This is a genomic window from Streptomyces sp. DH37 (genome assembly GCF_029813835.1).
Classification (GTDB): Bacteria; Actinomycetota; Actinomycetes; order Streptomycetales; family Streptomycetaceae; genus Streptomyces.
The window spans coordinates 1-55,660 of sequence record NZ_JARVKV010000043.1; the positions used below are offsets into that span (position 1 = coordinate 1).

47 protein-coding genes are annotated in these 55,660 nt (G+C 74.7%); 18 read left to right on the top strand and 29 right to left on the bottom strand.

The genetic code is table 11. From position 1 onward, the window contains the following. Positions 1–48 precede the first annotated feature (48 nt). The 4 genes from QC029_RS20360 to QC029_RS20375 form a co-directional block, all read right to left on the bottom strand. Positions 49–561 (bottom strand): hypothetical protein, encoded by a 513-nt coding sequence (locus tag QC029_RS20360; RefSeq protein ID WP_279557150.1) that lies wholly within the window; start codon positions 559–561, stop codon positions 49–51. A gap of 148 nt (positions 562–709) precedes the next feature. After that, the gene (locus QC029_RS20365) at positions 710–1,198 is read right to left on the bottom strand and encodes a hypothetical protein (RefSeq protein WP_279557151.1); all 489 of its coding nucleotides are present in this window, start codon (positions 1,196–1,198) and stop codon (positions 710–712) included. 129 nt (positions 1,199–1,327) lie between these two features. Further along, positions 1,328–3,787, bottom strand: coding sequence for a PQQ-binding-like beta-propeller repeat protein (locus tag QC029_RS20370; RefSeq protein ID WP_279557152.1), 2,460 nt, complete (start codon positions 3,785–3,787; stop codon positions 1,328–1,330). Positions 3,788–4,050: 263 nt separating this feature from the next. After that, a complete protein-coding gene (locus QC029_RS20375) occupies positions 4,051–5,052 on the bottom strand; it encodes a VOC family protein (RefSeq protein ID WP_279557153.1) in 1,002 nt (333 codons plus the stop codon). Between the two features lie 129 nt (positions 5,053–5,181). Between QC029_RS20375 and QC029_RS20380 the strand changes: the two genes are divergently transcribed. Then, positions 5,182–5,829: a TetR family transcriptional regulator gene (locus QC029_RS20380; protein ID WP_279557154.1), complete on the top strand. Its 648-nt coding sequence runs from the start codon at positions 5,182–5,184 to the stop codon at positions 5,827–5,829. Between the two features lie 149 nt (positions 5,830–5,978). Here QC029_RS20380 and QC029_RS20385 read toward each other — a convergent pair whose 3' ends face one another. Together QC029_RS20385 and QC029_RS20390 are read right to left on the bottom strand one after the other, a co-directional pair. Further along, positions 5,979–7,229 carry a S8 family peptidase gene (locus tag QC029_RS20385; RefSeq protein ID WP_279557155.1) on the bottom strand — a complete coding sequence of 417 codons (1,251 nt, stop codon included), beginning with the start codon at positions 7,227–7,229 and terminating at the stop codon, positions 5,979–5,981. Positions 7,230–7,440: 211 nt separating this feature from the next. After that, complete coding sequence (locus QC029_RS20390) at positions 7,441–8,448, bottom strand: LuxR family transcriptional regulator (protein WP_279557156.1); 1,008 nt, start codon at positions 8,446–8,448, stop codon at positions 7,441–7,443. Positions 8,449–8,954: 506 nt separating this feature from the next. Between QC029_RS20390 and QC029_RS20395 the strand changes: the two genes are divergently transcribed. Continuing rightward, complete coding sequence (locus QC029_RS20395; protein ID WP_279557157.1) at positions 8,955–9,497, top strand: GNAT family N-acetyltransferase; 543 nt, start codon at positions 8,955–8,957, stop codon at positions 9,495–9,497. A 199-nt stretch (positions 9,498–9,696) separates the two neighbouring features. Continuing rightward, a complete protein-coding gene (locus QC029_RS20400) occupies positions 9,697–10,839 on the top strand; it encodes an NAD(P)-binding domain-containing protein (protein WP_279557192.1) in 1,143 nt (380 codons plus the stop codon). Between the two features lie 327 nt (positions 10,840–11,166). Here the strand turns inward: QC029_RS20400 and QC029_RS20405 are convergent, their stop codons facing one another. Further along, complete coding sequence (locus QC029_RS20405) at positions 11,167–12,462, bottom strand: MFS transporter (protein WP_279557193.1); 1,296 nt, start codon at positions 12,460–12,462, stop codon at positions 11,167–11,169. Positions 12,463–12,586: 124 nt separating this feature from the next. Between QC029_RS20405 and QC029_RS20410 the strand changes: the two genes are divergently transcribed. Continuing rightward, the gene (locus QC029_RS20410) at positions 12,587–13,585 is read left to right on the top strand and encodes a helix-turn-helix domain-containing protein (protein ID WP_279557158.1); all 999 of its coding nucleotides are present in this window, start codon (positions 12,587–12,589) and stop codon (positions 13,583–13,585) included. Between the two features lie 257 nt (positions 13,586–13,842). Here QC029_RS20410 and QC029_RS20415 read toward each other — a convergent pair whose 3' ends face one another. Together QC029_RS20415 and QC029_RS20420 are read right to left on the bottom strand one after the other, a co-directional pair. Then, on the bottom strand, positions 13,843–14,358 hold the full coding sequence (locus QC029_RS20415) for an anti-sigma regulatory factor (RefSeq protein ID WP_279557159.1): 516 nt from the start codon (positions 14,356–14,358) through the stop codon (positions 13,843–13,845). A 522-nt stretch (positions 14,359–14,880) separates the two neighbouring features. Then, positions 14,881–15,255 carry an STAS domain-containing protein gene (locus QC029_RS20420; protein WP_279557160.1) on the bottom strand — a complete coding sequence of 125 codons (375 nt, stop codon included), beginning with the start codon at positions 15,253–15,255 and terminating at the stop codon, positions 14,881–14,883. Positions 15,256–15,660: 405 nt separating this feature from the next. Here QC029_RS20420 and QC029_RS20425 point away from each other — a divergent pair, with 405 nt between their 5' ends. Continuing rightward, positions 15,661–16,185, top strand: a complete 525-nt coding sequence (locus QC029_RS20425; protein WP_279557161.1) for an RNA polymerase sigma factor — start codon at positions 15,661–15,663, stop codon at positions 16,183–16,185. Then, entirely contained in the window at positions 16,182–17,381 is a 1,200-nt protein-coding gene (locus tag QC029_RS20430) for a maleylpyruvate isomerase family mycothiol-dependent enzyme (RefSeq protein ID WP_279557162.1), read from the top strand. Before QC029_RS20425 ends, QC029_RS20430 begins: the two co-directional genes overlap by 4 nt. Before the next feature lie 46 nt (positions 17,382–17,427). On the opposite strand, the gene purU is transcribed toward QC029_RS20430, so the two are convergent. After that, complete coding sequence (purU, locus tag QC029_RS20435) at positions 17,428–18,312, bottom strand: formyltetrahydrofolate deformylase (protein WP_279557163.1); 885 nt, start codon at positions 18,310–18,312, stop codon at positions 17,428–17,430. A gap of 118 nt (positions 18,313–18,430) precedes the next feature. Continuing rightward, positions 18,431–18,949, bottom strand: a complete 519-nt coding sequence (locus QC029_RS20440) for a hypothetical protein (RefSeq protein ID WP_279557164.1) — start codon at positions 18,947–18,949, stop codon at positions 18,431–18,433. A gap of 117 nt (positions 18,950–19,066) precedes the next feature. On the opposite strand from QC029_RS20440, the gene QC029_RS20445 reads away from it, so the two are divergent. After that, positions 19,067–20,410, top strand: a complete 1,344-nt coding sequence (locus QC029_RS20445; protein ID WP_279557165.1) for an ABC transporter substrate-binding protein — start codon at positions 19,067–19,069, stop codon at positions 20,408–20,410. Between the two features lie 47 nt (positions 20,411–20,457). Here QC029_RS20445 and QC029_RS20450 read toward each other — a convergent pair whose 3' ends face one another. Further along, on the bottom strand, positions 20,458–21,567 hold the full coding sequence (locus QC029_RS20450) for a hypothetical protein (RefSeq protein ID WP_336621604.1): 1,110 nt from the start codon (positions 21,565–21,567) through the stop codon (positions 20,458–20,460). 126 nt (positions 21,568–21,693) lie between these two features. On the opposite strand from QC029_RS20450, the gene QC029_RS31135 reads away from it, so the two are divergent. Beyond that, complete coding sequence (locus tag QC029_RS31135) at positions 21,694–22,041, top strand: hypothetical protein (RefSeq protein WP_336621605.1); 348 nt, start codon at positions 21,694–21,696, stop codon at positions 22,039–22,041. A 169-nt stretch (positions 22,042–22,210) separates the two neighbouring features. On the opposite strand, the gene QC029_RS20455 is transcribed toward QC029_RS31135, so the two are convergent. Next, the gene (locus QC029_RS20455; protein ID WP_279557167.1) at positions 22,211–23,599 is read right to left on the bottom strand and encodes a transcriptional regulator; all 1,389 of its coding nucleotides are present in this window, start codon (positions 23,597–23,599) and stop codon (positions 22,211–22,213) included. Between the two features lie 369 nt (positions 23,600–23,968). Between QC029_RS20455 and QC029_RS20460 the strand changes: the two genes are divergently transcribed. After that, positions 23,969–24,580, top strand: a complete 612-nt coding sequence (locus QC029_RS20460) for a bifunctional DNA primase/polymerase (RefSeq protein WP_279557194.1) — start codon at positions 23,969–23,971, stop codon at positions 24,578–24,580. A 99-nt stretch (positions 24,581–24,679) separates the two neighbouring features. Here QC029_RS20460 and QC029_RS20465 read toward each other — a convergent pair whose 3' ends face one another. After that, entirely contained in the window at positions 24,680–25,549 is an 870-nt protein-coding gene (locus QC029_RS20465; RefSeq protein WP_279557168.1) for an alpha/beta fold hydrolase, read from the bottom strand. A 517-nt stretch (positions 25,550–26,066) separates the two neighbouring features. Further along, the gene (locus QC029_RS20470) at positions 26,067–26,762 is read right to left on the bottom strand and encodes a metal-dependent transcriptional regulator (RefSeq protein WP_279557169.1); all 696 of its coding nucleotides are present in this window, start codon (positions 26,760–26,762) and stop codon (positions 26,067–26,069) included. Positions 26,763–26,987: 225 nt separating this feature from the next. On the opposite strand from QC029_RS20470, the gene QC029_RS20475 reads away from it, so the two are divergent. Next, entirely contained in the window at positions 26,988–27,743 is a 756-nt protein-coding gene (locus QC029_RS20475) for an SIS domain-containing protein (protein ID WP_279557170.1), read from the top strand. Between the two features lie 78 nt (positions 27,744–27,821). Here the strand turns inward: QC029_RS20475 and QC029_RS20480 are convergent, their stop codons facing one another. Next, complete coding sequence (locus tag QC029_RS20480) at positions 27,822–29,267, bottom strand: PAS domain-containing protein (protein ID WP_279557171.1); 1,446 nt, start codon at positions 29,265–29,267, stop codon at positions 27,822–27,824. Between the two features lie 421 nt (positions 29,268–29,688). Next, the gene (gene pdxH / locus QC029_RS20485) at positions 29,689–30,324 is read right to left on the bottom strand and encodes a pyridoxamine 5'-phosphate oxidase (protein ID WP_279557195.1); all 636 of its coding nucleotides are present in this window, start codon (positions 30,322–30,324) and stop codon (positions 29,689–29,691) included. 441 nt (positions 30,325–30,765) lie between these two features. Between pdxH and QC029_RS20490 the strand changes: the two genes are divergently transcribed. Beyond that, on the top strand, positions 30,766–31,866 hold the full coding sequence (locus QC029_RS20490; RefSeq protein ID WP_279557172.1) for a citrate synthase 2: 1,101 nt from the start codon (positions 30,766–30,768) through the stop codon (positions 31,864–31,866). A gap of 328 nt (positions 31,867–32,194) precedes the next feature. On the opposite strand, the gene QC029_RS20495 is transcribed toward QC029_RS20490, so the two are convergent. From QC029_RS20495 to QC029_RS20510, 4 genes are all read right to left on the bottom strand, one after another. Next, entirely contained in the window at positions 32,195–33,349 is a 1,155-nt protein-coding gene (locus QC029_RS20495) for a phosphatidylserine/phosphatidylglycerophosphate/cardiolipin synthase family protein (RefSeq protein WP_279557173.1), read from the bottom strand. A gap of 41 nt (positions 33,350–33,390) precedes the next feature. Next, complete coding sequence (locus QC029_RS20500) at positions 33,391–34,188, bottom strand: serine protease (protein ID WP_279557174.1); 798 nt, start codon at positions 34,186–34,188, stop codon at positions 33,391–33,393. Positions 34,189–34,585: 397 nt separating this feature from the next. Continuing rightward, entirely contained in the window at positions 34,586–36,157 is a 1,572-nt protein-coding gene (locus tag QC029_RS20505; protein ID WP_279557175.1) for an alpha/beta fold hydrolase, read from the bottom strand. 314 nt (positions 36,158–36,471) lie between these two features. Then, positions 36,472–39,408: an FAD-binding and (Fe-S)-binding domain-containing protein gene (locus QC029_RS20510; RefSeq protein WP_279557176.1), complete on the bottom strand. Its 2,937-nt coding sequence runs from the start codon at positions 39,406–39,408 to the stop codon at positions 36,472–36,474. Positions 39,409–39,520: 112 nt separating this feature from the next. Between QC029_RS20510 and serC the strand changes: the two genes are divergently transcribed. Both serC and QC029_RS20520 read left to right on the top strand, forming a co-directional pair. Further along, positions 39,521–40,639, top strand: coding sequence for a phosphoserine transaminase (gene serC, locus QC029_RS20515; RefSeq protein ID WP_279557177.1), 1,119 nt, complete (start codon positions 39,521–39,523; stop codon positions 40,637–40,639). Positions 40,640–40,763: 124 nt separating this feature from the next. Further along, positions 40,764–41,156 (top strand): pyridoxamine 5'-phosphate oxidase family protein, encoded by a 393-nt coding sequence (locus QC029_RS20520; RefSeq protein ID WP_279557178.1) that lies wholly within the window; start codon positions 40,764–40,766, stop codon positions 41,154–41,156. A 37-nt stretch (positions 41,157–41,193) separates the two neighbouring features. Here the strand turns inward: QC029_RS20520 and QC029_RS20525 are convergent, their stop codons facing one another. Together QC029_RS20525 and QC029_RS20530 are read right to left on the bottom strand one after the other, a co-directional pair. Continuing rightward, positions 41,194–42,018 (bottom strand): ABC transporter permease, encoded by an 825-nt coding sequence (locus tag QC029_RS20525; protein WP_279557179.1) that lies wholly within the window; start codon positions 42,016–42,018, stop codon positions 41,194–41,196. After that, positions 42,015–43,061 carry an ATP-binding cassette domain-containing protein gene (locus QC029_RS20530; RefSeq protein WP_279557180.1) on the bottom strand — a complete coding sequence of 349 codons (1,047 nt, stop codon included), beginning with the start codon at positions 43,059–43,061 and terminating at the stop codon, positions 42,015–42,017. Before QC029_RS20530 ends, QC029_RS20525 begins: the two co-directional genes overlap by 4 nt. 87 nt (positions 43,062–43,148) lie before the next feature. Here QC029_RS20530 and QC029_RS20535 point away from each other — a divergent pair, with 87 nt between their 5' ends. Then, the gene (locus tag QC029_RS20535; protein WP_279557181.1) at positions 43,149–43,937 is read left to right on the top strand and encodes a TetR/AcrR family transcriptional regulator; all 789 of its coding nucleotides are present in this window, start codon (positions 43,149–43,151) and stop codon (positions 43,935–43,937) included. A gap of 134 nt (positions 43,938–44,071) precedes the next feature. On the opposite strand, the gene QC029_RS20540 is transcribed toward QC029_RS20535, so the two are convergent. After that, positions 44,072–44,572, bottom strand: a complete 501-nt coding sequence (locus QC029_RS20540; RefSeq protein ID WP_279557182.1) for a DUF1772 domain-containing protein — start codon at positions 44,570–44,572, stop codon at positions 44,072–44,074. 117 nt (positions 44,573–44,689) lie between these two features. Beyond that, a complete protein-coding gene (locus QC029_RS20545; protein ID WP_279557183.1) occupies positions 44,690–45,748 on the bottom strand; it encodes a hypothetical protein in 1,059 nt (352 codons plus the stop codon). 94 nt (positions 45,749–45,842) lie between these two features. On the opposite strand from QC029_RS20545, the gene QC029_RS20550 reads away from it, so the two are divergent. After that, positions 45,843–46,544 (top strand): GDSL-type esterase/lipase family protein, encoded by a 702-nt coding sequence (locus QC029_RS20550; RefSeq protein WP_279557184.1) that lies wholly within the window; start codon positions 45,843–45,845, stop codon positions 46,542–46,544. Positions 46,545–46,640: 96 nt separating this feature from the next. After that, positions 46,641–47,636, top strand: coding sequence for an aldo/keto reductase (locus tag QC029_RS20555; RefSeq protein WP_279557185.1), 996 nt, complete (start codon positions 46,641–46,643; stop codon positions 47,634–47,636). 241 nt (positions 47,637–47,877) lie between these two features. Here QC029_RS20555 and thpR read toward each other — a convergent pair whose 3' ends face one another. The 4 genes from thpR to QC029_RS20575 all read right to left on the bottom strand — a co-directional run bounded on the left by thpR (position 47,878) and on the right by QC029_RS20575 (position 52,249). Beyond that, entirely contained in the window at positions 47,878–48,447 is a 570-nt protein-coding gene (gene thpR, locus QC029_RS20560; RefSeq protein ID WP_279557186.1) for an RNA 2',3'-cyclic phosphodiesterase, read from the bottom strand. Positions 48,448–48,474: 27 nt separating this feature from the next. After that, a complete protein-coding gene (locus tag QC029_RS20565; protein ID WP_279557187.1) occupies positions 48,475–49,977 on the bottom strand; it encodes an MFS transporter in 1,503 nt (500 codons plus the stop codon). A gap of 33 nt (positions 49,978–50,010) precedes the next feature. Continuing rightward, positions 50,011–50,448 carry a MarR family winged helix-turn-helix transcriptional regulator gene (locus tag QC029_RS20570; RefSeq protein WP_279557188.1) on the bottom strand — a complete coding sequence of 146 codons (438 nt, stop codon included), beginning with the start codon at positions 50,446–50,448 and terminating at the stop codon, positions 50,011–50,013. A gap of 310 nt (positions 50,449–50,758) precedes the next feature. Next, positions 50,759–52,249, bottom strand: coding sequence for an NCS2 family permease (locus tag QC029_RS20575; protein ID WP_279557189.1), 1,491 nt, complete (start codon positions 52,247–52,249; stop codon positions 50,759–50,761). A gap of 278 nt (positions 52,250–52,527) precedes the next feature. On the opposite strand from QC029_RS20575, the gene QC029_RS20580 reads away from it, so the two are divergent. Together QC029_RS20580 and QC029_RS20585 are read left to right on the top strand one after the other, a co-directional pair. Continuing rightward, a complete protein-coding gene (locus QC029_RS20580; RefSeq protein ID WP_279557190.1) occupies positions 52,528–52,827 on the top strand; it encodes a DUF2530 domain-containing protein in 300 nt (99 codons plus the stop codon). A gap of 113 nt (positions 52,828–52,940) precedes the next feature. Continuing rightward, the gene (locus QC029_RS20585; protein ID WP_279557191.1) at positions 52,941–55,586 is read left to right on the top strand and encodes an HAD-IC family P-type ATPase; all 2,646 of its coding nucleotides are present in this window, start codon (positions 52,941–52,943) and stop codon (positions 55,584–55,586) included. Positions 55,587–55,660: the final 74 nt, after the last annotated feature.

Genomic DNA, 55,660 nt, shown 5'->3' on the forward strand with positions numbered 1-55,660 from the left:
GGACCGCTGACGCGGTCCCGCCCCCGGCTCGTTCGGGTCGCGTCCGGATCACAGGGTCCGGGCGGCCTTCACCACGTCGCACCGCAGGGTCCCGGCGCCGTCTGGCGGACCGGTGTACGCGCCGCCCCCGGCCTCGGTGGTCAGGACCTCCCCGGCGGGCACCTCGAAGTCCTCCAGGACGGCGGTGCCCCGCGGGCTGCCCGCCGCGTCCTTGAACGCGACGGTGGCGCTGTAGTCCATGTCCATCCGGCCGGTGTTCCTGATCCGCAGCCGCGCCGTCGTCTTCCCGGCCTCGTCCACACCGCAGTCCACGACGGTGATCTCGCGCATGACCTTCTGCTGCTTGCCGCCGCCCGAACCGCTCGAACCGCCGGTGAGCCCGCTGCCGCCGGAGCCGCCGGAGTCACCACCGCTCCCGCCCGACGAGGACGACGACGAGGAGCCGCCGCTGCCGCTGTCGTCGTCGCCGGAGCAGCCGCCTCCGTCCGACTTCCTGGCACCCGTCAGAGCCACCAGTACGACGGCGGTGACGGCCACCGCCCGTACATGACGAAGCCTCACGCTTCATTCCCCCCGTAAGAGCCCGTGAGAGGGCGCGCCGGAGCGCGCCGAGTCCATGTCGTGCCCATGCCATTCCGAGAGGAGGGCCGGGCACCCGCTGAGAACACGCACCCGGCCCCGTCGTGGTTCCCGCCGCTCCCGGACCGGTTCAACCGTCCACGAGGACACGGCAGTCGTCCGCGGCGTCCACCATGCGCGGGTCCCGCGGCTTCACCTCGACGCGCTTGGTCTGGTTCCTCCGCACGCTGACGCGCTGGGAGGAGGTGTCGACGACGTCCCCGAAGTCGTCCACCAGGTGCACGCGGACGGTGTAGGTGCCGGCGTCGCCGTCGGAGAGTTCGACCACCGTCCCCCTGGTCGGCCCGGCGCACGAGATGATCTCGGCGTCCGGCTCGTCCTTGCGCGAGGAGGAGCCGGAGGAACCGCTGCCGGCCGTCGTGCCCCGGTAGCCGCTGTAGCTCGACCGGCTGCCGGAGCTGTCCTTGCCGCAGCCGCCGCCTCCGCTCTTGCTGCTGCTCCCCCGGCCGCCGCCGCCCTTGCCGCCGCCGCTTCGGGCCTGACTGAAACCGGACAGGGCCAGTGTCACGACGGTGACGACGGCTATCAGCCTGAGATGGCGCTTCACGGAGCGCTTCATATCCGTTCTCCCCCGGTGGACGCTCGGCACGCGTACGCACCCGCTGTTGACTGCCGGACTTTCTACCAGGGTTCACGCGGCGAACGGCCCACGGGGTTCCCGCGCGGAGCGGTTCACCGGGAAATCGGGTCAGGCGCGGGCCTGGCCCGTTCCCTTGGCCGCGTCCAGCGCGTACACGCAGCGGTCCCGGCTGCACGCGAAGACCACGCCGCCCGCCACCACCGGCGAACCGGTGATCTCGCCCTCCGTGGCCAGCTTCCAGCGGAGCTGTCCCCCGACGGCGTCCAGCGTGTACAGGCAGTGGTCCGCCGAGCCGAAGTGGACCCGGCCGTCCGCCACCACCGGGGAGCCGGTGATCTCGCCGCCCGTGGCGAAGCGCCAGCGCGGGGTGCCGCTGACCGCGTCCAGCGTGTAGAGCGCGCCGCCGCTGCCCAGGTGGACCAGGCCGTCGGCCACCACCAGCGGCTCGGCGGACTGGCGGGACTCCGTCGCGATCCGCCAGCGGTCGTGGCCGTTGGCCGCGTCCAGCGCGTACACCGTGCCCAGGTAGTCCGCCAGGTAGACGCCGCCGCCCGCGATCGCCGCGCCCGGCGCGAAGGCGGGCGGGCACAGGAACGCGGCGGGGGCGTCGAAGCGCCACCGCTCCGCGCCGGTGGCCGCGTCCAGCGCGAAGACGCGCGAGCCGGCGCTCACGTACACCACGCCGTCGTCGGCGGGCAGCAGCCGCACCGGGACGCCGCCGGTCACCGAGGTGTCGCCGACCGGGTACGACCACTGCTCGGCGCCCGTGCGCGCCTCCAGCGCGTACAGCCGCCCGTCGCCCCAGGCGTAGACCGAGCCGCCCCGGATCACCGGGCCGGCCTCGGGGGTCTCGAAGTCGGTCTGCGCGCCGGACAGCTCCCACAGCCGCTCGCCGGTCGCCGCGTCCCACGCCTGGACGCCGCCGCCCCGGGTGCCCGTGACGACCGTGCCGCGGTCGGCCCGGAGGGCGTAGACCCAGCCGTCCGTCGCCAGCCGCCAGATCTCGGAGCCGTCGCGGGCGTTCAGGGCGTACAGGCTCGGGCCGTCGGAGGCGTGGACCCGGCCATTGCCCACGGCCATCGACCACGCCACCTCGCGGGTCTTGAACTGCCGCCGCCCGGTGGCCACGTCCAGCGCGTGGACCTCGAAGGAGGTGACGTACAGCAGGCCGTCGGCGACGGCCGGCGTGCCCCACACGTCGTTCGACATCCGGAAGCGCCACGGCCGCCAGCGCGGCGGCGCGGCGGTCTCGTCCGGGGACGGGGTGTGGGCCGCGGTGGCGCCGAGGGCGCCGGTGCCGCCCGTGCCCGTACCGCCGCCGGTGCCGCTCCGGCCGTCCGGCGAGCGCAGCACCCACGACGTCGGGGCGCCGACCTCGGGGGTGCGGGCCGGGGGCCGCCGCGGCCCGGGGCCGATCGGCACCTGGGCGCCCGGCAGCCGTACGGGTCCGTCACCGGGGGAGTGCGCGGGAGGGTGCGGGGGCGGCGGGACCGGGGGCGCGCTCCGGGGCGGCGCGGCCACGGACGCGGCGGGCGCTCCCCCGCCGCGCGGATCGGCGGCCGGGGGCCGCCAGTCGGCGCCGGGCCCGGCCGGAGCCGGGGCGGGAGCGTGCTCCGGAGCCCGGTGCCGGGGCCTGTGCGCGGGCTGCGCGGGCGGGCGGACCGGCCGGGACCGGCCGCCCCGGTGCCGCTCGATCAGCGCCACCGCGCCGCTCGGCAGCCACGCCGACGCCGTACCGCTGTCGTCGCCGCCGGAGGAGAACAGGTGCGGGGCGAGCTGCGCCTGGAGGTCGGCCGGGGTGGGCCGCTGGTCGGGCTCCGTCCGCATGCAGGACTCGACGAGCGGCCGCAGCTCGTCGGGCAGGCCCTCCAGGTCCGGGCCCTCGCGCAGCAGCATGAAGACGGTCTCGACGGGGTTGGCGCCGTGGTAGGGCGGGTGCCCGGTGGCGGCGAAGACCAGGGTGGAGCCGAGGGAGAAGACATCGCTGGCGCCCGTGACGCTGCGCGAGTCCCGCGCCTGCTCGGGCGACATGTACGAGGGGGTGCCGACGGCGACGTTGGTCATCGTCAGCCGCGTGTTGGACACCCCGGAGGCGATGCCGAAGTCGATCACCCGCGGACCGTCCTCCACCACCAGCACGTTGGACGGCTTCAGATCGCGGTGGACCAGGCCCGCCCCGTGGATGGACTGGAGCGCCTCGGCGACGCCGGCGGCCAGCCAGCGCACGGCCTGCACCGGGAGCGGCCCGCACTCGTTGACTATCTCCTCCAGGGACGGCGCGGGCACGTACGCGGTCGCCAGCCACGGCACCGCGGCGCGCGGGTCGGCGTCCACGACGGCGGCCGTGTAGAAGCCGCTGACCGCCCGGGCCGCCTCCACCTCGCGGGTGAAGCGGACGCGGAACAGCTGGTCCTCGGCGAGCTCGGTGCGCACCGTCTTGATCGCCACGCGCCGTCCGGAGGCCGACCGGGCCAGGTAGACCAGCCCCATGCCCCCGGCACCGAGCCGGCCGAGCACCTCGAACGGGCCGATCCGCCGCGGATCGTGCTGCGTCAGCTGCTCCACCACTTGCCTGCCACCTCCCCGTCGGGGTCGACGATCGCCGCCCCGCGCAGCTTCCCACCGCCGTACGGTCCCGCGGTCCGACAGCGATTCTTCCTGGCGAAGCCCCCGGTTGCGAACCCGGGGGCGGTGAGTCGCCCATTCCGGGGCCCGGTGTCCCGGTGCGGGGCCGCCCCGTGCCCCGCACCGCGCCCTCACGGCCTCTCCCGGCCTCCCCCGCCTCTCCTCCGCCCCTTCTCCGCCTCTCCTCCGCTTCTTCTCCCCGTCCCTCAGCGAGCCGTGGACGTGTCCAGGACGCCGAAGCGCGCGCCCTGGTTGTCGACGAGGACCGCGTAGCGGCCGAAGGGGGTGTCCCTGGGCGCCTCGACCGCGCGGCCACCCAGGCGCGCGGCCGTGCGGACGGCGGCGTCGCAGTCGGCGACCGCGAAGTAGACGAGGAAGTGGGCGGGCATCTCCACCGGGTACGTGTCGTCGATCATCGTACGGCTGCCGACGGCGTGCTCGTCGTCGGCGGGCTCGCCGGGCGGGGTCCAGACCATGATGTCGGCGGTGTCTCCGGCATCCCCGGCGTCTCCGATGTCCCCGGCACCCCCGGGCGCGGTCCGGTGGACCCTCCCGACCTCCTCCAGGCGCTCGGCCTCGGCCGCCTCGGCGGTCTCCTCGGCGGTCTCCTCCGCGGCCTCCTCGGCGGTCCCCTCCGCGTCCGCGGCCCCACCGCTCCCCCCGGCACGCGCGGAGGCCGGGTGCATGCCGTAGCCGAAGACCTCCGCGTAGAAGGCGTCCACCGCCTCCCTCTCGCGCGTGCAGACCTCGGTCCACACGTACGAGCCGGGCCTGCGCACCGTCCCGAAGCCGGTCAGCGTCCCCGGCTGCCACAGCCCGAAGGCCGCGCCGCCCGGGTCGACGGCCGTGGCCATGACCCCGGCGACCCCGGCGATCCCGGCGACCCCGGCGCCGCCGACCGCCACGGGCTCCGTGACGAGCTGGCCGCCCGCCGCGCGGATGCGCCGGGCGGTCGCCGCGGCGTCGGGCGTCGCGAAGTAGATCGTCCACGCCGTGGGCAGCCGGCCGTCCGGTTTGTGCGCGAGCGCCGCGACCCGCTCGCCGTCGAGCAGCGCGATCGTGTAGGACCCCCGTTCGGGCGGCGCCGGGTCACCAAAGGTCCAGCCGAACAGCTCGCCGTAGAAGCGCTTGCCCGCCTCCAGGTCGGGGAGCATCGCGTCGGTCCAGCAGGGTGTGCCCTCGGCGGAGGCGCCTCCGGCAGCGGCCATCTCCGGTTCCTTCCGTACGGTCCTGTCCCGATACGGGAACGCTATCCGTGGATCACCCCGCGTGCAGCGGATCACCCCATTTGGGTTCGGCCGAATCGCGAGCCGATCATCCCTCGGTAAGCTGACGACATGACAGGACAAGTACGAACTGTTGACGGTCGGGTGGCCGGACGCCGGGGCCAGGCGACGCGGCAGAAGCTGCTCACCTGCCTCGGCGAGATGCTCAGCTCGTCGCCGTACCGCGACGTCCGGGTGATCGACGTCGCACGGCGCGCGGGGACCTCCCCGGCGACCTTCTACCAGTACTTTCCGGACGTGGAGGGCGCCGTCCTGGAGCTGGCCGAGGAGATGGCCAGGGACGGCGCCTCCCTCGCCGAGCTGGCCACCGACCGCTCCTGGACCGGCAAGGCCGGCTGGCGGACGGCGGAGGAGCTGGTGGACGGCTTCCTCTCCTTCTGGCAGCGGAACGACGCGATCCTGCGGGTGGTGGACCTGGGCGCGGCGGAGGGGGATAAACGATTCTCCAAGATCCGCACGAAGGTCCTGAGCGGGATCACCGGCCCCCTGTCCGACTCCATCGGGCAGCTCCAGTCCAAGGGCAAGGCGGATGCGGGAACCAGCCCGGCGGCCGTCGCGGGATGCCTGGTGTCGATGCTCGCCTCGGTGGCCGGCCAGCAGAAGGCCGCCCAGAGCTGGGGCGCCAAGAAGGCCGACCTGAAGCCGAGCCTCGCCTACCTGCTCTACCTCGGCGTCACGGGCCGCAAGCCCACCCGGTAGGCCCCGGCCGCGAGCCGCGGGCCGCCCGCCCGGCTCCCGTCCCGTCCCCTGCTCCTGTCCGCCCCCGTTCCCGTCCGCTCCTGTCCGTCCACCGCCCGGCTCCCCGGGCGGCCGGCTCCTGTCACCGGCCGCCCGGGGAGCCCACGCCGTCAGAAGCGGCTGTACAGCAGCCGGTTCGGCGAGCCCTCCCCCGGCCCCGTCACCCGGCCGGCGCTCGCCGCCGCCAGCAGCACCCGGTTCACCGCCGCGGGCGTGGCGGCCGGGTTCCTCGAGACGTGGAGCGCCGCGGCGCCCGTCACGTGCGGCGCCGACATCGAGGTGCCGCTCATCGTCTTCACCGCCGTGTCCGAGTCGATCCCGGCCGACGGGATGGACGAGCCCGGCGCGAAGACGTCGACGCAGGCGCCGTGGTTGGACCAGCTCGGCTTCGAGTCGTCCCGCGCCGTCGAGGCCACGGTGATCACGGACGGCTCGCGGGCGGGCGACTGGGTGCACGCGTCGGTGGCCTTGTTGCCGGCCGAGACCACGACGGTGATCCCCGCGGCGACCATCCTCCGCACCGCCGCGTCCTTGGCCTCGCTCGCGGCGCCGCCGATGCTGACGTTGGCGACGGCGGGCTTGACGGCGTTCTTCACGACCCAGTCGTAGCCGGCCAGCACGCCCTCGGTGGTGCCCGAGTTCTCGCAGTTGAGCACCCGCACCGCGACCAGCTTCACGCCCTTGGCGACGCCGTGCGCCGCGCCCCCCACGATGCCCGCCACGTGCGTGCCGTGCCCGTGGCAGTCGGCGGCCGTCCTGTCGCCGTCGACGAAGTCGTAGCCGTAGGAGGCGCGCCCGCCGAACTCCCGGTGGGCGATGTTGACGCCGGAGTCCACGACGTACGCGGTGACGTTCGACGCCGTGGTGTCGTAGCCGTAGCTCGCGTCGAGCGGCAGGTCGCGCTGGTCGATGCGGTCCAGGCCCCAGGCCGGACCGGCCTGGACGCCCGGTACGGCCGGCAGGGCGTCGCCGCGCTCGACGCGGTTGGCCTCGACGTACGCCACCGAGGGGTCGGCGGCCAGGCGCCGGGCCTGCTTCTCGGTGGCCCGGAGCGAGAAGCCCTTGAGCGCCGAGGCGTAGGTGCGGTCCGCCTCTCCGCCGAAGGCGCCGGTCAGCTCCTCCGCCCTGTCCCGTACGCCTCCCGCCGTCCTCAGCCCGCCGGCCCGGTCGCCGGAGTCCTTCAGCACCACGATGTACTCGCCGTCCAGCGCGTTCGGCGCGTCGGCGCCCCGGACCGTCCCCAGGGGGGCGGGCTCGGGGCCGGGGGCGGCGGCTGACGCCGTCGTGGCGGTGGTGCCCGTCAGGACGAGTGCCGCCAGGGCGGCGCCGACGGCTATGCGGGGTCTTCTGGCCTTCTTCACCGTGTGATCTCTCTTCGATGGGAGTGCGTTGGAGAGTGCTCACGGTTGTAGCCGATGGGGTGTCACCCGGGGGCACCGGGGTGCCACGGCACGGCTGCGCCCCGGTGCACTTCCGTGCCACCCCCGCCGCACGACACCGCGCACCGCCGCACGACACCGCGCACCGCCGTGCACCGCCGCATGACGTGGTCGGCGCCTCGCGCCCGGCGCCTCACAGCCAGCCCCGCCGCTGCGCCTGGAGGGCGAGCTGGAAGCGGGTTCCCGCGCCGGCCTGCGCCATCAGCAGTTCCATGCGGCGGAAGAACGTGCGGCGGCTGACGCCCAGTTCGCGGATGATCTGGCTGTCGGGCGCCCCGGCGACCAGCATGGCCAGGATGCGGCGCTCGGCCGGTCCGGGCCGCGCCCCGCCCGGCGCGGCGGCCCCGCTCTCGGGGTGGATGGGCAGGGCCCGGTCCCAGTACGCCTCGAACAGCGCCCGCAGCACGGCCAGTAACGCGCCCGGCCGCACCACGAGCATGCTGCGGCTGACGTCCACGTCGGCGATGGACATCGAGACGAAGCCGACGCGGTCGTCCACCACCATGAGCTTCACCGGCAGCCGGGGCGCCACCCGGGCCTCCTCGCCCGCGTCCACGCACGGCTGGACGTTCCCGGTGAGGTAGCCGGGGTGGGCGAGCGACGTCCGGGTGTACACCACCCGGTACCGCACCCCGCGGCGCAGCTGCCCGACCTCCTCCTTGGCGCCGCGCTCGGTGTCCCAGAAGTACGGCGGCGAGTCGAACCGCAGCACCTCCTGCCGCGCCCCGCCCATCGCCTCCCCCAGCACCCGCTCGATGTCGTCCCCGGTCACCTCCTCGGCGACCGAGCCGCCCACGGCCGACGGCGTACGGCGGCGGTAGCGCTCGTAGGCGCGCGCGACCGCCGAGCGGGCCTCCTCCAGCCGCAGCATCTCGCGCCGGGAGAGCAGTTCCAGCGCGGACGCGGGCGGTACGGGCACCAGTCCGCCGGCGGGGCCCCCGTCGTCGGGCACCTCGGCCGCCAGGCCGAGGTCGAGCAGCGCGCGCCGCGCGCCGGCGGGGCCCGGGGACGCCGGGCCGCCCGTCAGCAGCGCCACGTACAGGGCGACGGCCCCGCCGTCCACGCCGAGCGCGGACAGGTGGGCCGCCAGGGCGTCGGGGCGCGGTGCCTCCGCCGACGTCTCGCCTCCGTCACGCCTCACGGTGCGGCACCTTAGTGCCGCTGTCCCCGAGGTGTCACCGGTCGTCCGCGCGCCGGTGTACAACGTCTGCGTGCGCCGCTCGCCGGCCGGACCGCGGTCCCGGTCGCCGGGCGGGGCGCCGCCCGCTCCGTGGCGACGACCACGGCCCGGCGCCCGGGTGGTCCCCCCGGGCGCCGCGCGGGACACGGAGGCGGGGCGGTGAGGCTCCCGGGTGTCCGGCCCCAGGACGCAGGTCCCGCGTCCGGGCCGCCGGGCACACGGGAGGGGAACCGGTGAGGAACCGGGGTGCAGTGCGATCGGCGATGCCTCCCCGCATCGCGGCGGGGCCGCCGGGACGGCGCGTCCCGGCGGCCCCGCCCACCACGGCCCACCGCGGCCCGGCACGGTTCCGTCCGGTGCCGTGCGGTGCCGCCCGGCTCCCCGCCGGGGATCCGCACAGACATCCCCCGCCGTTCTCTGTCGGGTCGCACGGATTAGCGGACGCGGTGCCGGAGCAGGCTGAGGGAGTGACGACGACAAGCACGGAGACGTACGGGGACCGGCTTCCGGCGGTGCGGCTGCCCGGGTTCACCGGGGCCGACCTGGAGGAGATCTGCGGCGGCTCCGACGACCCCTTCGAGGTCGTCGGGCTGTCCATGGCCTGGCGGCCCAAGGAGGAGCACTTCGGCGTCCGGCTCGACGGCCGTCTGGTGGCGCACGCGGGCCTGGTGACCGTACCGGTGTCGTTCGCGGGCTCGCGCGTCGAGGCGGTGGGCCTGGGCGGGGTGATCGTCGCGCCCGGCCTGCGCGGGCGGGGCCTGGCGCGGACGGTCGTCACGGCCGCGATGGAGCACGCGCGCGGCATGGGCCCCGAGGTCGGCCTGCTCTTCTGCTGGCCGGAGCACATGCCGGTGTACGAGGCCCTGGGATGGCGGGAGTTGGAGGAGCACGTCCGCGTCGAGCAGCCCGACGGCCTGGTGACCATGCCGATGCGCACCATGTGGACGCCGCTGCGCGAGGGCGCCGACTGGCCGCCCGGACCGGTGTGCCTGCTGTCGCTGCCCATGTGAGGCGCCGGGCCCGCGCCCCCGGCCCCGCGCACCGGGACCGCCGCCACGATCGCCCGGCGTTCCCGGGCGACTTCGGGGTACCGGGAGGAGGACGTCCGGCCGGCCCGCCGTCCGACCGCCCCCGCGCGGCGGGCCGTCGCGGCGGCCGGAGACCGGGCGCGCGGGGGAGGAAGCGGGGCATAGACTCATGGGCATGCACATGTCCGACGACAGCAGACCCGTGCACATCATCGGAGGCGGGCCGGGCGGGCTGGCCACCGCGGCGGCCCTCCGGCGGCGCGGCATCCGGTCCGTGGTGCTGGAGAGGTCCGACTCTGTCGGGGCCTCCTGGCGCGGCCACTACGACCGGCTGCGCCTGCACACCACGCGCCGCCGGTCCGCGCTGCCCGGGCTGCCGATCCCGCGCTCGTACGGGCGCTGGGTGCGCCGGGACGACCTGGTGCGCTACCTGGAGGAGTACGCGCTCCACCACCGGCTGGAGATCGCCGCGGGCGTGGAGGTCAACCGCATCGACCGCGCCGACGACGGCAGCTGGGTGCTGCGGGCGAACGGCGGCCGGGAGCTGGTCGCGCCGGTGGTCGTGGTGGCCACCGGGCACAACCACACCCCGCGCGTGCCCGACTGGCCCGGCCGCGACTCCTTCGAGGGCGAGCTGCTGCACGCCCGCTCCTACCGCGACGCACGGCCGTACGAGGGCAGGGACGTGCTGGTCGTCGGCAGCGGCAACACCGGTGCCGAGATAGCCCTGGACCTCGCCGAGGGCGGCGCGGCCCGGGTGCGGCTCGCGGTGCGCACCCCGCCCCACATCGTCCGCCGCTCCACGCTGGGCTGGCCCGCGCAGGCCACCGGCATCGCGGTGCGGCGGCTGCCGGTGCGCGTGGTGGACGGGATGGCCCGCGGGCTGGCGAAGGTCTCCCTGCCGGACCTGTCGCGCCACGGCCTGCCGCGTCCGGAGGCCGGCCTGTACACACGGGTGCGGCAGGGCGCGATCCCCGTCCAGGACACGGGCTTCGTCAAGGCCGTGCGGCAGGGGCGGATAGAGCCGGTGGCGGCGGTGGAGTCCTTCGACGGGCCCAAGGTCGCCCTCGCCGACGGCGGCACGATCGCCCCCGACGCCGTCATAGCGGCCACCGGCTACCGGCGCGGGCTGGAGGAGATGGTCGGCCACCTCGGCGTGCTGGACGAGCGCGGGCTGCCCCGCGTGTGCGGCCGCCGTACGCTGCCCACCGCCGCGGGCCTGTACTTCACCGGCTACACCAACCCCATCAGCGGCATGCTCCGCGAACTGGCCATCGACGCGCGGAGGATAGCCCGCGCCGTCGCCCGCACGACGACCGGATGACGGGCCCGGCGGCGGCCCGGCGGCATCGAGCCCGGCGGGACGCCGCTGGATGCGGCGCGGCGCGAACCGGCCGAGGGGACCGGGCCGGACCCGGCAGCGGTCCCCGACCGGCCGGTGCCCGTCGACCGCGGCGTGCGGTGGGGGGCCGGCGGTACACCGGCACGGCCCCCCTCTTCCCGGCCCGCTTCGGCGGGGAGCGGCCGCCGGTGTCACGGGTCGGCCCGCACGCGTACGCCCGGGTGCCGTGGCCGGAGCCGGGCGGCCCCTGGCGGAGCCGGGAACGAGGCCGAGAACGGAGCCGGAGCCGAGAACGGAGCCGGGGCCGGTTCACGCCGTGACGGCCACCTCCGGACGCCGGCGGATCACCAGGGCCATCAGGGCCGCCGCCGCGCACAGCGCGCCCGAGGCGGTCCACACCGGGTCGTAGGAGCCGAAGGCGTCGCGGGCCATGCCGCCGAGGAAGGCGACGAGCCCGGCGCCGATCTGGTGGGAGGCGAGCACCCAGCCGAAGACGATCGCGCCGTCCGCGCCGTAGTGCTCGCGGCACAGGGCGATGGTGGGCGGGACGGTGGCCACCCAGTCCAGGCCGTAGAAGACGATGAAGAAGATCATCGGCGGACGGACGTCCGGAGCCAGCAGCAGCGGCAGGAAGAGCAGCGAGACGCCGCGCAGCGCGTAGTAGACGGCCAGCAGGCGGCGGGAGTCGAAGCGGTCGGTGAGCCAGCCGGAGAAGACCGTGCCCACGATGTCGAAGACGCCGATCACGGCGAGCAGCGAGGCGGCGGCCGTGATCGGCATGCCGTGGTCGTGGGCGGCGGGCACGAAGTGGGTCTTGACCAGGCCGTTGGTGGAGGCGCCGCAGATGGCGAAGGTGCCGGCGAGCAGCCAGAACGGCCCGGTCCGCGCGGCGTCGCGCAGGGCGCGCACCGCCCGGACGGCGGCGCCCGGCGCGGGCGCGGGCTTCGGCACGAACTCCGTCGCGCCGTAGGGCGGCAGACCCACGTCGGCGGGGTGGTCGCGCAGCAGCAGCCAGACGAACGGCACGACCGCGAGCGCCGCCAGGGCGACGGTCACCGCGGCGGGCCGCCAGTCGTGGCGCGCGACGATCCAGGACAGCAGCGGCAGGAAGACGAGCTGGCCGGAGGCCCCGGCCGCGGTGAGGAGGCCGGTGACCAGACCGCGGCGGGCGGCGAACCACCGGTTGGCGACGGTCGCGGAGAACGCCAGCGCCATCGAGCCGCTGCCCAGACCGACGATCACGCCCCAGGAGAGCACGAGCTGCCAGGGCTCGGTCATGAACACCGCCGAGCCCGCCCCGGCCGCGATGAGGGTCAGCGCGCAGGCCACGACGCGGCGGATGCCGAAGCGGTCCATGAGGGAGGCGGCGAAGGGCGCGGTCAGCCCGTAGAGGGCGAGGTTGACGGAGACGGCGAAGCCGATCGTGCCGCGCGACCAGCCGAACTCCGTGTGCAGCGGGTCGATCAGCAGGCCGGGCAGGGAGGCGAAGGCCGCCGCGCCGACGATGGTCACGAACGCGACGGCGGCCACGTACCAGGCGGGGTGCACGCGCGGGGCGCGGCGGCGGGCCGGGGGCGCGGGAGCGGCGCTCCGGGCGTCCTCCACGCCCGGCGCGCCCTCCGCGCCGTCGGCGGGCAGGGTCCGGGATGTCTGGGTCACGCCCCCACCCTGGCCGCCGGAACAGGACGGAACGAGTGGCCGGAAGGCCACGATATGAAAGGATCGGGCCATGAGCCCCGCCGTCTTCCGCCGCCCCGGACGCCACCGGGTCGCCGTCCTCGTGCGCCACGGCCTGCTCCCCATCGAACTCGGCATCCCGCACCGGATCATGGGCAAGGCGCTCTCGGCCGCCGGCGAGCCGCTGTACGAGGTCGTCACCTGCGCGCTGGAGCCGGGACCGGTGCGCACCGACGCCGACTTCACCGTCACCGTCGAGCACGGTCCCGAGGCGCTGGCCGAGGCCGACACCGTGATCGTCCCGGCCGCCCACGAGGACGACCCGACGTACACCGAGGGCCGTCTGACCCCCGCGCAGGCCGACGCCCTCGCCCGCGTCCGGCCCGGCGCCCGCATCGCGTCGATCTGCACCGGCGCCTTCGTGCTGGCCGCGGCCGGGCTGCTCGACGGACGCCGCGCGACGACGCACTGGGCGTCGTGCGACCGCCTCCAGCGGCTGTACCCGGCCGTGAAGGTCGATCCGGACGTGCTGTACGTGGACGACGGCTCCGTGCTGACCTCGGCCGGCGTCGCCTCCGGCATCGACCTGTGCCTGCACATGGTGCGCGGCGACCACGGCGCCGCGGTGGCCAACGACGTGGCCCGCCGCACCGTCGTGCCGCCGCACCGCGACGGCGGCCAGGCGCAGTACGTGCGGCGGCCCGTACCGGAGCCGCAGCTCCGCACCACCGGGGCGGCCCGCGCGTGGGCGCTGCGGCACCTGGAACGGCCGGTCACCCTGCGGGAGTTGGCCGAGAAGGAGTCGATGAGCGTGCGGACCTTCACCCGCCGCTTCCGCGAGGAGGCCGGGACGAGCCCGCTCCAGTGGCTCACCCGGCAGCGGATCGAGCGCGCCCGGCACCTGCTGGAGAGCAGCGACCTGCCCGTGGAGCGGGTGGCGGCGGAGTCGGGCTTCGGCACGGCCGCCTCGCTGCGGCAGCACTTCCAGGCGGCGCTGGGCGTCCCACCGGCCGCGTACCGCCGCACCTTCCGTACGGCCGCGGGTCGTTGAGCGCCGGCCGCCGGGAGCGGCGAGGCGGGTGGCGGCGCGCCCCTGCGCACACCGAGCACGGCACGGCGGGCCGCCACCCGGCTCCGGCGTTCAGGCCCTGCCCCTCCTACCGGAGCGGCTGACGCCGGATCGCGACCCGTACTCGCCGAGGCACCGCGGCGCCTCGACGTCCCCTCGCGACGGGGTCGCTGCCACAAGGGTGATCAAACCGGCATGTTTCGTCAATACCCTCCCGGAGCAACGGATCTGTCCGGGCGTCAGGTCCGGGCCGGCTGGACACGCCATCCACCGTACGCGCCCTCCGGGAGCGACTCGGCGGCCGCGGCCCTTCCGGCGTCCCGGACGTCCGCGCCCGCCGCCCCCGCGCCGCTCCCCCGGTCCAGCTCGCACCAGATGCGCTTGCCGGCGCCCTCCTGGAGCCAGCCCCAGCGGTCGGCGAGCCCGCCCACCAGTTCCAGGCCGCGGCCGCCGGTGTCGTCGCCCTCGGCCCGGCGCCGCCTCGGCGGGCTGCCGCTGGCGTCGGCGACCTCGACCCGCACGGTCCCCTCCCCCGCCGCGGGGCACCCGGAGAACAGCAGGCGCAGCACCGCGGGACGCCCGGTGTGCACGACGGCGTTGGTGACCAGTTCGGACACCAGCAGCACCAGCGTCTCCGCCAGCGACTCCTCCGGCTCCACACCGAACCCGGCCAGTCTCGACCGGGTCCATCTTCGGGCCCTGCCCACCTCCCTGGGGTCGGTTCCGACCTCCAGTTGCACCTGAAGCATCTGCACCCTTCACACCGTCCATGCCCGGGGCCGTACGGTCCCGCGCCGACGCGAGACCACTGTCCGTTCCCCCGGTGGTGCACAGAGTGCTGGACCCGTCACCGCGGCAACAAGCGCTTCGGGCATATTCCGGCGCAAAGGAGTAGCGACACCGCATACTGTGCGACGCCCTGACCGGGGAGTCGAACATCCGAGCCCGGCGGACGGAACACGCCCCGGCGCACGGCCCGGCGCCGCCGCGTGCGACCGGGTGCGCCCGGACCCGCCAACAGCCGCTCCCGCCGGGGGCTTTCGCTTTCGCGACCGGTTCGGGGCAGAGAGGCGGTGGCGGCGGTCGTCGCCGTCCTCGGCGCCCTGCCGGGTTCGGCCGTCGCCTGCGGCTTCCGGCGCCGGGCCACCGCGTACGGCGAGGAGCCGGCGCGCCGGTGGTTCGCCGGGCACGGGAGGCCGGGCGAGGGGGACGAGCCGTCCCGGCCGCGGCGCCCTACGCGGGCGGACGCCCGGAGGCGGGCGGCGGCAGGAGGGGGGTCAGGCGCTGAGCGGGCTGGCGGCGTCGTCCGTGGCGGCGCCGAGGTCCGGGTAGCAGTCGAAGAGCCGGCGGACGCCGAGGGCGGCGAGGACCCGGTTGACGTGGGAGCCGTCCACCGCGCCCTGGGCGGGGAGGATCAACCGGAGGCGGCCCGCGCACGAGCGCATCAGCCGGCGCGAGGCTATGAGGACGCCGACGCCGCTGGAGTCGCAGAACAGCACCTGTGACAGGTCGAGCACGAGGCTGCGGCGTCCCTCCGCCACGGCGTCGTGCACATGCTGGCGGACCACGGGAGAGGTGACGAGATCCAGCTCACCCGACACCCGCAGCACGGCCCACTCCCCGCGGTCCTCCCCGATCACCTTCAACGACACGTGCCCGTAGTCCCTTCATCCGCCGACACCGACCGGAACGTTCCCTTTCCGCCCTTCCGTTCGCCGACCGCCCCTGCCGACCATCGTCACGACAACTGCAGAGCACGACCCTATGCCGAATCAGGTCTCCACCTCTCCACCCTTCCGGTCACACCCCCGTAACGCACCACCAGATCCGGACAGGAGCGAAACGGACCGACCACCGGGAAGGGGTCCGAAGTGACTCCGGAGTGACGGAACCACGACCATGCGCAACCGCGCGGAGGCGCAGATTGCCGTAAAGGGAGGCATCTTGTCAGCTCCTGCCATTACATTCGAGATGAGCGGCAGGCTGGGGGGTGGAGGATGCCGAACGAGACGCCCGACGGGACACCCGGCACGACACGTCCTCACCGGGACCACGGGATGCGGCAGCGACTGGCACGGGGCGAGGAGTCGGCGCTGGCCGAACTGTACGACGGGCACGCCCCGTTGGTGCGCGGCCTCGCCCATCGCTTCCTGGACGACGAGGACGCCGCGGACCGCGTCGTGGCCGAGGTCTTCGCCGAGGTCTGGGCGGACCCCACGGCGTACGAGCCCGAACGCGGCTCGCTGCGCTCGTGGCTGACCGAGCTCACCCGGCGGCGTGCGCTGCGGCACCTGGACGAGCGCGCCCCGGACCCGGAGTCCCGCGCCCGGCTGGAGGAGCGGATCCGCGCCGCGTCGGCGGCCGCCCGCGCGGACCACATGGTCACCGCCATGCCGGGCTCGCTGCGGACCGTGCTGGAGCTGGCGTACGTCCGGCGCCGGGACTACCGCGAGGCCGCCGCCGAGCTGGGCGTGAGCGAGGACGAGGCGCGGCGGCGGGTGCGGCTGGGGCTGCAACTGCTCTCCACCGCCGCGGCGCGCACGGCCGCGGAGGCCGGCCCGGGCTCGGAGAGGGCGTCGTGAGCCTCACCGGGAACCGGGAGAACCGGAAGGGCGGTAGGAACCGGGGGAACGAGAAGAACGGGGAGAACGGAGAGAACCGGGAGAACGCGGAGGCCGGCCGGGACGGCACGCCCCCGGAGGAGCACTTCGTCCTGAAGTCGCTGTTGGGCGTGTGGGCCCTGGCGGTCTGCTCGCCCGAGGAGACCGCGGCCGTCGAGGCGCACCTTCCCGGGTGCCCGGCCTGCGCCGAGGAGGCGCGGCAGCTGCGCGACGCCGTGGGGCTGATGCGCCGCGAGGAGACCCTGGACCCCGACCCGCTGCTGCGCTCGCGGGTGCTGGACGAGTGCCTGCGCAACCGCCCGGCCGACCTGCCCCTGCCGCGCTGGGCGGCGCCGTACGACGCGGAGACCGCGCGGCTCGACGCCCTGCTGCGCGACATGGGGGACGCGGAGTGGAACACTCCGGTGCGGCTGCGCTGGGCGACCGGCGAGCGCACGCTGACGCTGTGCGGGGTGCTCGCCCACCTCGGCTCGGTGGACGGGCTGGTGGCCACCGCGCTCGGCCTGGACGATCCGCTCGGCCCCGGCGCCCCGCGCACCATGGGCGACCGCACGGAGGCGGCGGTCGAGCGGTGCCGCGCGCACGGACCGCCGTTCGTGCGGAACAAGTGGCGCACCCAGACCCGGAACATCGTGCGCACCGCGGCCCTGCGCGCGTCCGACGACGGCCTGTGGGTGGACTTCACCGAGTTCCGGCGGTCGTTGGCCGACGCGCTGGTCGGCCGGGCGTTCGCGTGCTGGATCCACGCGGAGGACATCGCCACGGCGGTCGACTACCCGTACGAGCCGCCCGCGCCCGAGCACCTGGCCCGCATGGTGGACCTCACCGCCCGGCGGCTCCCGGAGGCCATCGCCGCCCGGCGCCGCGCCGGGCTGGCCGCACCGCCCCGCCGCCTGACGGCGGCGGGCGCGCCGGGCCGCACCCTCCACCTGGAGGTCGAGGGCCGGGGCGGCGGCGACTGGTACATCCCCCTGGACTCCCCGGCCGCCCTCGCCGGCCCGGAGCACACGGTGGCCCATCTGGCGCTGGAGGACACGGAGTTCTGCCGGCTGGCGGCGGGCCACGTACCGCCGCGGGAGGCCGCCGCGGGCCACGAGGGCGACCGCGAGGCGATCCGCGACACCCTGGAGGCCGTCGCCGCCCTCTCCCGCATGTAGCGCCTGCGCGCGGGGCCGCCCCGGACCCCGCGGCCCCGGCGTCCCGTCAGGCGAAGACCACCGTGCGGTGGCCGTTGAGCAGGACGCGGTGCTCGCTGTGCCACTTCACCGCGCGGGCCAGCGCCTGGCACTCCACGTCGCGGCCGACCGCCACGAGCTGCTCGGGCGTGACCTCGTGCCCGACGCGCTCCACCTCCTGCTCGATGATCGGGCCCTCGTCCAGCTCGGCGGTGACGTAGTGCGCCGTGGCGCCGATCAGCTTCACGCCGCGCGCGTGGGCCTGGTGGTACGGCTTGGCGCCCTTGAAGCTCGGGAGGAAGGAGTGGTGGATGTTGATGATCCGGCCCGAGAGCACCTTGCACAGCTCGTCCGAGATCACCTGCATGTAGCGGGCCAGCACCACCAGCTCCACGCCCTCGTTGCGGACGAGCTCCAGCAGCCGCGCCTCCGCCTCCGCCTTGGTGTCGCGGGTGACGGGGATGTGGTGGAAGGGGATGCCGTAGGAGGAGACCAGCTCCTCGAAGTCGGTGTGGTTGGAGACCACGGCCACGATCTCGACCGGCAGCGCGCCGATGCGCGTGCGGAACAGCAGGTCGTTCAGGCAGTGCCCGAACCTGCTGACCATCAGGATCACGCGCATCCTCTCGTTCGCGCGGTGGATCTGCCAGTCCATGTGGAAGGAGTCGCCCACCGCCGCGAAGCTCGCCCGCAGCTTCTCCACCGTCACCGGCGCGCCGGCGCTGAAGTGCACCCGCATGAAGAACAGCCCGGTGTCGTGGTCCCCGAACTGCTGGCTGTCCTCGATGTTGCAGCCGGTCATGAAGAGGTAGCTGGAGACGGCGTGCACGATGCCCTGTTTGTCCGGACACGACAACGTCAGGACGTACTGCTCGGGCTGCTCGGGGGTTGCGGTGGACTGCGGCTGGCTCATGTGCACAAGCGTGGCACATCCGGCCGGGTGCCGTGACAGGTCCCCGGCGGGGCCCGGCGGGGGCGGGCGGGGGCGGGCGGGCCTCCGCGGGGCGGGGCCGGGCGGGTACGGGCAGGTCTCAGGCGGCCCTCAGCATGACGGCCAGCACGTCGAGCGAGCGGGGCGGCTCGTCCGGGTCCTCGCCGTCGTTGGCCGCCAGCAGGACGTGGGCGTCGCGCGCCGCGCGCACGGCCTCCGGCCAGCCCTGGTGCTCCAGGTACGCCGCCACCGGGGCGTCCGCCCCGACCTGGTGCATGATCCGCAGGACGCGCAGCACCGCGACGTCGACGAGCGCGGCCTCCTGCGCGTCGCGGAAGATCGTGCCGATGTACTTGTCGGCGGACCAGTTGTCCAGCCAGGTGTCCTCGACCAAGCGGTAGACGGCGTCCGTGACGTCGCCGTACCCCGGGCGGCCGGTCAGCCAGCACTCACGCTGGAACACGGGGTCGGAGAGCATGTGCAGCGCCGAGCGCACGTTGCTGCGCCAGCGCCACCAGGGCATGTCTTTGCACGGCATGCCGTCCATGGTGCTCGAACGGACGCCGCGGCGGGAAGACCTCTCCGGACCCTGGTGACTCTGCTGTGCCTGCACGGTCATCGATCGTACGTTCCGCGCGGCGGCGATGCGCGCACCCCCCGCTGTTCACCTCTCCGACGCACCTCGTTGGCTGTTCATCACTCGCCCGTTACAGCCGTGGCGGGATCGTTCAGGACCATGACCGCATGGCGTAGCAAACGTTCCGCTAGGACCATGGCCGCTCTCGCCGCCGCTACGGGGATCTGCACTTCACTACTCACCGGCTGCGGCGTGCTGCCGGGTGACGCGAGGGCCGACGACTCCACCGTGACCGTGATGACATGGGCCCCGGAGGGTACCGGGGCCACCAACATGCCCGGTATGCCAGCTATGGCACAGGCATATGCGCGCTGGGTGAACGCCACGGGGGGCATCAACGGACGCAAGCTCCGTGTTCTCACCTGCAACGACCACAACAGCTCCGTGGGCGCCGCCCGCTGCGCCGGCCGCGCCCGCAACGAGGGGGTCGTCGCGGTCGTCGGCTCGTACAGCCAGCACGGCCGTACGTTCATGACGGCCCTGGAGTCGGCCGGCATCCCCTACCTCGGCGGCTACGGCGTGACGGACGAGGAGTTCACCAGCCCGCTGTCGTACCCGGTCAACGGGGGCCAGGCCACCCTGCTCGCCGGGAACGGCCACCAGCTCGCCGACCACTGCGAGCGGGTCTCGCTCGTCCGCCCCGACACCGTCTCGGGCGACCAGCTCCCCCGGCTGCTCAACGCCGGTCTGGCGGCCGCGGGCGACCACGGCCCGGCCACCGACATCCGCGCGCCGGAGGACGCCTCCGCCTACACCCGGCACGCCAGGCTCGCCCTGGCCGGCGTCGGCCTGGAGGACGGGAGCGGGGGCGGCGCCCAGGCGGCCGGGGGCACCGGCACCGGCGCCGAGGGCTCCGGCAGCATGGACAAGGCGTGCGTCACGGCCGTGCTCGGCGGCCGCACGGACACCTTCTTCGACTCCTTCCGGCGGCTGCGCGAGGACGGCCCGGGGGTGCGGATCGCCTCGGTGCTCGGCAGCGTGAAGCAGTCGCTGGTGGACCGGACGGGCGGCCCGGACAGCCAGTGGGAGGGCGCGTACGCCACCGGCTGGTACCCGGTCTCCTCCGACCCGCGCTGGGCGGCCATGAGGAACGTCATCCGCGAGCACGCCTTCGGCGACAACCGGATCGAGGCGGCCGACCCCGGCGTCCAGACGACCTGGGTCGCGTACACCGTGCTGCGGGCGGCGCTGGAGCACGTCGAGGGAGCCGTCACGGCCGGGACCGTCCAGCGCGCCCTGGAGACCATGCCCCCGGTGGACACCGGAGGGCTGACGCCACAGCTGAGCTGGCGCTACGACGACATGCTGGCCGTGCGCGACCACCCGCGCCTGGTCAACGCGATGGTGACCTTCCAGCAGGTCAGGAACGGCACGCTGGCGCCGGCCCGCGAGGGGTTCGTCGACGTGCGCGACACCCTGGAGGCCGTGCCGGGCGTCGGCTGACGCGCCGCACGGCCTCCGCCCGGCGCCCCGGCTCCGGGCGGAGGCCCTCAGAGCTGGCTGTACTGGCGCTCGGGCAGGCCGAACTCACGGGCGGTCGGATTCCACAGTCCGGCCGCCTTCTTCTTGGCCGCCGTGGCCACGCCGCTGGCCTTGTTGCCCTCGGCGGTCCGGTCCGTGACCCGGGCCCTGCCCTTCCTGCAGCCGTTCTTGCCCGCGACCTGGTCGGCCCACGCCGCGTAGTGCTTGTCCGCCAGGGCCGACGCCTGCCACGCCCTGGTGAGGGCGTCGGTCAGCTCCTGGTGGTTCGGCAGCCTGTCGGTCTCGAGCCCGCCCAGCCTGGTGACCAGGTCGTTGCGCTGGTCGGCGGCGTCGCGCAGGTCGGCGGCGGCCTTGTCGAGGCTCTTGCACCGCTTGATGTTCTCGACCGACCGGATGACCGCGTTGCGGCTGTTGTTGCTGTCCGCGAGCAGCTCGTCCAGCGCCTTCGCCTGGGCCTCGGCCGGATCGACGGTGGGGGACGGCGACTGCTCGGGCTGCTCGGCGGGGACCGACGCCTTCGCCTGCGGCTGCTCGGCGGGCTTGTCCCCGCCGTCGCCGCTCAGCGCCGCGCCCGCGGCCAGTCCGGCGACCGCGCAGCCCGCGACGACGATCCCGACGACCGCCACGCGCGGCAGACCGCGCCGCCCTGCGGTGTCGCGGCCGGGCGAGGAGTGGCCGCGGGGCTCGTAACCCCCGCCGTGACCGCCGCCGTAACCGCCGTGACCGCCGGTCCCGCCGCGCCCTCCGCCGTACGACGGCTGCGCGGGGGGCGGGGCGGCCGCCGGGTCGATGGGCGGAAGCTGCTGGGTGGCGTCGGCGGGCTGGGCGCCCGGCTGGGCGCCGCTCCGGAACAGGCCGTCGAAGTCCGCGGGCGGGGGACGGTCGCCGGGGGTGCCCGGACGTATCCCGTACGGGGCTCCGGCGGGCGGCGGCGGAGCGGAGCGCGGGGCGGCGGGCGCGCCCTCGGCCGGCAGCGGCCTGCGCAGCACGGTGGTGCTCTCGGTGTCCCGCTCCGGGGGCGGGCCGCCGGCGACCGGCCGGATGATCCGGGTGTCGTCGTCGACGGCGCCCGCCCGGCCCCCCTGGGCGCCCGGGGACGCCGGACCGGCCGAGGTCATCGGCGGCAGGAGCTGCGTCTCGTCGGCGGCCCCGGGGACCGCGCCGGGCGGCGCGGCCGGAGGCTGCGGCGGAAGCCCCGGAGGCGGGGACGGCTGCGGGTACCGCGGCGGCTGGACCGGCTGCCGGTGCTGAACCGGCTGCTGGTGCTGGGGAGGCTGCGGGTACTGCGGCGGCTGGGCCGGCTGCTGGTGCTGGGGAGGCTGCGGGTACTGCGGCGGCTGGGCCGGCTGCTGGTGAGGAGGCGGCTGGGGCGTCCGGGCGGGGACGGCCTGTCCGGGCTGCGCGGGCGGCTGCTGCCCCGCCGACGACTCCGGCCCCCACGGCTGCCCCCAGGGCTGCCCCGCCGGGGGGCTCCCCTGGGGGTCGCCGTGGCCGGGGGTCCACGGATCACCATTCGACGGCAGGACAACACCCTCACGCGCCTCGTCGCCCTGTCGGCTGTGCGTCGTCACCGGGACTCCTCGTTCACCTGACTGCCCAACATGACTGCGAAATCGTCGGCTCACGCTACCCGGTCGCTCACACGGTCGACCACGCCCCCGGAAGGGCTGCACATTCTCCCCACCACCAGCCGGGGCGAAACCTCGCACCATCGCCCTCGCCCCTCACCCCCTCCCCCGCGCCCCTCCTCCCGCGCCCCTGCTAGGCCGCCACCGGCTCCAGCCGCTGCGCGAAGTCCCTGACCACGGGCTCCTCCCGGTAGGGCGCCAGCCGTCCCCGGAAGTCGTCCAGGTACTCCGAACCCCGGTCCGAGCGCAGCCCGTTGAGCAGTTCCACCGCCTGCGCGCCGGTGTGGCAGGCGTGTTCCAGTTCACGTTGCTGCACCCGCGCGGTGGCGAGCAGCAGCAGATCGATCGCCCGCCGCCGCGTACGCCGCTCCGGATGGCCCGCCAGGGCCTCCTCGGCGCGGCGCTGGGCGGGGGTGGGCTGGTTCAGGTCCCGGTGGCAGTGGGCGAGTTCGTCGGCCAGGTAGGCGGCGTCGAAGTGACCGATCCACTCCGGGTCGTCGCCCGCGTCCGTCGCCGACTCGGCGCGGTCGAACGCCGCGAGCGCCCGCCCGGCGGCGAGCTGGCAGGTGCGGGCGTCGCCCAGCAGCGCGTGGCCGCGCGCCTCCGCCGCGTGGAACATCGCCTGCACCCTCGGGGTCACCCGCCCCCGCGTGCCCTCCTGGGCGGCTCTCGCGAGCTGGGCTATCTCCCGCGGGGTGCCCAGCGAGGCCGCGAGGTGGCTCATGCCCGCGGCCAGCACGTAGCCGCCGTACGCCCGGTCGTCCGCGGCCTGGGCCAGCCGCAGCGCCTGGATGTAGTACCGCTGCGCCAGGCCGGGCTGCCCGGTGTCCACCGCCATGTAGCCCGCGAGTTCGGTCAGCCGGGCGACCGCGGCGAACAGGTCGCGCCCCACCGCCTCCGTGTAGGAGCCCGTCAGCAGCCCGGAGACCACGCTGTTGAGGTAGTGGACGACGACCGGCCGCACGTGGCCGCTGCCGTAGCGGTGGTCCAGCTCCGACAGGGCCGCGGTGGTGTCGCGCACGGCCGCGACGTCCGAGGCCCCCACCCTCGGGCCGGTGCCGCGGGCCACCTGGGGGTCCGGCCCGGTGATGAGCCAGTCGCGGCTGGGTTCGACCAGCGCGGAGAACGCCCCCGACCGGGCGGCGAGCAGATCGCGCCGCCCCACGTCGCTGCGCCACAGCTCGCACGCCTGCTCGACGGCGCCGGAGACGGTGGGCGCGAACTGGAGGCCGACCCCGGCGGCCATGTTCCTGCCGCCGGCCATGCCGATCTCCTCGACCGTCACCGTCCGGCCGAGCTTGCGCCCCAGCGCCTCGGCGATGACCGCCGGCGCCCGGCCGCGCGGCTGCTGGCCGCGCAGCCAGCGGGCGACGGAGGTCTTGTCGTAGCGCAGGTCGAGCCCCTGCTCGGCGCCGCACATGTTGACGCGGCGGGCCAGTCCGGCGTTGGAGCAGCCGGCCTCCTGGATGAGCGCCTGCAACCGTTCGTTCGGCTGCCGTGCGACCAACGGCCTCGCGGCCATACGGTCCCCTCCCTCTGCATGCTGTCCGTCCTGACTGCCCTGACTGCCCCGATTGCGCCGGCTGCCCTGGCTGCGCCGATTTCGCCGCCGGATGCATATGCCAAGATTTCCGGCACCGCGCCGCACAGGGAACTACCCATCCGAGGCCGTCCGTTCATGCACGCGCCCCCGCCCGTGCACCTGTGCGCCCCGCGTGCCGGAATGATGCCCCTCCGTCAATCGATCCCCAGGCCGTAACCCTTCGTCACGGGATAAGTTGTGATCGTCGTGGAGGAGGCCATGAACATCACAACAGCGACAACCACAGTCACGACCGGCACCGAGCTTCCCCGGCAGCACGGCGATCCGCCGTCCGGCCCGGTGGGCTCCATGGTCGAACACGCCGTGCGGTACGCGGGGGAGCGGCACTGGGACGTGTTCCCCGGCGCGTGGCTCGAGATCGAGGGGGGCGTGCCGCGCTGCTCCTGCGGCGCGGCGAACTGCGAAGCGCCCGGCGCACACCCCACACGCCCCGACTGGGCGGCACAGGCCACCGGCAGCGCCACGGCCGTACGCCGCATGTGGGCCGACCGGCCGCACGCGTCGGTGCTGCTGCCGACCGGACGGACCTTCGACGCCATCGAGGTGTCGGAGACCACCGGCTGCCTGGCCCTGGCACGGATGGAACGCATGGAGCTGACGCTCGGCCCGATCACCGGCACGCCGGACGGGCGGATGTTCTTCTTCGTGCTGCCGGGCGGAGCGGCCAAGGTGGCCGATCTGGTGCGGGGGCTGGGCTGGTCGCCGAGCGGCGTCGACATGACCGCGCGGGGCGACGGCGACTGGGTGGCGGCCCCGCCGACCCGGGCGGGCACCCGCGGCTCGGTGCTGTGGGTCCGGCAGCCGACGGCCGCCAACCGCTGGCTCCCCGACGCCGAGGAGATCATCCAGCCGCTGGCGTACGCCTGCGGTCGCGACGCCGCCGCGGCGCGCGGGCACTGACCGGAACCGGAACCGGGCGGGAACAGGACCGGACGGGGAACAGCGGAGGGGGGACCACAGTCGGCGGCCGGTCGGGGACCGGCCGTCGTCCCGCCCCGCTCAGGCCGGGAGCGCGCCCTGGAGGAAGGGCTCGACGACCTGCCGCCACTGCTCCGGCTGGTCGTAGTGGACGAGGTGGCCCGCGTCGGCGACCTCGGCGTAGACGCCCCGGGGCAGGACGCGGACCATCTCCTGGGCCTCGGCGCGCCCCAGCTCGCCGTCGATGCCGCGGACCACCAGGGCCGGGCAGCGCACCAGGGCCAGCTCCTCCCAGTGCGCGTCGTGGACCCACGTCTCGCGGATCATCAGCATCTGGCGGCGGGAGAACACCGGCCGCCAGCCGTCCATCCGCTCGGCCATCACCTCGGTGAAGAACTCGCCCCGCGAGGGGTTCGGGCGCTCCAGGGCGGGATCCTCCTCGCCGAACCACCTGCGGACGTCCGCGAGCGTGGCGAAGGGCACCGGCCAGGTCGCGAGCCACTGCTCCCACTCGCGCTGGGAGCGCTTGCCCAGCGCCGAGGCCCGCATGTCGCAGATCACCACGGCGTGGACCAGGTCGGGGCGCTTGGCGGCGAGCTGCCAGGCCGTCAGCGCGCCCATCGCGTGGCCGACGAGCGCCACGGGGGCCAGACCGAGCTGCTCGATGACGGCCTCGGCGTCGGCGACGTACGCCTCGCGGTCGAACGGGCCGTCGGTCGGCTTGTCGCTGCGGCCGTGCCCGCGCTGGTCCAGGCAGACGGCGCGGTAACGCCCGGAGAGCCAGCGGGCGGTGGTCGCCCAGTGCGAGCCGCGGCCCATCAGGCCGTGCAGCAGCAGCACACCCGGGGCCTGCCGGTCGCCTCCCGACTGCGCGCCCTTGGGCGGGTCGGCGAACTCCCAGGCCGCGAGCCGCAGACCGCCCGCTCCCCTGACGTTGATGCGTCGAACCATGCGTCCTGGCACCCCCATTCCTCCTGTCCGCGTCGTCCGCCTGTCTCGCCGTCCGTCTCGCTGTCTGCCGGCGCCACGCTATCGAACTTTTATTCGAACAAGCCCACCTGACGTGCAACACCCCACTTTTGAGTGACACTCAGCGAGTGTCGTACGGCCGGGCCGAGGGGAGACAGCTACCGGGAGGCGGGCCGCTCGGGGACAGGGGTCCGCGGGGAGCGACCCTGGGAGTTCGGGGCTCAGGGTCGCACAGGGGGGCAGCGGGAAGGGGGGACACGGGGAGGCGGGGTCCCGGCGGCCGACGACGGCGCCGGGGCCCCGGTGGTCCGACAGGCCCATGGACGGCTCCCCTTCCGTCTCCGCGTACGCGTCACCGAAAGCGTGTCACGACACGGCCGCCGCCGCTCGTGTTCCGCGCAACTCCGGCGGTGGGGGGAGACCGCCCGGTGCCGCTCCTCGTGTTCCTCTCGTACTCCTCGCGCTCCTCGTACTTCCCGTGTACCCGCCGCGGCCCGCCTCAGCGCTTGGCGACGAAGACGTGCGTGGCGACGTCGGAGCTCAGCTCCGCCGCCTCGCCGCCGCTGCCGACCTGCACGCCGCCGCCCGCGCCCGACGTGACGCTGACCACCGCGCCCGGCTGCACGCCGGCTCGCCGCAGCGTGTACATCAGCTGGGCGTCCGTCTGGATCGGCTCGCCGATCCGGCGCACCACGACCGTCTTGCCGTCCGAGCCCGTGTCCAGGTCCGACAGGCTCACCATGTCGTCGCTCAGGAACGGCCCGGCCTCCGACGGCTCGCCCAGCTCCTCCAGGCCCGGGATCGGGTTGCCGTACGGGGACTCGGTGGGGTGCCGCAGCAGCTCGAGCACGCGGCGCTCGACCGCCTCGCTCATCACGTGCTCCCAGCGGCACGCCTCCGCGTGCACCTGCTCCCACTCCAGGCCGATCACGTCGACGAGGAGGCACTCGGCGAGCCGGTGCTTGCGCATCACGCGCGTCGCCAGCCGCCGCCCCTCCTCGGTCAGCTCCAGGTGCCGGTCGCCGGCCACCGTGACGAGCCCGTCGCGTTCCATGCGGGCCACTGTCTGGCTCACCGTCGGGCCGCTCTGGTCGAGCCGCTCGGCGATGCGGGCACGCATGGGGACCACGCCTTCCTCCTCCAGCTCCAGAATGGTGCGGAGATACATCTCCGTGGTGTCGATGAGTCCGGACATCGTGCCCCTCGTCAGCTCGTGCGGTGGCCCTGGGAACCAATTCTGACGCATCGGGCCGACAACCGTTCCCGGTCTGCCGAACGCCACCCGCGGGTGCGGACGTCTTGACAGCGCAATGGTCCAGACCTCACCGTGATCACGGCGTCACGGGCGGTTCCGGGGCGCTCACCGGAACGTGCGGCCGACGCGCGCCGGGGCCGTACGACGACGGGAGGCCGCAGGGCCATGGGCGGAAACGAGCTGGCCGAGCGGTTCATCGACGCGGCCATCGGCCTGCTGGAGCGGGTCCGGAAGGAGGAGGCCGGCAGCATCGCGGCGGCCGGGGCGCTGATCGCCGACGCCTTCGCCGGCGGCGGCCGGGTCTTCGCCTTCGGGGCGGGCCACTCCTCCCTGCCGGCCCAGGACGTGGTCTACCGGGCGGGCGGCCTCGCCGTCGTGAACCTCCTGCCCGTGCCCGGCGCGGTCGGCGTCGACGTGGTGCCCGCGACGCTGGGCAGCGCGCTGGAGCGGGTGGAGGGGCTGGCCTCGGCCGTCCTGGAGACCGGCCCGGCGCGGGCCGGGGACGTCCTGGTGGTCATCTCCCTGTCGGGCCGCAACGTGCTGCCCGTGGAGATGGCCGCCCGCGCCCGGGAGCTCGGCCTGAAGGTGATCGGCGTGACGTCGGTGGCGTACGCGGAGAGCACCTCGCCGCGCAACCCGTCGGGCACCTTCCTGAGGGACCACTGCGACGTCGTCGTCGACAGCAAGATCGCGGTCGGCGACGCGGAGCTGACCGCGGACGGCGCCGGCGCCCCCTTCGCCCCCGCCTCGACGGTGGTGACCAGCGCCGTCATGCAGGCCGTCGTCGCCACGGCGGCGGGCGAGCTGGCCGCCCGCGGCATCACGCCGCCCCTGCTGCGCTCGGGGAACGTGGACGGCGGCCACGAGTGGAACGCCCGGGTGATGGCCGAGCACGCCGACCGGATCTTCTACCTGCGCTGAGCGGGTCGGAACGGGCCGGACCGGAACCGGAACGGGCCGGACCGGAACCGGAACGGGCCGGAACGGCCCGCGGCGGGCTCAGTCCCGGGAGAGGGCGCGGGCGAGGTCGACCGCGGCGGCGACGCGGTCCGCGACGTCCTCCGCGTAGACGGCGTCCGAGCGGTCGAACGCGCGGCGGCTCGCGCCCCGCAGGAAGGTGAGCACGCCCAGGGTGCGTCCGCGGCTGCGCAGGACCACGCACAGGCCGTGCACCGTGCCCTCGGGCCACTTCCGGGCCCGTGCCCATCTCCCCGCCGCCGCGCCGCTCGCGCCGGTGCGGACCGGGCCGCAGCGCTCGTACGCCTGGAAGGCCGGGTGGTCCGGCGGGTAGGGCACCGGGACGCCCGTCGCCGTCGTGCCCGGGGCCGGGGCCTCGGCGGTGCGCACCAGCCGGACCGGGGACCCCTGCGCCAGGTCCAGCAGCGCGTGGTCGGCGAAGCCCGCCAGCGCGAAGTCCAGGTGGACCGTCGCTGCCTCCATCGGGTCCTCGCACTCGGCCGCGGCCCGCGCCGCCCGGTGGAGCTGGTTGCCCCGGAAGCGGAACCGGGCGGCGTCCTGCTCGATCCGCTTGGTGTCGGTGACGTCCCGGAAGAACCACGCCACGCCCAGCGGCACCGGCGTCCCCTCGGCCATCGGCGAGACCAGCCGCAGGAAGCCGCTGCGCCAGCAGCGCCGCGCGTCCCCGGCGCCCGCCGCGCCCCGGTCGGACGCGCCCGTTCCGCCGTCCGGCCGGGCGCCCTGCCCGCCGGTGTCCGCGCGCAGCGTCACCCACAGCTCCGCCGGGACGGTCGGCGGGCCGTCCGCCAGCACGTGCTGGAGGGCGCTCTCCAGTTCCTCCACGCCCTCCCCCACCAGCTCGCCCAGCGGCCGCCCGAGCATCGCCGTACGGCCGACGCGCAGCGCGCGGGCGGCGTGGAGGTTGGCGACGGCCGGGCGCAGATCGGCGTCCACGAGGACCACGCCCCACGACGCGCCCTCGAACAGCGCCTCGCTCAGGGCGATCGACCGCTCCAGGTCGATCTGCGTGTGCACCTCGCTGAACGCGCAGTACACGCCGGTCGGCCGGCCGTCCGCGCCGCGCACCCCGGAGCACTGGACCCGCACCAGCACCCGTCCGCCGTCCTTGCGCAGCAGCGCGAACTCGTGGACCTGGCGGCCGGGCGCCGTCATCACGCCCATCAGCCGCGCCTGGACGTCCTCGGCGTCCGCCGCGCGGACCGCCCACCCCGCCAGCCCGTGGCGGCCGACGGCCTCGCCCTGGGTCCAGCCCAGGATCCGCTCGGCCTCGCGGTTCCAGTGGGTCACGACGCCGTCGGCGTCGAAGGCGCACAGGGCCGCGTCCATGCCGTCCAGGAGGGCGGCGAGCAGCAGCTCGCCCTCCGAACCGGCGAGCCGCGCCGGAACGGGCTCCCCCGCGGGGCCGACGTGGGTGTCGCCCCCGTCACCGGCACCGTGTTCGAAGTGGGTATCGGACCGAGCCGTCACCTGGCACCCCCAGCTGGACGCTGCGCGCAACTGCACTCCCGATCATTGAACTCGAACGTGACGCAGCGCACATGTGATTCAGAAAAATCGTTGCACCCTCGAAATTCGCTTGTCCGTGCCCATGTCGCCGCCTACCGTTTCAGGTACACGAGAAGGGAGGTGGTTCGGCAGATGAGTTGCAACCGGACGCGTGAGGTGGCTGCGGCCTAGGAGGCCGACGTCACAGCGTGATGCCGGCGCCGCCGGCCAATCCCAAGCAGTCACCCGACCCGCGGGCTGTCGGTACGTCCGACCGACCCCCCTCGCGCCGCACGGCGCGACCGGGGCCAGGCCCGCGGGTCGTCTGCGTCTCCGGCGCCTCCCGTCCCCCGGCGCCTGCGGACGCCGCCGGGAGCGCGAGCCCGCCCGCCGGGGGCGCGCGTCAGGGGCTGAGGCGCTCGACCGTCCAGGCCGTGTCCGCGCCGGCGTCCCGCCGGACGTAGCGCAGGCGGTCGTGGAGGCGGTTCTCGCGGCCCTGCCAGAACTCCACCGTCTCCGCCACGACCCGGTAGCCGCCCCAGTGCGGCGGGACCGGGACCCTCTCCGTCTCCGGGTAGCGGGCCGCCAGCTCGGCGTACGTGCGGTCCAGCTCCTCGCGGGAGGCCACCACCGAGGACTGCTCGCTGGCCCACGCCCCGAGCTGCGAGCCGTGCGGGCGGGTGCGGAAGTAGGCGGCCGTCTCGTCGCGGCCGGTGCGCTCCGCCCGGCCGCCGACGACCACCTGGCGGGCGACGGCGTGCCAGGGGAAGAGCAGCGAGACGTACGGGTTGGCGTCGATCTCGCGGCCCTTGCGCGAGTTGTAGTTGGTGTAGAAGACGAAGCCGCGCTCGTCGAACTGCTTGAGCAGCACCGTGCGCGAGCTGGGCCGCCCCCGCTCGTCGGCGGTCGAGACGACCATCGCGTTCGGCTCGTGGAGCCCGCCGGCCACCGCCTCCTCGAACCAGATCAGGAACTGCCCGTACGGGTCGGCCGGGAGGTCCTCCTCCCGGAGGCCTTCCGCGCGGTAGTGGGCCCGCATCGCGGCGGGGTCCAGGTGCGGGCGGTGGGCGAGGGCTTCGCGGGCTGCGTCGTCGGCTTGAGGCACGCGTTCATAGTGCAGCATGCCCGTCGCACGGCCTCAGGTGGTGGCGGGCGAGTTTGCCCGTTCTCCGCCGGGTGTACACCTGGTGAGCGGGAAACCGCGAGTGTGCCGCATCTCACCCTTCCCCGCATGTGCTGAACCGGACAGAATCGCTGGCTGGACAGCTGTGGCCTTCGCACACCGCGGGCTATCGTGTCCGACCAGTCGCTGCCCGGTCACCACCGGCAGCACACCAGCAGCAGGACGAGACCGGGTACCGGCCCGGACCGCCAGCCCCGCACGGCGGCGGAACCGCACCGGTACGCCCATCGTGAGCCGACCGGCCCCCTGGGTGCCCGCCGTCGCCCTCCCGCCGAACCACATACGAGGAGCCGCCAGATGTCCGACTTCGTGCCCGGGCTCGAAGGAGTCGTCGCGTTCGAGACGGAGATCGCCGAACCCGACAAGGAGGGCGGCGCCCTCCGCTACCGGGGTGTGGACATCGAGGACCTGGTGGGCCACGTCTCCTTCGGGAACGTGTGGGGCCTGCTGGTCGACGGCAGCTTCAACCCCGGCCTGCCCCCGGCCGAGCCCTTCCCCATCCCGGTGCACTCGGGTGACATCCGGGTGGACGTGCAGTCCGCGCTGGCGATGCTCGCGCCCGTGTGGGGCCTGAGGCCGCTGCTGGACATCGACGAGAAGCAGGCCCGCGACGACCTGGCGCGGGCCGCGGTGATGGCGCTGTCGTACGTCGCCCAGTCGGCGCGCGGCCAGGGCCTGCCGATGGTGCCGCAGCGGGAGATCGACAAGGCCGAGACCGTCGTGGAGCGCTTCATGCGCCGCTGGCGGGGCGAGCCCGACCCCAAGCACGTCGCGGCCGTGGACGCCTACTGGACGTCGGCCGCCGAGCACGGCATGAACGCCTCCACCTTCACCGCCCGCGTCATCGCCTCCACCGGCGCGGACGTGGCGGCGGCGCTGTCGGGCGCGGTCGGCGCGATGTCCGGCCCGCTGCACGGCGGCGCGCCCTCGCGCGTGCTGGGGATGATCGAGGAGATCGAGCGGACCGGCGACGCCGAGGCGTACGTGCGCAACGCCCTGGACCGCGGCGAGCGCCTGATGGGCTTCGGCCACCGCGTCTACCGCGCGGAGGACCCGCGCGCCCGCGTGCTGCGCCGTACCGCCAAGGAGCTGGGCGCGCCGCGCTTCGAGGTCGCCGAGGCCCTGGAGAAGGCGGCGCTGGACGAGCTGCACAGCCGGCGCCCGGACCGGGTGCTGGCCACCAACGTGGAGTTCTGGGCGGCGATCGTGCTGGACTTCGCCGAGGTCCCGGCGCACATGTTCACCTCGATGTTCTCCTGCGCCCGCACCGCCGGCTGGTCGGCGCACATCCTGGAGCAGAAGCGCACCGGGCGCCTGGTGCGTCCCTCCGCGCGCTACGTGGGCCCCGGCGCGCGCAGCCCGCGGGAGATCGAGGGCTACGAGGACATCGCCCGCTGAGTCCCGGACCCGGGTCCGGGACCCGGGTCCGTACGGACGTCCCGGCCCCGGCGCGACGGCCGCCCCGTCGCGCCGGGGCCGGCGCACGCCGTGTGCGGGTGCTGGTGCGGGTGCGGGCCCGGAGGGCGTGCCGGGCGGGCGCTTCGACACGGTGCTCACGGGCCGGAGGTCCTGCGGACCCGCCCTCTTCCGGGGGCGTCACCGGCCCGTACCCCCCTCCGCGGCGGTACGTCCTCCCCCGCTCCCCCGCCGGGCGGCGTCCCGGTCCTCTCCGGCGGCTTCGTCCCGGCGCGGGCGTCCGTCCCCGTGCCGCGGGGTGTGCCGGCGGTCAGGCGGCCGGGGTGGCGGCGGCGCGCATGTCCAGGAAGTTGGCCCGGTAGGCGTCGTGGGCCGCGGCGCCCTCCAGGCGCAGCATGGCCTCGTCGTTCTCCCGCAGGGAGGAGTGGTCCAGGTTGTGCGAGCCGGTGAAGGTCCACTTGGTGTCGGGACGCCCGGCGTAGTTGCCCTCGACCGTGAGGTACTTCGAGTGCACGAGGTATCCGTCGGAGGTGTTGAGGCGGTAGAGCTTCAGCCTCGGGTGCCCCTGCATGATCCCGACGTCGTTGCTCTCGGCGTAGACCACCTCCACCCAGCAGTCCTGGTCCGCCAGCGCCCGGAGCTTCCGCGCCACCGCGTCCCGGTGCAGGGCGAAGGCGCCGACGCGGATCACCGTCTTGTGCGACGCCGAGCCCACCGTGGTGTTGCCCGTGCAGGTCACGTTGTCGAGGACGTCCACCACCACGTCGCCGGTGGCCTGCGGGAAGAAGTAGTACTTCTCCGTCCCCACCTTGCCCTGGCGGAAGTAGTCGCCGTCCTTGACCATGGCGGCCAGGTCGTTGAAGTACGACACGTACGCCGTGTACAGGTCGGTGTTGCCGACGACGGTGTAGGCGTTGTTCCAGTACTTCTCCACGTTGAGGGAGGTCTGGTTGGCGGAGGTCTGGATCACCACGTCCTCCGCCTCCCCCGCGCTCCCGATCCGGGAGAAGGTGAAGAACTTGTTGTGGTTGATCGGGTTCACGTCCGCGGGGGCGTCGGCGATGCAGGCCCGTCCGGCGGTGCACACCCGCACCCACGAGCCGCCCGAGGTGTCGCCGCCGAGCGCGGTGCGCACGCTCTGCGCGGCGGGCCGGTCCGCGTACGTGGCGTCCAGCACCACCCTGACCTGGACCCCCCGGTCGTGCGCCGCGATCAGGGCGTCCGCGTAGTCCCGGTCGTTCAGCGCGTACAGGGCGGCGCGGACGGTCCGACCGCTCTGCGTGGCGTTGATCGCGCCGATGATGTGGTCCTTGACGGCGTTCTTCTCCGCCGTGGTGCCCCGCGGGTCGTTGAAGACCGCTCCGGTGGTGACGGGGGCGGCGGCCTCTCCGGCCGCGGTCGCCGTGCCGGCCGGCGCCAGCAGGGCGCCGAGCAGCAGGGCCGTCGTGACGATGCGTCTGATCATGGGAGTCGTCCTTCCCTGGTCCGGTGGTCCGACAGCGGGGGTCAGAAGTCCGCCATCACGTTCTGGATCCAGGTGAGGCTGGTGGGCGTGCTCGCGAACCGGAAGCCGGAGTCGTCGGGGCATCCCGCGTTGCCCCCGGAGACGACCCCCACCTGGTAGCGCTGTCCGTCCACGAGCTTGAACAGCGGCCCGCCCGAGTCCCCGTAGCAGGTGCGCCCGTTGAGCCCCGACGTGCGGATGGCCCGGCCGCCGAACACGTCGTCGGCGTCGATGCTCTCGACCCGCATGGTGGCGCGCTTCAGCACGGTGCTGGGGGCGCAGGTCGCGCAGGTCCGGCCCCAGCCGAACACATAGGTGGTGGCACCGACCTCGGGGTTGGCGGTGGCGAGGCGGACCGGCTCGGCGTTCGCGGAGCGGTCGAGCTTCAGCATCGCGATGTCGTGTTCGGTCCTGACCTTGGAGTCGGAGACCGCCACGACGCCTCCGCCGCTGGTGCGGTCCAGGCTCTTGACCCGGACCGTGAGCTGGGAGTCGGGGATCCTCTCGCCGTCGGGGTACAGGCAGTGCCGGGCGGTCAGCACCCACCGGTTGTCGACGATCGACCCGGAGCACAGGAAGTTCCCGTTGCGGTGGAGGGCCGCCATGCCCCTGGACGAGTCGGCGGTCTCGCCGCCGATGATGCCCTCGGGGCCGCCCTTCCCCACCGCCTCGGTCTTCCCGGCGACGGGCGCGCCGGCGGGCGGCGCGGAGTCCGCGGCGGCCGGGCCGGCGGCCCCCAGTCCCAGGGAGATCACGGAGACGAGAGAAAGGACGATTTTCCCGAGCGTCTTCGAACGCACCTGTTTCCACCTCACAGAGAAAGGAGTCTCCGGGACAGTACCTTCGAGCGCGTGCCCGAACAATCGGTTTCACGCCACACCGAACACGCCGACGGCGTTTTGCCGAAACCGCAGGAAACCCGCCAGGAGTCGACATACAGTGCCACCGAGAGGCCCGTGAGCAGGGGCTTCGCCCCTTTGGGAAAGAAGTGAGGAAACCGGGGAACTCGACGCCCCTCCCTCGGCCGGGTTTCTCGGAATACTCGGATCCGGAAATCCGGAATCGCGAACCGCCCATTCCGGAAAGCGGCCCGCCGGGCCGGCGGCACCGGGGCGCCCCGCCGCGGAACGCGGACGGCCGCACCCCGCCGGGAGCGGCGGGGTGCGGCCGGTGGACGCGGAGCGGCCCGGTGGGACGTCAGTCGCGCACGGGGACCTCGGCGTACGAGGGGTCGTCGGCGGGCGAGGAGAAGACGAGCCTCGCGCCGGACGGGTTGTGCTCGGTGTAGAGCGGGTCGACGGTGTCGACCACCACGGCGAGCCGGTGTCCGGCCGGGACGTCGTACGCCGCCGAGTACAGCTCCAGATCCACGCCGAACGCCTCGCCCGGCGTCCTGTCGTGGAAGGTGAACGGCGCGTGGGTGATCAGCTTGCCCACGCCCAGCGGCCCCACGTCGTAGAGGTGGGCGACGAAGGTGCCGCTGGACCTGTTGCCGGTCACCGTCGTGTGCAGCTTCACGGTGCCGCGGATCCGCCGCTCGGCCGTGTACCGCTCCGACTGCCAGACGGCGGCGCGCCAGTCGGGCAGCAGCGGTACGGACACCGTCGGCGGGAGACCGGTGAGCCGGTCGAAGATGCTGGAGAGGAAGACCGTTCCGCCGCTCGCGCCCGAGTCGGTGTTCGCCAGGACCCGGTCGGTGCCGTTCAGTTCGATCCGCTCGGCGCCCGAGGGCACCGCCTTCCAGCTCGGGTAGCCCTCACGGGCGCCGCCGCGGGCGGTGAGCTGGACGGGCTGCTCGGCGTCGATGCCGTTGTCCTCGCCCTTGAGGTGGTGGTCGAGCCAGCGTTCGGCGTTGTTCCACACGTCGTTGGGCAGCCCCAGCAGACCGGGCATCTCGGGGGTGGCGTGGTCGCCGGGGCGGAACTCCAGGCGCTTGGGGACGGTCAGCTTCTCGTAGAAGTCGGCGTACTGGTTGGGCGGGAAGATCGAGTCGCCCCAGGCGTTGCCCAGCATGATCGCGGCGCCGCCCGCGTTGATGCGGTCGACGTAGGTGGCCGCGGAGCGCTTCCCGCCCCAGGCGATCATGTCGGCCTCCTTCTCCAGGTCGGAGGAGAGGAAGCCGGTGATGACCTCCTGGAACTCCTCGCCGGGGCGGCCGGTGAGGTAGCCGGCGCCGGTGAGGAAGGCGGCCGCCTGCCTGTGCTGGGTGCGGCCGCTGTAGATGGAGCCGACGAGGTCCGCCCAGCCGCTCATCGCGACCACGGCCCTGATCCGCTCGTCGAACGCGGAGGCCAGCAGGCTGATGCCGGCGCCGTAGGAGATGCCGGCCATCCCGACGCGCTCGGGGTCGGCGGGGGTGTTGGCCAGCGCCCAGTCGATGACCCTCGAGGCGTCGGCGACGTCGGGCGGACCGGCGACCTCGATCTCGCCGCCGGACTGCCAGAAGCCGCGCGAGTTGTAGCTGAGCACGACGTAGCCGGAGTCGGCGAGCTTCCGCGCCTGGGCGAGGTACTCCACCTGCGGCATGGACCAGCTGGTGGGGAGGACGACGAGGGGGTGGCGGCGCTCGCCGTCCCGGTCCCCGGGGATGACGACGTTGGCGGCGAGCGGCGTGCCGCCGTCGCCGGGTATCTCGACGAAGCGGACGGACGGCGCGGCGGTCCCGGCGTGGGCGGGCGCCGCCGGACCGGTGACGGTCCCGGCCAGCACCGCGGCCGAGGCGGCGGCGACGGCGGTGGACGTGCGCAGGCGCCTGTGAGGGTGTCGCATGGGCCCTCTCCTGGTTCGGTCTCCGGCGTGGGGAGCCGGTGGCTGGGTGGGGAGACGACCTGAGACTAGGCGCAGCCCTTACCGCTGGTAACCCCCTGGTGAGTCACGCATCCGCAACGTTCCCCGCCCCGGCCCGGCCCCCTGGCCTCAAGGGCGTGGGCGCTCCCGGGGCCGCGGTGCCGCCCCTCCGGGGCGCCGCGCCCACCCCTTCGAGGGGGCACACGGCCGTTGCGCGGTGGCGGGCGCCGCGGGGGACGCCGGCCGGCCGGCGAACCGCCGGAGGCCGGCGCGCGGGTGCGCGCCCCGGCCCGCCCCTACTCCCGCCGCCCCGGGCTCTCCTGCCGCTCCTGCCGCTCCTGTTGCTCCAGTGCCTCCGCCAGCACCTCCGCCAGGTGGCGGGCGCGCCGGCCGCCGAGCTGGGCGAGCTGGGTGCGGCAGGAGTAGCCGTCGGCCAGCAGCACCGTGCCGGGGGCGGCGGCGCGCACCGACGGCAGCAGCTTCTCCTCGGCACAGGCGGCGGAGACCTCGAAGTGCCCCTTCTCGAAGCCGAAGTTGCCCGCCAGCCCGCAGCACCCGTCGCTCAGCTCGCCGGTCAGCCCGGCCCGCTCCCGCAGCCGCCGCTCCGCCGCGTCGCCCAGGACGGCGTGCTGGTGGCAGTGGGTCTGGCCGGCCACCGGGCGGTCGAGGCGCGGCGGGGTCCAGTCGGGGGCGTACTCCTCCAGCGCCTGCGCGAAGGTGCGCACGGAGGCGGCGAGCCGCTTCGCCCGCGGGTCGTCCGGCAGCAGCTCGGGGGCGTCGGTGCGCAGCGCCGCCGCGCACGGCGGCTCCAGGACGACCACCGGAAGTCCCGCCTCCAGTACGGGTTCCAGCCGGTCCAGGGTGCGGCGCAGCACCCGGCGCGCGCCGTCGAGCTGGCCGGTGGAGACCCACGTCAGACCGCAGCAGACCCGGCCCGCGCCCGGCGGCGGTACGACGTCCAGCCCGGCCGCCTCCAGCACCCGTACCGCCGCCTCGCCCGCCTCCGGGGAGAGGTGGTCGGTGAAGGTGTCGGGCCACAGCACGACGCGCGGTCCGCCGCCGCCGGGGTTCCCGCGCCGGTGCCTGCGCCACCGGCGCAGGAACGGGGCGCGCGGCAGCGGCGGGATCTCCCGCTCCGGCGCGATGCCGCCCAGCCGCTTGGCCGGCGCCGCCAGCGGGGTGCGGGCCAGGGCGTTGAGCAGCGGTGCGGTGCGGGTGGCGGCCACCGCGCGCAGCCACAGCGGCAGCCGGCCCATCGTGTAGTGGGACATCGGACGGCGGCGGCCCGCGTAGTGGTGGTGCAGGAACTCCGCCTTGTAGGTGGCCATGTCCACCCCCACCGGGCAGTCGCGGCGGCACCCCTTGCACGACAGGCACAGGTCCAGCGCCTCGTGCACCTCCTCCGAGCGCCAGCCGCCGGTGACCACCTCGCCCGCCAGCATCTCGTGCAGCAGCCGGGCCCGGCCGCGCGTGGAGTGCCTCTCCTCGCCCGTCGCCCGGTAGGAGGGGCACATCACGCCCGGACCCCCGGCGGGGTTGCGGCACTTGGCCACCCCCACGCAGCGCCGTACCGCCGCCGTGAAGTCGCCGCCGTCGTCCGGGTAGCCGTAGACCACCGGGAGGGGATCGCGCGGCAGCGGCGCGAAGCGCAGGTTCTCGTCCAGGCGGTGGGGGCGCACCAGCATGCCGGGGTTGAGGCCGCCGTCGGGGTCCCACAGGTCCTTGAAGCGGCCGAACAGCTCCACCGTCTCCGGCCCGTACATCCGCGGCAGCAGTTCGGCGCGCGCCTGCCCGTCGCCGTGCTCGCCCGACAGCGAACCCCCGTGCGCCACCACCAGGTCGGCCAGGTCGGCGGAGAAGCGGCGGAAGCGGGCGATGCCCGCCTCGCCGATCAGGTCGAAGTCGATGCGCACGTGGATGCAGCCGTCGCCGAAGTGCCCGTACGGCAGCCCGCGCAGCCCGTGGTCGGCCAGCAGGGCGCGGAAGTCCCGCAGGTACGCGCCCAGCCGGGCGGGCGGGACCGCGCAGTCCTCCCAGCCGGGCCACGCCTCGCTGCCGTCGGGCATGCGGGTGGCGGTGCCGGAGGCGTCCTCGCGCACCCGCCACAGGGCGCGCTGCCCGGCCGGGTCGGTGACCAGGGCGTGGCCGGCGGCGTCCCCGGCCGCGGCCCGGCACAGCCGTTCGGCGGCGGCGCGCGCCCCGGCCGCGTCCGTACCGCCGACCTCGACGAACAGCCACGCCCCGCCCCGGGGGAGCGCCGTCCGCTCGGCTTCGGGGACGAGGTCGCCCGCCATGCCCTCCACGGTCAGCGGCCCGTACGGGAGGAGCGTGACGGCCGCCTCGGCCGCCGCGCTCTCGTCCGGGTAGCCGAGCACCGCCAGCACCCGCGCGCCGGGCCGCTCCACCAGCCCCACCGTCGCGGCCGTGACCACCCCGAGCGTGCCCTCGCTGCCGGTGAAGGCCCGCGCCCAGTCCTCCCCGCGCTCGGGCAGCAGCGCGTCCAGCGCGTACCCGGAGATACGGCGCGGCAGTTCGGGGAAGCCGGTGCGCAGCCGGGCGAGTTCCCCGCGCACCAGCTCCCGCACCCCGGCGCGCAGCCGCTCGGGCACGCCGTCCCCGCCGCGCGTGAGCCGGGCCCGCTCACCGCCGTAGGTGAGCACGTCCAGGGCCCGGACGTTGTCGGCGGTCGTGCCCCAGGCCACCGAGTGGGAGCCGCAGGAGTTGTTGCCGATCATCCCGCCGAGCGTGCAGCGGCTGTGGGTGGAGGGGTCGGGGCCGAAGGTCAGCCCGTGGGCGCCGGCCGCCCGGCACAGGTCGTCCAGGACCACGCCCGGCTGGACGACGGCGGTGCGGGCCCCGGGATCGACCGACAGGACCGCGTCCATGTGGCGGGTGAGGTCCAGCACCACCCCGGTGCCCGTCGCCTGCCCGGCGATGGACGTCCCCCCGCCGCGCGGCACCACCGGCGTCCCGTGCTCCCGGCACACCGCGAGCGCCGCCGCCACGTCGTCGGCGTCGCGCGGCGCGACGACGGCCAGCGGCACCCGCCGGTAGTTGGAGGCGTCCATCGTCACCAGCGCGCGGGCGCCGGCGTCGTCGGCGACCTCGCCCCGTACGGCGGCCCGCAGCGCCCGCGCCACCTCCCGCGCCCTCCCGCGCTCCTCCGTCCGCGCCGTCCGCGCCGTCCGCGCCGTCCGCGCCCGCTCCCGTGCTGCCCTCGCCGCGTCACCCATGGCACCAGCGTGCACTCCGGCCCGGCGTCACCGGTACCGGGCGTCCCACGGCGCGTCTCGCGGGATGGACGCCTCACGGAACGCGCGGCGAGTACGGACTACGCTTCGGAGCGTGGCCGATCTCCAGATTCCCGCAGACATCAAGCCCGCCGACGGACGATTCGGTTCGGGCCCGTCCAAGGTGCGGACGGAGGCGCTGAGCGCCCTGGCCGCCACCGGTACGTCCCTGCTGGGCACCTCACACCGCCAGGCTCCGGTCAAGAACCTGGTCGGCAGGGTGCGCGAGGGAGTGAAGGAACTCTTCGGGCTGCCGGAGGGCTACGAGGTCGTCCTGGGCAACGGCGGCTCCACCGCCTTCTGGGACATCGCGACCCACGGCCTGATCGAGTCGAAGTCCCAGCACCTGTCCTTCGGCGAGTTCTCCTCGAAGTTCGCCAAGGCCGCCAAGCTCGCCCCCTGGCTGGCCGAGCCGACCGTCATCTCCTCCGACCCCGGCTCCCACCCGCAGCCGGAGGCCGAGGCGGGCGTGGACGTGTACGCCCTCACCCACAACGAGACCTCCACCGGCGTCGCCATGCCGATCACCCGCGTCCCGGGCGCGGACGAGGGCGCCCTGGTGCTGGTGGACGCCACCTCCGGCGCGGGCGGCCTGCCGGTGGACATCGCCCAGACCGACGTCTACTACTTCGCCCCGCAGAAGTCCTTCGCCGCCGACGGCGGCCTGTGGCTGGGCGTGTTCTCCCCGGCCGCGCTGGAGCGGGCCGAGCGGATCGCCGCGGGCGACCGCCACATCCCGGCGTTCTTCGACCTGCCGACCGCGATCGACAACTCCCGCAAGAACCAGACGTACAACACCCCGGCCGTCGCCACCCTCTTCCTGCTGGCCGACCAGCTGGAGTGGATCAACGGCCAGGGCGGTCTGGACTGGGCCGTCTCCCGCACCGCCGACTCCTCCTCGCGGCTGTACGGCTGGGCGGAGAAGTCCGCGTACGCCACGCCGTTCGTGGCCGACCCGGCCCGGCGCTCGCAGGTCGTCGGCACCATCGACTTCGCCGAGGGCGTCGACGCCGCCGCGATCGCCAAGGTGCTGCGCGCCAACGGCATCGTGGACACCGAGCCGTACCGCAAGCTGGGCCGCAACCAGCTGCGCGTCGCGATGTTCCCGGCCGTCGAGCCGGCGGACGTCGAGGCGCTGACGGCCTGCGTGGACTACGTCGCCGAGCGGCTCTGATCCCGAGACCCCGAGGGGCCCCGCGGATCCCGGGGGACCCCGGAGGACCTCCGAGGGCCCGGCCGCCGGTGCGGCCGGGCCCTCGCCCGTTTCCGCCGGGTCCCGGCGAGGTACCCGGCGGCGCATGACCACTCCCGGCACCGGACTCAGCCTCTTCGCCGACGAGCCGCGCGTCTGGCTGGCCACGTACGACCGCGAGGGCGTCCCCGTGGGGACGGCCACCGCGATCGCCGTGGAGGGGGACCGCGCCTACGTGCGCGCGCACGGCCGGTCGGGCACCGCCGAGCGGCTGCGCCGCCGCCCCGAGGCGGAGATCTCCCCCGCCACCCTCGGCGGCACCCCGGCGGGCGCCCCGGTGAAGGTGGACGTGCGGCGGCTGGCGGGCCGCGAGGCCCGGCACGCGGCCCGGCACCTGTCCCGGAAGCGCCCCGTACGGGGTGTGCTGGTGCCGCTGGGCCACCGGCTGATGCTCGACCGGTCGCTGCTGTACGAGCTGCGGCCGGTGGGCGAGCGGTGAGGGACCGGCGGCGAACGGCGCGGCCCCCGCCGCCCCCTCAGTTCGACAGCCGCTGGTAGCGCCGTACCGCCAGGGGCAGGAAGACCGCCGTGATCACCAGCGGCCAGACCACCGCCATCAGCGCCGCGTGCTGCTCGATCCAGCTCCCGCCGCCCGGCACCGGGTTGCCGAAGAGGTCGCGCACGGCGTTCGCCGTGGAGGAGACCGGGTTCCACATCGCGATCGCGCCCAGCCAGTCCGGCATCATCGAGGGCGGGGTGAAGACGCTGGAGATCATCCCGAAGGGGAAGGCGAGCGCGAACAGGTTCCCCGCGGCCTCCTGGTTGGGCACGAGCAGCCCGATGAGGACCCCGACCCAGATCAGCGCGAAGCGCAGCAGGAGCAGCAGCGCGAAGGCGTACAGGGTGGCGAGCGGGCCGCCGTCCGAGCGCCAGCCGACCACCAGGGCGATCACCGCCAGCACCAGCAGGTCCAGCGCGGCGTGCAGCACGTCGGAGACGCCGCGGCCGGTGACCACCGCCGAGGGCGACATGGGCATGGAACGGAACCGGTCGGTGATCCCCCGCTCCTTGTCGACGGCGACGGCCATCGCGGTGTTCATGAAGCCGAAGGCCATCGTCATGGTGAACATGCCGGGCAGCGCGTACGACGCGTAGTCCGCCGTGCCCACGTCCATGGCGCTGCCGAAGACGTAGACGAACAGCAGCACCGAGACGATCGGGAAGCCGAGCTGCCAGGCGATGATGGACGGCTGGCGGGCGAGGTGGGTCAGATCGCGGCGGACGATCGTCCAGCAGTCGGCGAGGGCCCAGTACAGGCGGTTCTCCGGGCCGGCCGGGGCCGTGGTGTCCAGGTCGCTCACGCCGCGTTCTCCCTCTGCTCGGTGCCGGTGACTGCGCCGGTGCCGGTGACTGCGCCGGTATCGGTGCCGGCGGCGGTACCGGTGCCGGTGCGGTGGCCGGTCAGGCGCAGGAAGACCTCGTCCAGGGTGGGGCGGCGCAGGCCGACGTCCTCCACCCCGATGCCCTCGTCCCGCAGGCTCCGCGCCACCTCGATGAGCGCGGCCACCCGGTCGGTGACCGGCGCGTGCACCCGGCGCTCCACGGGGTCGGCGTACGGCCGGGCGCCCCCGTCCGCGACGCGGGCGAGGATCCCGGCGGCGGCGGGCACGTCGGCCGCGTCGCGCAGCACCACCTCCACCCGGTCGCCGCCGACGGCGCTCTTGAGGGCGGCCGGAGTGTCGTCGGCGATGCGCACACCGCGGTCGATCACGGTGACGCGGTCGGCGAGCCGGTCGGCCTCCTCCAGGTACTGCGTGGTGAGCAGCACCGTCGTACCGCCGGCGACCAGCGAGCGCACCGCCTCCCACACCTCGTTGCGGCTGCGCGGGTCGAGTCCGGTGGTGGGCTCGTCGAGGAAGAGCACCTCGGGGGCGAGGATCATCCCGGCGGCCAGGTCCAGACGGCGCCGCATGCCGCCGCTGTACGTCCTGAGCGGCCTGTCGGCCGCCTCGGTCAGCTCGAAGCGCTCCAGCAGCTCCCCGGCCCGCCGCCGCGCGCGGCGGGTGCCGAGGTGGAACAGGCGGCCGAACATCTCCAGGTTCTGACGGCCGGTGAGGATCTCGTCGACCGCGGCGTACTGCCCGGTCAGCCCGATCCGGCGGCGTACGCGGGCCGGCTCGCGGGCCACGTCGTGCCCCGCCACGGCGGCCCGGCCGCCGTCGGGCCGGACGAGCGTGGCCAGGACGCGGACGGCGGTGGTCTTGCCCGCGCCGTTGGGGCCGAGCAGTCCGTGCACGGTGCCGCGCCGTACCGCCAGGTCGAGCCCGTCGAGGGCGTTCCTGCCCCCGCACCGCTTCACCAGCCCCTCCGCCAGCACGGCGTACGGGGATGCGGGTGTGGTCATGGTGTCTCCCTCCAAACCGAGTACAGCGTACCCGATTGTGCGTACACCGTACTCGGTTTTTTCGCGCACCCGTAGGATGGGGGCACGATGACGAGCGAGAACAGCGACCGCGGCTACCTCAAGCGCAGCCTCGACCTCCTGTGGGGCCAGGGGGAGCGGCCCTCCCGGGGCCCCAAGCCGGGCCTGACCCCGGAACGCATCGCCGCCGCGGGCACCGCGGTCGCCGACGCCGAGGGGATCGACGCGCTCTCCATGCGCCGCGTCGCGGCCGAACTGGGCGTCGGCACGATGTCGCTCTACCGCTACGTGCCGGGCAAGGCCGAACTGCTGGAGCTGATGATCGACCGGGCCTACCGGACGATGCCCGGCGACGACGCCCCCCGGGACGCCGACTGGCGCACGGTCCTGCGGTACGTCGCCCACGGCAACTGGCGGATGTACCTGGCGCACCCCTGGCTGCTCCAGACCAGTCTGGCCCGGCCCGTCCTCGGCCCCGGCGCCATGGCCGGCTTCGACTACGCCCTCTCCGGGCTGGCCGGTCTCGCCGTCACCGACCAGGAGCGGCTGGGGTTCATCGCCGCCCTCGACGGCTACGTCGCCGGCTGCGCCCGCACCCACGTCCACGCGGCCCTCGCCGCGCGGCAGACGGGCATCAGCGACGAGGAGTTCTGGACCGCGCACCGGCCCCTGCTGGAGAAGGCCATGCTCAGCGGCGCGTACCCGCACGCGGCGGCCCTCTCGGAGGACACCTTCGCCGTCCCCGGGGAGCGGCTCTTCGAGTTCGGCCTGGAGCGGCTGCTCGACGGTCTGGAGGCGTTCCTCGCCGCCGCGGGCGGGGGGACCGCCGAGCGGCTGGGCGGCGAGCCGGACCGCTGACCGCCGCGGGGGCGACGCCGGGGAGGCACCGGGGATGTGCCGGGGAGGCCCTGACGGGAGCACGGCCGGGCGGACGGGCCGTACGAACGTCAGGGCGGGGGCCGGGACGTGTCAGGGCGTGTCAGGGCATGGGGTCAGGACATGCCGCGCCCGTACAGGACCAGGGCCCAGGCCGCGCAGCCGAACGAGGCGGTGGCCGCCACCGCGCGGACGGTGTTCCAGGCGACCCACGCGGACTCGAAGCGCTCCCGCACGGCTGCGAGGTCGCCGACGGCGTCCGGCTCGCCGGCGGCGTCGAGCCGCTCGTTGAGCGGGACATTGGCGGCCGCGGTGACCGCGAACACCACCAGGTACAGCGCCAGCGCGGCGGCGGTGAACGGCAGGCCCGCGCGCTCGCCGCCGGTCCACTGCAGGACGGCGGCGGCGGCGAGCGCGACGAGCGCCCCCAGGAAGCAGCTCATGAACCAGCCGTTGAGGATCGCCCTGTTGATCTGCCGCATCGCGGCGACGAACGTGCGGTCGTCGCCGCGGCGCAGTCCGGGCATGACGGCGTAGGCGAAGCCCGCGAACAGCCCGGCCATCAGGCCCGCGGTCACCGTGCCCGCCAGCAGGGAGAGGGTCGTGAGCGTCCTCATGCCGCCGCCTCCCGGGTGCGGGCGGCGGCACGGTGGGTGGGCTTGCGCATGTGGATCTCCTTCGCTGGGGGAACGCGGTGGTCGATGGGCCGGGCCCGGGCAGGGGCCGGCCCCGGGTCAGGAGCCGCCGCTCCCGCGCCGCTTCGAGCGGCGCAGGGCGAGGATCAGGACGGCGCCCGCGGCGAGGGCGAGGCCGAAGCCGACGGTGCCGCCCTCCTCCCCGCCGTCCTCCCCGCCGCCGTCGCCGCCGTCGCCGCCGCCGTTCGGCGCGTCCGCGCCGCCCGCGTCCCGCTTCCCGTCCCCGGCCCGGTCCGGCTCCTCCTGCCGCGCCTCCTCCGGGAGCTGATCGCCGGTCAGCGGCATCGGCTGCACGGCGCTGCGCTCGCCCTCCGTGCCGTACAGCAGGGTCCGGCCGTCCGGGGTGAAGGTCATCGACTCGCCCTGGCGCTGCACCGGCACCGTCAGCCGCCCCAGCTCCCGGGGCGCGCCGTCCTCCCAGGCGTACACGGTCCCGCCGAAGTAGCCGCGCACCGCCAGCCGGGTGCCGTCCGGGGAGAAGGCGGCGTCGGTCGCCCACAGGCCGATGTCCGCGACGCGCGTGAAGGTGTTCACGCCGGACGCCGAGAGCTTACCGGGACCGGCGTAGAGGGCGCCGCCGTCCTCGCGCTTGCTGACGATGTACACCCGCCCGGTGACGGGATGGACGGCCAGCGACTCGGCGTCGCGCGGGCCGTCGGCGTAGCGCACGGTGTGGCGGGTGACCGGGACGGCCTGGTCGGCCAGCCTCTCGGGCTCGGCGAAGCGGTAGATCCACACCTCGGGCCACCGGCCGCCGAAGTTGTCGCCGATGTCGCCGACGTACACGCCGCCGTCCGGGCCGACCGAGACGGCCTCGACGTCGCGCGGTTCGACGCCGGTCAGGGTGATCGTGGCGACGGTCCTCCCCGTCCGGCCGTCGACCGCGTAGACGTACGGCCCGTCGTCGCTGTCGTTGTGCGTCCAGTACACGCCGGGGTGGGCGCGGCTGGCGGCCAGGCCGCTGGACTCGGTGATCCGCTCGTCCTCGATCGTGAAGCCGTCGGCGGCGGGGTCCGCCGCCGACGCCGTCCCGGCCGTGCCCGCCCCCGCCACCCCGATCACCGTCGCCGCGCCCAGGGCGCGCAGAAGCCTCCGCATGGGCCAAGCCTGCCATCCGCGCGCGGGTGCCCCGGACCGCCGGGTGAGGGGCGTCACGTCGCACGCCGCGGCCGCCGTCCGGGAGGATGTGCGGATGCGCGTGCTCCTCGTCGGCGACTCCATGACCATCGGCAGCGCCGGCGAGCACACCTGGCGCCACCGCATGTGGCGGCACCTGGAGCGCACCTGCGGCTCCCGCGGCGAGGCGTACGAGATCGTCGGCCCGCGCGACGCGCTGTACGACAAGGCCGCCGGCGCCCCGGTGTCCCAGGACTACGCCGACCCGGACTTCCCCGTGCCCGCGCGCCGCCACCTCGCCGGCTGGGGCGAGGGCTGGCTGCACATGGCGCCCCTGATAGCCGGCGCGGTGCGCGAACACCGCGCCGACACCCTGCTGGTCTTCCTCGGCCTGATCGACCTCGGCTTCTACACCGGCTCCGACGCCACGGCCGGCAACGTCCACCGCTTCCTCGCCGGGGCCCGTTCCGCCGAGCCGGGCGTACGGGCCGTGCTGCTGCCGGTGATCCCCAACGTGCGGGCGCGGGACGACGCCTTCTTCGCCGCCGAGTGCGAGCGCTTCAACGAGCTGCTGGCCAAGTCCGTGGCCGAACTGTCCACCCCCGCCTCGCCGCTGCTGCTGGCCTCGCCGCCGCACGACTGGGACCTGGCCCGCGACACCTACGACGGCACCCATCCCACCGCCCGCGGCGAGCACCGCATCGCCGCGGCCTTCGCCGACGCGATGCACCAGGCGTGGGGGATCGGCGGTCCGTACGCGCCGCCTTCCGGGGAGTGACGGCGCGTCCCGGCATCCGGGAATCCGGAGCCCCGTGTTCCAGGCCGTGCGGGTCGCCCTTGCCTTGAGTCCGCTCCAACGCGTTGGCTGGTGCCCATGAAGTACACGCAGCTCGGACGCACCGGTCTCAAGGTCAGCCGCCTGGTCCTCGGCACGATGAACTTCGGTCCGCAGACCGACGAGGCCGACAGCCACGCCATCATGGACGCCGCGCTCGACGCGGGCGTCAACTTCTTCGACACCGCCAACGTCTACGGCTGGGGCGAGAACAAGGGCCGCACCGAGGAGATCATCGGCAACTGGTTCGCCGGCGGCGGCGACCGCCGCGACAAGGTCGTCCTGGCCACCAAGGTGTACGGCAACATGGGCGCCGACGGCGACGTGTGGCCCAACCACGACAAGCTCTCCGCGGTGAACATCCGCCGTGCCGTCGAGGCCAGCCTCAGGCGGCTCCAGACGGACCACATCGACCTGTACCAGTTCCACCACGTCGACCGGAACACGCCGTGGGAGGAGATCTGGCAGGCGATGGACGTCCTGGTCCAGCAGGGCAAGATCCTCTACGCCGGGTCGTCCAACTTCGCGGGCTGGCACATCGCGCAGGCCAACGAGGCCGCCGCCCGCCGCGGCAGCCTCGGGCTGGTCAGCGAGCAGTGCCTGTACAACCTGGCCGAGCGCCGCGCCGAGATGGAGGTCGTCCCGGCCGCGCAGGGCTACGGCCTGGGGGTCATCCCGTGGTCGCCGCTGCACGGCGGTCTGCTGGGCGGCGCCATCCGCAAGGAGAGGGAGGGCGGCGGCGCGCGCACCACCTCCGGCCGCTCGGGCGACGCCCTGGCCAACACCAAGGTCCGCGAGCAGATCCAGGCGTACGAGGACCTGCTGGACGGGCACGGCCTGGAGCCCGGCGAGGTGGCCCTGGCCTGGCTGCTCACCCGCCCGGGGGTGACCGGCCCGATCGTCGGCCCGCGCACGCGCGAGCAGCTCGACTCGGCGCTGCGCGCGGTGGAGCTGGAGCTGGGCGAGGAGCTGCTGGCGTCGCTGGAGGAGATCTTCCCCGGTCCGGGCCCGTCCCCGGAGGCGTTCGCCTGGTGATCCCGGCGGCGGGCGCCGCGCCGGGCGCCGCGCGGTGACGCGTACGGCCGTCCGTCCCGCCGAGCGGGCCGGGCGGCCGTCCCCGTCGTCGGCGGGCCGTCCGCCCGGCGGGATCGGGGCGGGTCGGGCGGGTCAGCTGAGGAGAGCCGCCAGCGCCACCACGACGAGCATCAGCACCAGGGCACCGCTCACGATGCGGGTACGGGTCTTCGGATCCACGCCCCCACGGTAGCCCGCCCGGTCAGCGGCCCAGCGGCCAGGCCGCCAGCGTCTCGTAGCGGGGGTGCTCCCCGGGGATCCCGGACCGGGGCAGGCGGCTGCGGACGAGGGCCAGCTCCTCCGCCCGCCACGTACGTCCCGCGAAGTCCTCCAGGGCCGCCGCCAGGGGGCGCAGGTCCGGGCCCGGGCCGCGGTGGGCGGCGCGGGCGACGGTCAGGTGCGGCCGGTAGGGGCGGTCCTCGGTCGGCACCCCGGCGCGGTTGACGCCGGCGGTGACGGAGGCGGCCAGCCGGCGCAGCGGCTCGCGGCCGTCGCCCACCCCGGCCCACAGCACCCGGTCGCCGAACCGGCCGCCCCCCGCCAGCCGCAGGTCGAAGGGGTGGTGGCGGTGGGCGGCGCGCTCCAGGCGCTCGCGCAGCCCGGGCAGGAGGCCGTCGTCCACCTCCCCCAGGAAGGCGAGCGTGAAGTGCCAGCCCTCGGGGAGGACCCAGCGCAGCCGGTCGGCGCCGGGCAGCGCCTTCAGCCGGTCCACCTCCTCCGCCAGTTCCGCGACGGCGGCGGGGGGAGGCAGCACGGCGGTGAAGAGTCTCATGGGAGGAGTCTCACGCGAGGCGGCGCCTCACGCGAGCACCTCCCTGCGGTGGTCCCGCTCCCCGTCCGGCGCGGAGGCCGGGGCGCTGGGCGGCGCGGCGGCGGGGGCGGAGGCGGGGACGGTCCGGTTCGGGGAGGCCGGGGTCCGGTCCGGGGCGGGACCGGTGCCCGTTATGCTCTCCTGCCCCTCCCCCCGCGCCACCGGGACGAACGCCAGGACGCGACGGCCGCGGCGGAGGTCCACCCTCAGCCGCAGCCCGCCGATCCGGGCCAGCACCAGGCCGGTCGCGACGGCGGCCAGGGCCGAGACCAGTCCGCCGGCCAGGAAGCCGACGCGGGGGCCGTGGACGTCGGTGATCCAGCCCATGAGCGGCCCGCCGATCGGGGTGCCGCCCATGAACACCATCATGTACAGGCTCATCACCCGGCCGCGCATCGCGGGGTCGGAGGCGAGCTGGACGGTGGCGTTGGCGGTGACGTTGAAGGTCAGGCCCACGGCGCCGATGGGCGCCATCAGCAGGGCGAAGAGCCAGAACGACGGGGAGACGGCGGCCGTCACCTCCAGCACGCCGAAGATCAGCGCCGCGCCGACCATCACCCGCATCCGGCTCACACCGCGCCGGGCGGCCAGCAGCGCGCCGACGACCGAGCCGACGGCCATCAGGCTGTTGAGCAGGCCGTAGGTGCCCGCGCCCTCGTCGAAGACCTTGTCGGTGAAGGCGGTGAGCCAGATCGGGAAGTTGTAGGCGAAGGTGCCGACGAAGCCGACGAGCGTGATCGGCCAGATCAGGTCCGGCCGGCTCGCGACGTACCGCAGTCCCTCGCGCAGCTGGCCCTTGGCGCGCGGGGCGCGCTCGACGGGGTGCAGCTCGGCGGTGCGCATCATCAGCAGGCCGGTGATCGGCGCGATGAACGACAGCCCGTTGAGCAGGAACGCCCAGCCGCTGCCCACGGCCGTGATCAGCACGCCGGCGACGGCCGGGCCGACCAGGCGGGCGGACTGGAAGTTGGCGCCGTTGAGGGAGACGGCGTTGGCGAGCTGGTCGGGGCCGACCATCTCCGAGACGAAGGTCTGCCGGGCGGGGTTGTCGACGACCGTCGCCAGGCCCAGGACGAAGGCGAGCGCGTAGACGTGCCAGACGTGGACGTGGCCGCTGAGGGTCAGCGCGGCGAGCGCGAGCCCGGTGAGGCCCATCGCGGTCTGGGTGATCAGCAGCAGCCTGCGCTTGGGGTAGCGGTCGGCGATGACACCGCCGTACAGCCCGAGGAGCATCATGGGGAGGAACTGCAGCGCGGTGGTGATGCCGACGGCCGTCGCGGATCCGGTGAGGCTGAGGACCAGCCAGTCCTGGGCGATGCGCTGCATCCAGGTGCCGGTGTTGGAGACGAGCTGTCCCATGGCGAACAGCCGGTAGTTGCGGATGCGCAGCGAACTGAACGTCGAGGGTTTCGCGGCGGCCCCGGCGGCGGTGGTGGTCTTCCTGTTTCCGTCAGGTGCGGGTGCGGAGTGTGCTCCGGGTCCCGAACTCAATCGGCTTCGCCTCCTCGTGGTGCGACTCCTTACTTACAGGTGCGCGAGCTTCTCCAGGACGGGCGCGGCGGCGCGCAGGCGTGCCCACTCGTCCTCGTCGAGCTGCCCGGCGAGCTCGGCGAGCCAGGCGTTCCGCTTGGCGCGGCTCGCGGCGAGCATCGCCTCGGCCTGCTCGGTGCGGTTGACCACCTTCTGGCGGCGGTCGTCCGGATGCGGCTCCAGCCGGACGAGGCCCTTCGCCTCCAGCATCGCCACGATGCGGGTCATCGACGGCGGCTGTACGTGCTCCTTGCGCGCCAGCTCGCCGGGGGTGGCGGAGCCGCAGCGCGCGAGGGTGCCGAGGACCGACATCTCGGCCGGGCTCAGCGACTCGTCGACGCGCTGGTGCTTGATGCGGCGCGCCAGGCGCATCGTGGCGGAGCGGAGGGCGTTGACGGCTTCGGCGTCCTCGCCCCGGGACAGATCCGGCATATTCATTAGCCTAACTCATTACCTCGCCTAAGGACTAATCCGGAGAGGGTGCGGACGGGGTGGCTTTCATCACCCCTGCGAGCGAGTCCGCGGGGAGAACCGACGCACGTCCCCCGCCTACCCCGAGACCGCGTCCCCATGGAGTCCACGGATGGGAAGGTGCTCAGCCTACGGACGGGCGGCGCGCCCCTCGAAGGGTTCCGCCGCCGTGCCGCACAACGCGGAACGAGCGCCCGGACCGTGCGGTCCGGACGCTCGTCCGTGGCGGTTCCGCCTGATGCGCCGCCGGGCGGCTCGGCCGGTCCCCGGCTCAGCCGATCCCCAGCGCCTGCTGGATCGGGTCCAGCAGGAAGTAGACGAGGAAGCAGGCGCCCACGGCGTTCAGCAGCCACGGGATCTCGCGGAAGCGCCCGGTGGCGGTGCGCAGCAGGATGTAGGAGAGCACGCCGATGCCGATGCCGTTGGTGATGCTGTAGGTGAACGGCATGGAGATCAGCGTCAGGAACGCCGGGACCGCGACGGTCTGGTCGCTCCAGTCGATCTCCCGCACGTTCGAGGCCATGATCAGGAAGCCGACCACGACCAGCGCCGGGGTCGCGGCGTGCGACGGCACCACGGTGGCCAGCGGCGTGAAGACCAGGGCCAGCAGGAACAGCGCGCCGGTCATGATGTTGGCCAGGCCGGTGCGGGCGCCCTCGCCGACACCGGCGGTGGACTCCACGAAGCAGGTGTTGGCCGAGCAGGAGCCGAAGCCGCCGCCCGCGACGGCGACGCCGTCGGTCATCAGGATGCGGCCCATGCCCGGCAGCCGGCCCTCGTCGTCGGTCAGCTTCGCCTCGTGGCCGACGCCGATGATGGTGCCCATCGCGTCGAAGAAGCCCGACAGCAGCACGGTGAAGACGAACAGCGAGCCGGTCAGCACGCCGACCTCCGCGAAGCCGCCGAAGAGGCTGACCTCGCCGATCAGGCCGAAGTCCGGGGTGCTCACGATGCTCTCGGGCACGTTGGGCACGGCCAGGCCCCACGCGGCGTCCGGGATCTCGGCGACCGCGTTGACCGCCACGGCCACCACGGTCATCACGACGATGCTGATCAGGATCGCGCCCTTGGCCTTCCGGACGACCAGGACGAAGGTCAGGGCCACGCCGAGGACGAAGACGAGCACCGGCCAGCCCGTGAGGTGCCCGCCCTGCCCGAGGCCGAGCGGCACGGTGGTGTGGGCCGCGTCGGGGTTGCGGGTGACGAAGCCGGAGTCCACCAGGCCGATGAGGGTGATGAACAGGCCGATGCCGATCGCGATGGCCCGGCGCAGCCCGCCGGGTATGGCGTCCATGACGCGCTCGCGCAGCCCGGAGGCGACCAGCAGCATCAGCACCAGGCCGGCCAGGACCACCATGCCCATGGCGTCGGGCCAGCTCATCTGGGGCGCGAGCTGGAGGGAGACCACGGCGTTGATGCCGAGCCCGGCGGCCAGCGCGATGGGCACGTTGCCGATGACGCCCATCAGGACGGTGGTCAGACCGGCCATCAGCGCGGTGGCGGTGACGAGCTGGGCGTTGTCGAGCTGCTGGCCGAACTTGTCCGTGCCCGCGCCGAGGATGATCGGGTTCAGCACGACGATGTAGGCCATCGCGAAGAAGGTGGCGAGTCCGCCACGCAGTTCGCGGCCCACGGTCGAGCCCCGCTCGGAGATCCTGAAGAAGCGGTCGATGCCGTTCCTGGGCGGCTGGGGTCCGGATTCGTTGCCGGAGGTGCCAGGGGTGTCTGGCGTGGCCGGGGTGGCGGTGGCCGGAGCGGACATGCGTGACCTTCGCTGGGCGGTTCGGGGGTGTTCTTGGAGGTTCCTCCAACGGGAACCGGTGAATCCAAGGTGCTTTCAGTATGAACGCACTACTTCCGAAAAGGCCACGCGCGGGGGGAGGGATTCCCGGGATCCGCCGTGACGCTCCCCACACCCGTCCTCCACCCGGACGCCACTCCCGGGTCGGCCGCGGCCCCGCCCCTCGTTACGCTGGTCCGGAACGCCGCGGCACGGACGGGCGACGGGGTGACGGGAAGCGAGAGGGCCGGACGATGGGCTTGAGCAGGTGGACGAGCGGGGAGCGCGAGGCACCCGAGCCCCTGGAGGGCAACGTCGTCGCCACCGTCGTGGGCGGCACGGTCATCTGGTTCACGCTCTTCCTGGTCCAGCTCCCCTTCTACGGCTGGTTCGCCGACCACGGCCGCACCTGGTGGCTGTGGACCTGCCTGGCGGGCGGCGTCCTGGGCCTCTACGGCATCTGGTTCGTCCGCCGCCGCGAGGCGGGGCTGCGCCGCGAGCGCCTCGCGCGGGAGAGCGGCACGGACACGGCCCCGGACGGACCCGCGGCCTCCGGCTGACCCGGCAGGGCCTCCGGGAAGCCGGACAGTCTTCCCCGGTCTCCGTCCCGGGACACCTCCACGTGGGCAACAACACGCGCGCGGAAGCGCCTCCGCCTCGTACTGTCTGGGTCATGACGGAACGGGCTGAGACAGTACGAGGCGGACGGGGCGCCGCCGAGCCGCACGACGGCACGGCGCTCGCCGTGCCGGGCCTCCGCGCGGACGGGGACACCGCACCCGCGGACACCGGTACGGACACCGCCACAGGCACCGCCACCGCCACAGGCACGGACGCGGCCACCAGAGCCGCCGCCGGGGCGGCCGTGGACGCGGCCGTGGAGGCGGTCGCCGCGGCAGCGGCTCCGGCGGCCGCGGGACAGGCCGGGCCTCCCGCCACCCGGGCCGCCGGCCTCACCTCCGCCGAGGTCGCCGAGCGCGTGGCCCGCGGCGAGGTCAACGACGTCCCCGTGCGGTCCTCCCGCTCCACGGCCGACATCGTCCGCGCCAACGTCTTCACCCGCTTCAACGCCATCATCGGCGTCCTCTTCGCGATCATCCTGGTCGTCGGGCCCATCCAGGACGGCCTGTTCGGCTTCGTCATCCTCGCCAACACCCTCATCGGCATCGTCCAGGAGCTGCGCGCCAAGCGGACGCTGGACAACCTGGCCGTCATCGGCGAGGCCAAGCCGACCGTCCGCCGCGACGGCGTCAGCGCCGAGGTCCACACCAACGAGATCGTCCTGGGCGACCTGGTGGAGCTGGGCCCCGGCGACAAGGTCGTCGTGGACGGCACCGTCACCGAGTCCGACGGCCTGGAGGTGGACGAGTCCCTCCTGACCGGCGAGGCCGACCCCGTCCACAAGCGGCCCGGCGACACGGTGATGTCCGGCAGCTTCGTCGTCGCCGGCGGCGGCTCCTTCACCACCACCAGGGTCGGGCGCGAGGCGTACGCGGCCCAACTGGCCGAGGAGGCCTCCCGCTTCACGCTCGTCCACTCCGAACTGCGCAGCGGCATCAGCCAGATCCTCAAGTACATCACCTGGATGATCGTCCCGGCCGCGGCCGGCCTGGTCCTCAGCCAGCTCCTGGTGGAGGACCACAGCGTCGACGAGGCGATCCGCCGCATGGTCGGCGGCATCGTGCCGATGGTGCCCGAGGGCCTGGTGCTGCTGACCTCCATCGCCTTCGCCATCGGCGTCATCCGGCTCGGCCGCCAGCAGTGCCTGGTGCAGGAGCTGCCCGCCATCGAGGGCCTGGCCCGGATCGACACCGTCTGCCTGGACAAGACCGGCACCCTCACCGAGGGCGGCATGGACGTGGCCGAGGTGCGCCCGCTGGGCGGCGCCGACCCCGCGTACGTGCGGCAGGTCCTCGCCGCGCTCGGCGGCAGCGACCCGCGCCCCAACGCCAGCCTGAAGGCCATCGTCGACGCCCACCCCGCCGACGGCGCGGTCGGCTGGACGTGCACCGGCGCCCTCCCCTTCTCCTCCGCCCGCAAGTACAGCGGCGCGGCCTTCACCGAGCCCGGCGGCGAGGACTGCACCTGGCTGCTGGGCGCCCCCGACGTCCTGCTCGCCGCCGGCTCCCCCGCCCTCGCCGAGGCCGACCGCCTCAACGAGCGGGGTCTGCGCGTGCTGCTGCTGGCCCGCTCCTCCCTCGCCCTGGACGACCCCGCCCTCCTCGCCGGCCCCGCCGGCACCCGGCGCGCGGTCGAGTCCGCCGTCGAGCCCACGGCCCTGGTCGTCCTGGAGCAGCGGCTGCGCCCCGAGGCCGCCGACACCCTGCGGTACTTCGCCGACCAGAACGTCTCGGCGAAGGTCATCTCCGGCGACAACGCCGTCTCCGTCGGCGCCGTCGCCGCCAAGCTCGGCCTGCCCGGCGCGGAGTCCACCGTCGACGCCCGCACCCTCCCCGGCGACCGCGAGGAGCTGGCGGCGGTCCTGGAGGACGGCACGGTCTTCGGCCGCGTCACCCCGCAGCAGAAGCGCGACATGGTCGGCGCCCTCCAGTCGCGCGGCCACACCGTCGCCATGACCGGCGACGGCGTCAACGACGTCCTGGCCCTGAAGGACGCCGACATCGGCGTCTCGATGGGCTCGGGCTCGGAGGCCACCAAGGCCGTCGCCCAGATCGTGCTGCTCAACAACTCCTTCGCCACCCTGCCGTCGGTCGTCGCCGAGGGGCGGCGGGTCATCGGCAACATCGAGCGCGTCGCCAACCTCTTCCTCACCAAGACCGTCTACTCGGTGCTGCTGGCCCTGCTGGTCATCTGCTCCCAGGTGCCCTACCCGTTCCTGCCCCGCCACCTGACCCTGCTGGGCGGCCTGACCATCGGCATCCCCGCCTTCTTCCTGGCCTTGGCCCCCAACAGCGAGCGCGCCCGCCCGCACTTCGTGCGGCGCGTGATGCGGTACGCGGTCCCCTCCGGCCTCATCGCGGCGACCGCCACCTTCACCGTCTACCTGCTGGCCCGCCACCACTACACCGGCCCCGACGCGCTGGCGGCCGAGACCAGCGCGGCGACGCTGACGCTGTTCCTGGTGGCGCTGTGGGTGCTGGCGATCATCGCCCGCCCCTACACCTGGTGGCGGATCGGCCTGGTGCTCACCATGGCGTCGGCCTTCGTGGTCGTCCTGGTCACCCCGTTCCTCCAGGACTTCTTCGCCGTCCGCCTGGTCGGCACGGCGATGCCGTGGACGGCGGTCGGCGTCGCGGTGGCGTCGGCGGCCGTCCTGGAGGCCGTCTGGCGCTGGATCGGCCGCCGCTTCCCGGACTGACCCGGTCCGGCCCGGATGCGGCCCGGACGGGCCCCGCACGTGCGACCGCCCCGGACCCCGCCGGTGTCCGGGGC

What these genes read in the sequence shown, in the direction of transcription:
- QC029_RS20365 (WP_279557151.1), bottom strand. Translation starts at nt 1,198, where the DNA reads ATGAAGCGCTCCGTGAAGCGCCATCTCAGGCTGATAGCCGTCGTCACC.
- QC029_RS20375 (WP_279557153.1), bottom strand. Translation starts at nt 5,052, where the DNA reads ATGGCCGCTGCCGGAGGCGCCTCCGCCGAGGGCACACCCTGCTGGACC.
- QC029_RS20380 (WP_279557154.1), top strand. Translation starts at nt 5,182, where the DNA reads ATGACAGGACAAGTACGAACTGTTGACGGTCGGGTGGCCGGACGCCGG.
- QC029_RS20400 (WP_279557192.1), top strand. Translation starts at nt 9,697, where the DNA reads ATGTCCGACGACAGCAGACCCGTGCACATCATCGGAGGCGGGCCGGGC.
- QC029_RS20410 (WP_279557158.1), top strand. Translation starts at nt 12,587, where the DNA reads ATGAGCCCCGCCGTCTTCCGCCGCCCCGGACGCCACCGGGTCGCCGTC.
- QC029_RS20425 (WP_279557161.1), top strand. Translation starts at nt 15,661, where the DNA reads ATGCGGCAGCGACTGGCACGGGGCGAGGAGTCGGCGCTGGCCGAACTG.
- purU (WP_279557163.1), bottom strand. Translation starts at nt 18,312, where the DNA reads ATGAGCCAGCCGCAGTCCACCGCAACCCCCGAGCAGCCCGAGCAGTAC.
- QC029_RS20440 (WP_279557164.1), bottom strand. Translation starts at nt 18,949, where the DNA reads ATGACCGTGCAGGCACAGCAGAGTCACCAGGGTCCGGAGAGGTCTTCC.
- QC029_RS20445 (WP_279557165.1), top strand. Translation starts at nt 19,067, where the DNA reads ATGACCGCATGGCGTAGCAAACGTTCCGCTAGGACCATGGCCGCTCTC.
- QC029_RS20450 (WP_336621604.1), bottom strand. Translation starts at nt 21,567, where the DNA reads ATGACCTCGGCCGGTCCGGCGTCCCCGGGCGCCCAGGGGGGCCGGGCG.
- QC029_RS20455 (WP_279557167.1), bottom strand. Translation starts at nt 23,599, where the DNA reads ATGGCCGCGAGGCCGTTGGTCGCACGGCAGCCGAACGAACGGTTGCAG.
- QC029_RS20460 (WP_279557194.1), top strand. Translation starts at nt 23,969, where the DNA reads ATGGTCGAACACGCCGTGCGGTACGCGGGGGAGCGGCACTGGGACGTG.
- QC029_RS20465 (WP_279557168.1), bottom strand. Translation starts at nt 25,549, where the DNA reads ATGGTTCGACGCATCAACGTCAGGGGAGCGGGCGGTCTGCGGCTCGCG.
- QC029_RS20470 (WP_279557169.1), bottom strand. Translation starts at nt 26,762, where the DNA reads ATGTCCGGACTCATCGACACCACGGAGATGTATCTCCGCACCATTCTG.
- QC029_RS20475 (WP_279557170.1), top strand. Translation starts at nt 26,988, where the DNA reads ATGGGCGGAAACGAGCTGGCCGAGCGGTTCATCGACGCGGCCATCGGC.
- pdxH (WP_279557195.1), bottom strand. Translation starts at nt 30,324, where the DNA reads ATGCGGGCCCACTACCGCGCGGAAGGCCTCCGGGAGGAGGACCTCCCG.
- QC029_RS20490 (WP_279557172.1), top strand. Translation starts at nt 30,766, where the DNA reads ATGTCCGACTTCGTGCCCGGGCTCGAAGGAGTCGTCGCGTTCGAGACG.
- QC029_RS20495 (WP_279557173.1), bottom strand. Translation starts at nt 33,349, where the DNA reads ATGATCAGACGCATCGTCACGACGGCCCTGCTGCTCGGCGCCCTGCTG.
- QC029_RS20505 (WP_279557175.1), bottom strand. Translation starts at nt 36,157, where the DNA reads ATGCGACACCCTCACAGGCGCCTGCGCACGTCCACCGCCGTCGCCGCC.
- QC029_RS20510 (WP_279557176.1), bottom strand. Translation starts at nt 39,408, where the DNA reads ATGGGTGACGCGGCGAGGGCAGCACGGGAGCGGGCGCGGACGGCGCGG.
- QC029_RS20520 (WP_279557178.1), top strand. Translation starts at nt 40,764, where the DNA reads ATGACCACTCCCGGCACCGGACTCAGCCTCTTCGCCGACGAGCCGCGC.
- QC029_RS20530 (WP_279557180.1), bottom strand. Translation starts at nt 43,061, where the DNA reads ATGACCACACCCGCATCCCCGTACGCCGTGCTGGCGGAGGGGCTGGTG.
- QC029_RS20535 (WP_279557181.1), top strand. Translation starts at nt 43,149, where the DNA reads ATGACGAGCGAGAACAGCGACCGCGGCTACCTCAAGCGCAGCCTCGAC.
- QC029_RS20540 (WP_279557182.1), bottom strand. Translation starts at nt 44,572, where the DNA reads ATGAGGACGCTCACGACCCTCTCCCTGCTGGCGGGCACGGTGACCGCG.
- QC029_RS20545 (WP_279557183.1), bottom strand. Translation starts at nt 45,748, where the DNA reads ATGCGGAGGCTTCTGCGCGCCCTGGGCGCGGCGACGGTGATCGGGGTG.
- QC029_RS20550 (WP_279557184.1), top strand. Translation starts at nt 45,843, where the DNA reads ATGCGCGTGCTCCTCGTCGGCGACTCCATGACCATCGGCAGCGCCGGC.
- QC029_RS20555 (WP_279557185.1), top strand. Translation starts at nt 46,641, where the DNA reads ATGAAGTACACGCAGCTCGGACGCACCGGTCTCAAGGTCAGCCGCCTG.
- thpR (WP_279557186.1), bottom strand. Translation starts at nt 48,447, where the DNA reads ATGAGACTCTTCACCGCCGTGCTGCCTCCCCCCGCCGCCGTCGCGGAA.
- QC029_RS20570 (WP_279557188.1), bottom strand. Translation starts at nt 50,448, where the DNA reads ATGCCGGATCTGTCCCGGGGCGAGGACGCCGAAGCCGTCAACGCCCTC.
- QC029_RS20575 (WP_279557189.1), bottom strand. Translation starts at nt 52,249, where the DNA reads ATGTCCGCTCCGGCCACCGCCACCCCGGCCACGCCAGACACCCCTGGC.
- QC029_RS20585 (WP_279557191.1), top strand. Translation starts at nt 52,941, where the DNA reads ATGACGGAACGGGCTGAGACAGTACGAGGCGGACGGGGCGCCGCCGAG.